48 protein-coding genes (1 of these 48 running past the window's edge) are annotated in these 56,075 nt (G+C 70.4%); 18 read left to right on the forward strand and 30 right to left on the reverse strand.

Going from position 1 to position 56,075, the window contains the following annotated elements:
* The coding region (locus tag E8D38_RS14085; RefSeq protein ID WP_140631600.1) for a hypothetical protein at positions 1 to 222 on the reverse strand (222 nt) is incomplete at its 3' end.
* Positions 223 to 620: 398 nt separating this feature from the next.
* Here E8D38_RS14085 and E8D38_RS14090 point away from each other — a divergent pair.
* The gene (locus E8D38_RS14090) at positions 621 to 1,343 is read left to right on the forward strand and encodes a DUF6683 family protein (protein WP_140631604.1); all 723 of its coding nucleotides are present in this window, start codon (positions 621 to 623) and stop codon (positions 1,341 to 1,343) included.
* 10 nt (positions 1,344 to 1,353) lie between these two features.
* Here the strand turns inward: E8D38_RS14090 and E8D38_RS14095 are convergent, their stop codons facing one another.
* The 8 genes from E8D38_RS14095 to E8D38_RS14130 form a co-directional block, all read right to left on the reverse strand.
* Complete coding sequence (locus E8D38_RS14095; RefSeq protein WP_140631607.1) at positions 1,354 to 1,908, reverse strand: hypothetical protein; 555 nt, start codon at positions 1,906 to 1,908, stop codon at positions 1,354 to 1,356.
* Positions 1,898 to 2,551: a hypothetical protein gene (locus E8D38_RS14100; RefSeq protein WP_140631610.1), complete on the reverse strand. Its 654-nt coding sequence runs from the start codon at positions 2,549 to 2,551 to the stop codon at positions 1,898 to 1,900. Before E8D38_RS14100 ends, E8D38_RS14095 begins: the two co-directional genes overlap by 11 nt.
* Positions 2,552 to 2,682: 131 nt before the next feature.
* Positions 2,683 to 3,081 carry a hypothetical protein gene (locus E8D38_RS14105; RefSeq protein WP_140631614.1) on the reverse strand — a complete coding sequence of 133 codons (399 nt, stop codon included), beginning with the start codon at positions 3,079 to 3,081 and terminating at the stop codon, positions 2,683 to 2,685.
* Between the two features lie 13 nt (positions 3,082 to 3,094).
* The gene (locus tag E8D38_RS14110) at positions 3,095 to 3,472 is read right to left on the reverse strand and encodes a hypothetical protein (protein WP_140631617.1); all 378 of its coding nucleotides are present in this window, start codon (positions 3,470 to 3,472) and stop codon (positions 3,095 to 3,097) included.
* A 90-nt stretch (positions 3,473 to 3,562) separates the two neighbouring features.
* A complete protein-coding gene (locus E8D38_RS14115) occupies positions 3,563 to 4,210 on the reverse strand; it encodes a TOPRIM nucleotidyl transferase/hydrolase domain-containing protein (protein WP_140631619.1) in 648 nt (215 codons plus the stop codon).
* Between the two features lie 8 nt (positions 4,211 to 4,218).
* Complete coding sequence (locus E8D38_RS14120; RefSeq protein ID WP_140631621.1) at positions 4,219 to 5,481, reverse strand: hypothetical protein; 1,263 nt, start codon at positions 5,479 to 5,481, stop codon at positions 4,219 to 4,221.
* A gap of 21 nt (positions 5,482 to 5,502) precedes the next feature.
* On the reverse strand, positions 5,503 to 9,852 hold the full coding sequence (locus E8D38_RS14125; protein ID WP_140631624.1) for a translocation/assembly module TamB domain-containing protein: 4,350 nt from the start codon (positions 9,850 to 9,852) through the stop codon (positions 5,503 to 5,505).
* A gap of 13 nt (positions 9,853 to 9,865) precedes the next feature.
* Positions 9,866 to 11,722, reverse strand: a complete 1,857-nt coding sequence (locus tag E8D38_RS14130; protein ID WP_140631626.1) for an autotransporter assembly complex protein TamA — start codon at positions 11,720 to 11,722, stop codon at positions 9,866 to 9,868.
* 198 nt (positions 11,723 to 11,920) lie between these two features.
* Here E8D38_RS14130 and E8D38_RS14135 point away from each other — a divergent pair, with 198 nt between their 5' ends.
* Together E8D38_RS14135 and E8D38_RS14140 are read left to right on the forward strand one after the other, a co-directional pair.
* Positions 11,921 to 12,370, forward strand: coding sequence for a DUF2141 domain-containing protein (locus tag E8D38_RS14135; protein ID WP_140631628.1), 450 nt, complete (start codon positions 11,921 to 11,923; stop codon positions 12,368 to 12,370).
* Between the two features lie 14 nt (positions 12,371 to 12,384).
* Complete coding sequence (locus tag E8D38_RS14140) at positions 12,385 to 13,893, forward strand: carotenoid oxygenase family protein (RefSeq protein WP_140631632.1); 1,509 nt, start codon at positions 12,385 to 12,387, stop codon at positions 13,891 to 13,893.
* Between the two features lie 25 nt (positions 13,894 to 13,918).
* On the opposite strand, the gene E8D38_RS14145 is transcribed toward E8D38_RS14140, so the two are convergent.
* On the reverse strand, positions 13,919 to 15,091 hold the full coding sequence (locus tag E8D38_RS14145; protein WP_140631635.1) for a vWA domain-containing protein: 1,173 nt from the start codon (positions 15,089 to 15,091) through the stop codon (positions 13,919 to 13,921).
* A 137-nt stretch (positions 15,092 to 15,228) separates the two neighbouring features.
* On the opposite strand from E8D38_RS14145, the gene E8D38_RS14150 reads away from it, so the two are divergent.
* The 4 genes from E8D38_RS14150 to E8D38_RS14165 all read left to right on the forward strand — a co-directional run bounded on the left by E8D38_RS14150 (position 15,229) and on the right by E8D38_RS14165 (position 20,385).
* Positions 15,229 to 16,428, forward strand: a complete 1,200-nt coding sequence (locus E8D38_RS14150) for a GGDEF domain-containing protein (RefSeq protein ID WP_140631637.1) — start codon at positions 15,229 to 15,231, stop codon at positions 16,426 to 16,428.
* 75 nt (positions 16,429 to 16,503) lie between these two features.
* Positions 16,504 to 17,022, forward strand: a complete 519-nt coding sequence (locus E8D38_RS14155) for a hypothetical protein (protein WP_140631640.1) — start codon at positions 16,504 to 16,506, stop codon at positions 17,020 to 17,022.
* Positions 17,023 to 17,081: 59 nt separating this feature from the next.
* Positions 17,082 to 18,179 (forward strand): glycosyltransferase family 4 protein, encoded by a 1,098-nt coding sequence (locus tag E8D38_RS14160; protein ID WP_219851751.1) that lies wholly within the window; start codon positions 17,082 to 17,084, stop codon positions 18,177 to 18,179.
* A gap of 16 nt (positions 18,180 to 18,195) precedes the next feature.
* On the forward strand, positions 18,196 to 20,385 hold the full coding sequence (locus E8D38_RS14165; RefSeq protein ID WP_140631642.1) for an amylo-alpha-1,6-glucosidase: 2,190 nt from the start codon (positions 18,196 to 18,198) through the stop codon (positions 20,383 to 20,385).
* A gap of 9 nt (positions 20,386 to 20,394) precedes the next feature.
* Here E8D38_RS14165 and E8D38_RS14170 read toward each other — a convergent pair whose 3' ends face one another.
* From E8D38_RS14170 to E8D38_RS14180, 3 genes are read right to left on the reverse strand one after another with little or no spacing between them, the layout of a single operon-like run.
* Entirely contained in the window at positions 20,395 to 22,449 is a 2,055-nt protein-coding gene (locus E8D38_RS14170) for a S9 family peptidase (RefSeq protein ID WP_140631645.1), read from the reverse strand.
* A gap of 8 nt (positions 22,450 to 22,457) precedes the next feature.
* Positions 22,458 to 23,057 carry a GNAT family N-acetyltransferase gene (locus tag E8D38_RS14175; RefSeq protein ID WP_140631647.1) on the reverse strand — a complete coding sequence of 200 codons (600 nt, stop codon included), beginning with the start codon at positions 23,055 to 23,057 and terminating at the stop codon, positions 22,458 to 22,460.
* Between the two features lie 8 nt (positions 23,058 to 23,065).
* On the reverse strand, positions 23,066 to 23,908 hold the full coding sequence (locus E8D38_RS14180; protein ID WP_140631651.1) for an AAA family ATPase: 843 nt from the start codon (positions 23,906 to 23,908) through the stop codon (positions 23,066 to 23,068).
* Between the two features lie 83 nt (positions 23,909 to 23,991).
* Here E8D38_RS14180 and E8D38_RS14185 point away from each other — a divergent pair, with 83 nt between their 5' ends.
* The 5 genes from E8D38_RS14185 (at position 23,992) to E8D38_RS14205 (ending at position 29,119) form a co-directional block, all read left to right on the forward strand.
* Entirely contained in the window at positions 23,992 to 24,645 is a 654-nt protein-coding gene (locus tag E8D38_RS14185; protein ID WP_140631653.1) for a c-type cytochrome, read from the forward strand.
* Between the two features lie 154 nt (positions 24,646 to 24,799).
* On the forward strand, positions 24,800 to 26,404 hold the full coding sequence (locus E8D38_RS14190; protein ID WP_140631656.1) for an ABC transporter substrate-binding protein: 1,605 nt from the start codon (positions 24,800 to 24,802) through the stop codon (positions 26,402 to 26,404).
* Positions 26,405 to 26,487: 83 nt separating this feature from the next.
* Positions 26,488 to 27,096 (forward strand): PH domain-containing protein, encoded by a 609-nt coding sequence (locus E8D38_RS14195; protein WP_140631659.1) that lies wholly within the window; start codon positions 26,488 to 26,490, stop codon positions 27,094 to 27,096.
* A 15-nt stretch (positions 27,097 to 27,111) separates the two neighbouring features.
* Entirely contained in the window at positions 27,112 to 27,825 is a 714-nt protein-coding gene (locus tag E8D38_RS14200) for a c-type cytochrome (RefSeq protein WP_140631662.1), read from the forward strand.
* Positions 27,826 to 27,835: 10 nt separating this feature from the next.
* Positions 27,836 to 29,119 (forward strand): cytochrome c, encoded by a 1,284-nt coding sequence (locus E8D38_RS14205; protein WP_140631665.1) that lies wholly within the window; start codon positions 27,836 to 27,838, stop codon positions 29,117 to 29,119.
* Here the strand turns inward: E8D38_RS14205 and E8D38_RS14210 are convergent.
* The 4 genes from E8D38_RS14210 to E8D38_RS14225 form a co-directional block, all read right to left on the reverse strand.
* On the reverse strand, positions 29,116 to 30,156 hold the full coding sequence (locus tag E8D38_RS14210) for a hypothetical protein (protein ID WP_140631668.1): 1,041 nt from the start codon (positions 30,154 to 30,156) through the stop codon (positions 29,116 to 29,118). The two genes, E8D38_RS14205 and E8D38_RS14210, sit on opposite strands and share 4 nt — an antisense overlap.
* 100 nt (positions 30,157 to 30,256) lie before the next feature.
* Positions 30,257 to 30,634, reverse strand: a complete 378-nt coding sequence (locus E8D38_RS14215; protein ID WP_140631671.1) for a nuclear transport factor 2 family protein — start codon at positions 30,632 to 30,634, stop codon at positions 30,257 to 30,259.
* 137 nt (positions 30,635 to 30,771) lie between these two features.
* Positions 30,772 to 31,638 carry a hypothetical protein gene (locus tag E8D38_RS14220; protein WP_140631676.1) on the reverse strand — a complete coding sequence of 289 codons (867 nt, stop codon included), beginning with the start codon at positions 31,636 to 31,638 and terminating at the stop codon, positions 30,772 to 30,774.
* A 331-nt stretch (positions 31,639 to 31,969) separates the two neighbouring features.
* A complete protein-coding gene (locus tag E8D38_RS14225; protein WP_246099488.1) occupies positions 31,970 to 33,100 on the reverse strand; it encodes a DJ-1/PfpI family protein in 1,131 nt (376 codons plus the stop codon).
* A gap of 183 nt (positions 33,101 to 33,283) precedes the next feature.
* On the opposite strand from E8D38_RS14225, the gene E8D38_RS14230 reads away from it, so the two are divergent.
* The 5 genes from E8D38_RS14230 to E8D38_RS14245 all read left to right on the forward strand — a co-directional run bounded on the left by E8D38_RS14230 (position 33,284) and on the right by E8D38_RS14245 (position 39,771).
* Positions 33,284 to 33,877: a helix-turn-helix domain-containing protein gene (locus tag E8D38_RS14230; protein ID WP_246099489.1), complete on the forward strand. Its 594-nt coding sequence runs from the start codon at positions 33,284 to 33,286 to the stop codon at positions 33,875 to 33,877.
* 36 nt (positions 33,878 to 33,913) lie between these two features.
* Positions 33,914 to 34,261 (forward strand): DUF2845 domain-containing protein, encoded by a 348-nt coding sequence (locus E8D38_RS14235; protein ID WP_140631685.1) that lies wholly within the window; start codon positions 33,914 to 33,916, stop codon positions 34,259 to 34,261.
* 183 nt (positions 34,262 to 34,444) lie between these two features.
* Positions 34,445 to 35,929 carry a glutamate--cysteine ligase gene (gene gshA, locus E8D38_RS14240; RefSeq protein WP_246099496.1) on the forward strand — a complete coding sequence of 495 codons (1,485 nt, stop codon included), beginning with the start codon at positions 34,445 to 34,447 and terminating at the stop codon, positions 35,927 to 35,929.
* Between the two features lie 124 nt (positions 35,930 to 36,053).
* Positions 36,054 to 37,517 (forward strand): extracellular solute-binding protein, encoded by a 1,464-nt coding sequence (locus E8D38_RS28315; RefSeq protein ID WP_181179146.1) that lies wholly within the window; start codon positions 36,054 to 36,056, stop codon positions 37,515 to 37,517.
* A 13-nt stretch (positions 37,518 to 37,530) separates the two neighbouring features.
* The gene (locus E8D38_RS14245) at positions 37,531 to 39,771 is read left to right on the forward strand and encodes a putative bifunctional diguanylate cyclase/phosphodiesterase (RefSeq protein ID WP_181179147.1); all 2,241 of its coding nucleotides are present in this window, start codon (positions 37,531 to 37,533) and stop codon (positions 39,769 to 39,771) included.
* Here E8D38_RS14245 and E8D38_RS14250 read toward each other — a convergent pair.
* Both E8D38_RS14250 and E8D38_RS14255 read right to left on the reverse strand, forming a co-directional pair.
* Positions 39,749 to 41,530, reverse strand: a complete 1,782-nt coding sequence (locus E8D38_RS14250; RefSeq protein ID WP_140631695.1) for a choice-of-anchor X domain-containing protein — start codon at positions 41,528 to 41,530, stop codon at positions 39,749 to 39,751. The genes E8D38_RS14245 and E8D38_RS14250 overlap by 23 nt on opposite strands.
* Before the next feature lie 140 nt (positions 41,531 to 41,670).
* On the reverse strand, positions 41,671 to 42,516 hold the full coding sequence (locus tag E8D38_RS14255) for an urease accessory protein UreD (RefSeq protein ID WP_140631699.1): 846 nt from the start codon (positions 42,514 to 42,516) through the stop codon (positions 41,671 to 41,673).
* 83 nt (positions 42,517 to 42,599) lie between these two features.
* Between E8D38_RS14255 and E8D38_RS14260 the strand changes: the two genes are divergently transcribed.
* Positions 42,600 to 44,387, forward strand: a complete 1,788-nt coding sequence (locus E8D38_RS14260; protein WP_246099490.1) for a GGDEF domain-containing protein — start codon at positions 42,600 to 42,602, stop codon at positions 44,385 to 44,387.
* A 49-nt stretch (positions 44,388 to 44,436) separates the two neighbouring features.
* Here the strand turns inward: E8D38_RS14260 and E8D38_RS14265 are convergent, their stop codons facing one another.
* The 11 genes from E8D38_RS14265 to E8D38_RS14315 all read right to left on the reverse strand — a co-directional run.
* On the reverse strand, positions 44,437 to 44,991 hold the full coding sequence (locus E8D38_RS14265) for a DUF2894 domain-containing protein (protein ID WP_140631705.1): 555 nt from the start codon (positions 44,989 to 44,991) through the stop codon (positions 44,437 to 44,439).
* Positions 44,984 to 45,634, reverse strand: coding sequence for an OmpA family protein (locus tag E8D38_RS14270; RefSeq protein ID WP_140631708.1), 651 nt, complete (start codon positions 45,632 to 45,634; stop codon positions 44,984 to 44,986). The genes E8D38_RS14265 and E8D38_RS14270 overlap by 8 nt, the downstream gene beginning before the upstream one ends.
* Position 45,635: 1 nt before the next feature.
* Complete coding sequence (locus E8D38_RS14275) at positions 45,636 to 47,561, reverse strand: DUF802 domain-containing protein (RefSeq protein WP_140631713.1); 1,926 nt, start codon at positions 47,559 to 47,561, stop codon at positions 45,636 to 45,638.
* Complete coding sequence (locus E8D38_RS14280) at positions 47,558 to 48,259, reverse strand: DUF3348 family protein (protein ID WP_140631719.1); 702 nt, start codon at positions 48,257 to 48,259, stop codon at positions 47,558 to 47,560. Before E8D38_RS14280 ends, E8D38_RS14275 begins: the two co-directional genes overlap by 4 nt.
* A gap of 355 nt (positions 48,260 to 48,614) precedes the next feature.
* On the reverse strand, positions 48,615 to 49,382 hold the full coding sequence (locus E8D38_RS14285) for an ABC transporter permease (RefSeq protein WP_140631724.1): 768 nt from the start codon (positions 49,380 to 49,382) through the stop codon (positions 48,615 to 48,617).
* Complete coding sequence (locus tag E8D38_RS14290; protein ID WP_140631729.1) at positions 49,379 to 50,197, reverse strand: ABC transporter ATP-binding protein; 819 nt, start codon at positions 50,195 to 50,197, stop codon at positions 49,379 to 49,381. The genes E8D38_RS14285 and E8D38_RS14290 overlap by 4 nt, the downstream gene beginning before the upstream one ends.
* Positions 50,194 to 51,243: an ABC transporter substrate-binding protein gene (locus tag E8D38_RS14295; protein WP_425462776.1), complete on the reverse strand. Its 1,050-nt coding sequence runs from the start codon at positions 51,241 to 51,243 to the stop codon at positions 50,194 to 50,196. The genes E8D38_RS14290 and E8D38_RS14295 overlap by 4 nt, the downstream gene beginning before the upstream one ends.
* A gap of 113 nt (positions 51,244 to 51,356) precedes the next feature.
* Complete coding sequence (locus E8D38_RS14300) at positions 51,357 to 52,586, reverse strand: M20 family metallopeptidase (protein WP_140631737.1); 1,230 nt, start codon at positions 52,584 to 52,586, stop codon at positions 51,357 to 51,359.
* Complete coding sequence (gene uraD, locus E8D38_RS14305) at positions 52,583 to 54,358, reverse strand: 2-oxo-4-hydroxy-4-carboxy-5-ureidoimidazoline decarboxylase (protein ID WP_140631741.1); 1,776 nt, start codon at positions 54,356 to 54,358, stop codon at positions 52,583 to 52,585. Before uraD ends, E8D38_RS14300 begins: the two co-directional genes overlap by 4 nt.
* An 8-nt stretch (positions 54,359 to 54,366) precedes the next feature.
* Positions 54,367 to 55,326 carry an allantoinase PuuE gene (puuE, locus tag E8D38_RS14310; RefSeq protein ID WP_425462778.1) on the reverse strand — a complete coding sequence of 320 codons (960 nt, stop codon included), beginning with the start codon at positions 55,324 to 55,326 and terminating at the stop codon, positions 54,367 to 54,369.
* Between the two features lie 5 nt (positions 55,327 to 55,331).
* A protein-coding gene (locus E8D38_RS14315; RefSeq protein ID WP_140631747.1) for a GntR family transcriptional regulator crosses the window boundary here: on the reverse strand, positions 55,332 to 56,075 show its 3' portion. Its footprint extends 6 nt past the window's final position; the window shows 744 of its 750 coding nt (coding positions 7-750); its start codon lies beyond the right edge, outside the window; its stop codon occupies positions 55,332 to 55,334.

The following is a 56,075-nucleotide window of genomic DNA, read 5'->3' on the forward strand; positions in this document are numbered from 1 at the left end:
GCCGGTCTCCGAGGCGGGCGCGGAGGCGGAGCTGTTTTCCTTTCCCAGCACCGACAGTCCGGACGGGCCGATCTCGTCCGAGCCCGCGCCGCATCCCGGCAGCATAGGGAACATCGGCAACAGGCCGAGGCCCAGGGAGAGCGAGCGCCGTGCCCGGTCGGGCAGTTGGTCGTTCACCTGGTCTTGGTTGGCGGCCTGTGCGAATTTCTTGGACTCGTTCACTTCGCGGCACTCCGGTTTTGGGTTGCCGCACGGTAGCAACGCGTGCCACCGAAGTCGCGACCAAGCAACGACGAAGACATGCCGGTGTGCGGGTTTTCAGCTTTTGAACAAACCGTTACCAGGTGGGGCCTGCCTCGGGCGTGTGTGGACGCTTCACCCCGCGGCGTTCAGCTCATCGATCGGGAATGTTGATTCGCAACCCGCTTGCATGGCCCTGCAAGTGCCGCGCCGCCGACGCGCTTGCTGGTGCTTGTGCGCTCGATGGGTTCGGAAGTAGTCGGCCCGATGCCGCAAATGTCCCGTTTGAGAGAGTGTTGAACGAGCACGCAACGCCTAGGGATGCCGTCGCGCGCGGGTTTCTCCGACACTCGCCTGCGTCAATTTCCTGGAGACCGAACGTGCTGCGACTTCCGCAGGTAATCGCCGGCCTGGCGCTCCTCACGGGTGCCCTTTCCTGTGCCGCGCAGGGCTTCGTCAACGCCTACGAGATTCCGTCCAGCGTCTCGCTGAACGTCATCATGAACCAGCTGATGCACGAGCGGCTGAACAAGACGCTGCATCACTGGGACCGCCACGAGGAGCAGCAGAAGGCGAAGAAGAAGGCCGCTGCCGCCTCGCTGCCCCTGGCCCGGCCGACCGGCGCGGCCGCGACGGAACTGGCCCGCCGCCTGCCCAAGGAGGAAGCCGGCGCGGGCCAGGCGGCCTATCGCCAGGCCTTCGACTACCACGAGCAGGTCATCCGGAAGTTCGACCTGCCTTCGGGCGACCTGGGCGTGGCCCTCGCGAGCTGCATCGCGGGGGCCTGGATGGCCTACAACAATAGACCCTTCCCAGACGAGCACTACCTGCCGCTGGTCGCGCAGATGCGGCAGGTCGTGGGCAGCGCACTGCCCTCGCTGACGGCGCAGGAGCGCGGCACGACCTACGAGCAACTCGCCATCGCCGGGATGATCCTCGCCAGCAGCCAGATCACCTGGCAGCGCAGCCCGCGCGGCCCGGCGGCCGACGAGCTGAAGCAGCGCATGCGCACGCAGGGCGGGGAGACGCTCACGCGCATGCTCGGCATGCCGCCGGAGCGCGTGGGGATCGGTCCTTCGGGGCTGGTGGCGCTCAAGCGGTGAAGGGATTGCCCTACAGGTAGGTGCCTGTCGCCGACGCCTCCAGCAGCCCTACCTGCCCGCTCCACCACACATCGCGGCGGTGGCCCCGCCCCGCGATCCCGCGGCGCGCCAGGTCGCTCGCCCATTGCCGAGCCTGCGCTGCGGCCGCTTCCACGTCGCCGCCGAAGAGCTGCATCGTGATCGCCCAGAACTCGGCGTCGCTGAAGGCTTCGGGCGCGGCGCTGCGCAGCACGACGTCGGCCCGCGTCCACGGCGTCTCGAAAAACGGCTGGCCCGGGTCGAAGAGCAGCGTCGGCAGCGACTGCAGCACGTCGCTGCACGGCGCGCGGAAATGCGCCTCGAAGATTTCCCGATGCGCTTTCGCGCCTGGCCGCCACCAGTGGCACGTGGGTCGCCAAAGCCAGGTCCAGCCCGGCCACACCCTCTGCAGGCCGAAACGGCTCGCCGGACCCAGCAGGCAGCGGCGCTGGGCTTCGACGCAGCCTGGCCATGCGCGGTCGAGCGCAGCCTGCAAGTCCTTCGGCAGATCGCGCGGACCGCCGACGTCGCGTGCTTCAGCCGCCATGGTCTGCCGCGATCGCATCCGCGACGGCGTCCGACCACGCGTCGCGCAGCCGGAAGTCGACCGCGTTCGGGAAGCGATGGGCCGCGAACACCCAGGCCTCCGGGTCCAGCACCAGTTCCTGCGCCTCGGGAGTCGGGTGGCGCAGCGCGGCCAGCAGCACGACGCGGCGCGAGGTCGCCATGTCGTCCGCCAGGTCGATGGCGTCGAGGTTCAGGCCCCAGCGCCAATGGCCGTTGCACTGCCGGATCGCCTCGCCCAGGCTGGCGGCCAGGTCGCCGAGCAGGCTGTAGACGATGAAGGGGCCGTCTCGACGACAGTCCGGCCAGGGCGCGTGCTCCGGCAGGCGGTCGTGCGCCGGCAGGCGCGGCCAGTGCGCGAGCGCCCAGGCCTTCAGCGCCCTGGCGTAGGCGACGCCGGTCAAGGCGCCGGGATCAGGCCCGTCGTGCGCGAGCAGCCAGCCGCGCAGCAGCGCCTGTCGCCCGGCGAGCGTCGCCTGCGAGTACGCCCAGTTCTCCTGCGCCTGCGATTCGCTCAGCCGCCTTCCCGAGCCGGGATGCGGCAGCTCGAAAGGCGGATAGTCGGCCAGGTCCCAGACGGGCGCTCGATCGCCGCCGCCGAGCCAGCGTTGAAGGAAGTTGGGCATTGAGACATGCATGCGTGAGCCCGGCCGCCGCCGGCCGCGGAGGGGCGACGATACCCAAGCCGCCCGCGGCGACGCCATCCCCAATCGATCGCTGCGGCCACGACGCTCACGCAGGCCGCCAAGAACCGGAGCTATCGCCGCGCGAACAGATCCTTCGACAGCGCCAACAGCCCGACGGCCGCAACCGTCGTGGCTGCCTTGATCACGGCCTGCGAATGCTGGCCGTGCAAGGCCACCTGACCGCCGGCCACTTCGCTGCCTACCCTGGCTGCGAGGGCCTGCACGGCCTCGGACAGCGCGCCGACGCCGGCCTCCGGACGGGCAGCGCCGAGCCGGGCCAGTGCGATGCGGGGCTGCGGCACCGCCGCTTCACTGGCGCGATGCGGCAGCCGCTCGAGCGGGTCGGCGGTGCCGCCGACGACCAGGCCCGGCGTGCGGATCGCCTGCGTTCCAGCCTCGCCTGCGGACACGGCGGCCAAGGGTGGCGCAGCGGTCGCACTTGCCGGGCTTCTGATGCCATTGATGGTCACGGCAATCTCCTTTTCAGGCTCTCAGGAAGGCGGATGCGCGGCCGGGCGGCTCGGTCGCCGCCAGGGCCGCCGCGGCCTTCTGCCGCTCTTCCAGCAGCAGGTACATCAACGGGCTCTCGCCCGGCTCTGTTGTGTCGTCGACCTGCTCGCTGGTCGCGATCAGCAGCGTGATCGCGTCGGCGCGGCAGGTGTTGCGATCCTGATGCGGGCTTTGCATCAGCTGGTCAGTCACTTCCTCGATCAGCGCGTGGAAGCGACGCACCAGTTCGGCATCCAGCACCGGTGAAGGGCCGGCGTTCCTTGTGTCGTCGTCGTCACGGGAGTCGTTCCCGCGGTGGTCGGGGTGTCCGCCCGGCACCGGGCACACGGGTGCGATCCTGGCAAGTGTCATGGCGCTCGAGGCTGTGTTGATGCGAGTGTGTGTGCGCCTGCGGCCCGCTGCAGCCGGCCGCGCGAAGCGGCGCCCGTAGGCGCGAAGGACTCAAGCGGAGCGTGCGTGTGCCAGCACGCATTCGAGGGCGCGAGGCACCTGCCCCGGCGCGAGCGCCTCGACCAGCAGCGAGCCGTAGCGGATCTTGCGGCCTGCGCGGGTGCCCATGAAGCGGCGCAGCTGGGCCCGCGAGTCGCGGCCTCTCTGGTCCGGCTGGCTCTGGAAGCGGCGGAACGATTCGAGCTCGCCTTCGGCCGCCAGCACCCGCTCGACGGCGGCGCTGCCGAGCGCGCGAATCAGCTCGTCCTCCAGGTCTGCATCGCAGGCGAAGAAGCCCAGCGCCTCCACGGTGGCCGGTGTCAGCGCGGCATCGGGTGCCAGCTGCTGCCGCAGCGCGCGCTGCACATGCTGCGCTTCGCCGGCGTCGTACAGGCCGGCCAGCCTGAGGTCCAGGCCGGCAGGCCCCAGCGCCTGCACGAACTTGCCGAGGTTGGTGACGCCGCCGATCGGCACGATGACGACGCCTTCGGCAGGCAGTCGCCAGCCGCGGCGCCGGGCCAGCGCTTCCAGCGCGGCTTCGTCGCTCCAGCCCTCGACGAGGAGGGCGGAACGTGCGCCCGCGTCCTCGAGCATGCCGAGCGCCGCCGCGATGGTGAGGGGCGGGCGGGGGCCCGAGGAGACGGAGGCGTCGACGGGCACGGCGGCCGCTATGCCCTCGATGCTTCGTTGAGCGCCAGCCGCAGCGCCCGCGGAAACAGCGCCTGCTGCTCGATCAGCTGCCGCAGCGCATGCCGGGCTGCCGGCTCGCCGTGCCGCTGCCGCTCGCGGCGGATGCGCTCCACATGATGCGCGCGCCGGGCCGGCTGCTGCATGTCCACCGCCTGCAGCAGCGAGTTGAGCACGGTGGCGCCGAGCTCCTCGAGGCGCAGCAGCGACTGGCGCAGCCGCAGCGTGGTGTCGGCGCCCAGCTCGGCGGCGGCCGGTTCGGTGAGCGTGCGCAGCAGCAGCGCGCCGGCCTGCATCTGCGGGGCGAGCAGGTGCAGCGCCTCGTGCAGCCGGTCCCACAGGCTCAGCATGAGATGGGGCTCCACCAGCACGCGCCGCATCAGCTCCTCAGGGTCGGTGCTCGGGTCCTCCAGGCCTACCTGCTTGGCCTGGTCGAAGCCGCTGGTGCAGGCCGCCTGCAGGCTGTCGGCCAGTGCGAGCAGGGTGGTGGCGCCGCCGGTGCGCAGCACCTCGCGGCACAGCCGCTGCGTCAGGTCGAGCGCGGTGCTGCCGCGACTGTTGTGCAGCACCGCCTGCAGCAGCTTCTGCCGTGGCACGGCGTTGCGGCTGCTGCGCATGGCCTCGAGCGGCAGCACGGCGCCGAGCACGCGCACCGCCAGCAGGCCGTTGCCGACGTCGTGGCCGCCCAGCTCGAAGCCGCGGTAGTCGCGCAGCGCATGTTCGAGCCATTGCTCGAGTCGCGCACGCGCCGGTGCATCGCCGCTCACGCTGGCGGCTTCGGCCAGCGCCGCCCCGAGGCTCTCGCCCAGCGGCAGTACGCCGTCGCGGGCGAGCCGCACCAGGCGCGGCCGCAGCGGCGGGTCGGTGTCGATGATCTCGGGCCACTCGGCCAGGGCCGCTTCGAGCTGCCGGCGCATCTGCTGCGGCGGCAGCGGCCGCAGCGGCACTGGGTCGCGCGCGGCCACTGCTTCTCCCTCGCGCGGCAGGTAGGCATATTCGCTGGCGCCAGCGCTGCTGCCGCCGCTCGCGCCGGCATCCGGGTCGAACCGCATGTGCCCGATGCGACCGCCCATGGCCACCGGCAGCCAGGTGGCCCCGGTGAGCACGGCCAGCTCGGCACCGACGGTTCCGCCTTCGAGCTGCCGCTGCAGGCCGAGCAGCGCTTCGGTCCAGCCGGGCTCGCTCACGGTCCAGAGCCTTGCCAGCTGCAAGGCGCGCACCGGAGCGGGGACCTCTGGGTTCATCGCCGCAGTGTACTGATGGGGTCAGTTCCAGCGCCAGGTCCAGATGGCGTCGATGGAGGTTTCGGCGCCCGACTGTGCTCGCACGGTGAAGCGCTGCGCGGCGCGGTAGATGAGCTGCCAGTTGCCGGTGGTGGCCGAGAGGCTGCGCTCGTAGCCCACGTACCAGCGCTGGCTGATCTGCTTGCCGAGCGACACCACCGTCTCGCGCACGTTGCCTTCTTCCTGCTGCCGCAGCGACAGCTCGTCGAGCCCGATCGCCTGCAGGAAATTGCCGGTCGGGCCTTCGCCTTCGCCGGACAGCAGCGCGAGCGCGGCCTGCTGCAGCAGCGCCGCCTCGTTGCGGCCCAGGCTGTCGGGCGCGCGGCCGAGCACCAGCCACGAGAGCTTGTCGGTGTCAGCCATCTCGGGCTCCGCATACAGGCGGATGCGCGGGTTCTGGGTGGTGCCGGTGATGGCCACGCCCACCTTCACGTCGCTGTCGATCGCCGTGGCCGACGGCGGGCGCAGCGCGAGGATGTCCATGCGTGCGTTCTCGATCGGGCCGGTGAAGGCGATGACACCGCGCTCGATCGAAAGCTTCTGCGCATAGGCGGCGTAGGTGCCGCCTTCGGTGCGGATGGTGCCGTTCACCGCCAGCAGGCCGCCGGGCGAGGTGAGGGTGAGGTCGCCGCGCAGCAGCGTGTCGATGCCGCGGCCGCGCAGGCGGAAGTTCTGCCCCAGGTCCACCCGCACGTTCAGCGAGGTGTTGCGCAGCCGCGTGGGCTGCGGCTCCAGGCTCACCTCGGCCGCCGTCTCGCCGCGCCGTACCACCACCACGTCGTCCGACAGGTTGGGTGCGTCGCCGCGCGAGATGTCGATCAGGCCTTCGTCGGCGGCCAGGCGGCCGTCGAGCTTGATGGCGTCCTGCTCGAGCACCAGCTGGGCCTGGCCGCTGGCCACCACACGCCGGTCCACCCGTGAGAGCACCGCGAAGCGCTCGGCCGCGAGCTTCAGCTCGGCACGCGGCCTGGCGCCGAACACCGCGCCGCCCTCAAGCCGCGCCGTGCCCTCGCCGCCGCGCACGCTGAAGCGGTGGATGGTGGCGGTTTCGCCCTGCAGCGCCACGTCGAGCTCGCCGTCGGACACGTTGACGCCGGCCAGCACGTTGCGCACGCCGATGCGGCTGCCGGACAGCCGGCCGGTGTATTCGCGCGCGCCGAAACGGCCGCCGACCCGGGCCTGCGTGGCCAACTGGCCCGACAGCCGCCAGCCCGCCGGCACCCAGGCTCCCCAGGTGGACAAGTTGTCGACCCGCACGTCGAGCTGGCCGTCGATCGGCGCCTCGGCATCCGGCCAGGTGGCGTCGCGGCGGGTGCGAACCGTCTGCTCGCCGCTCAGCTGGCCCAGGTTGCTGCCGGCCAACTGCTGGGTGAAGCGCCACACGCCCTCGCGGGCGCTGAAGGCGAGCCGCATGCCGGACAGGCCGAGCCGCTGCACGCCGCCGTGCTGCAGCGCGGGCTCCACCACGCTCAGGTCGCCGGCGGTGCGTTCGAGCACCGCATCGGCATGGAAGCCGTCCTGCGCGCTGCTGCGCAGCTCCATGCGGCCGGCCACGGTGAGGTCGCCCGCCCATCCGAAGTCGGGCTGCAGGCGCGCCAGCAGCGGCGCCACGCTCAGCGGCTCGAGCTCGCCTTGCACCTGCAGGAAGGTCGGCTGCTGCGGCTGCCGCGCCCATTCGAGCCGGCGCACGCGCAGCGCCGCATCGAGCAGCGTCACCCGCGTGGGCGACACGCTGGCCCGCTGGCCCTGCTGACCGCTCGCCCAGGACAGGTCGAACGGTTCGGCGCGCAGCCAGGGCGATTGCGTCGCGGCGGCCGGCCGCACCTCGAGGCGCTGCACCCGGCCGCGCCAGCCGAGCGTCGCGGTCGCCTCGTCCCGGCTCCAGCCGCCCTCCGCTTCGGCCTGTGCCACCAGCCGTTGGGCGCCCATGGCATCGACGGCGCCGGCCCGGCCGTTTCCCGCGCCCGTGGGGCGCACCGGCGGCAGCTCGGCGCGCAGGCTGGCCCGGTGCGCGCGGCCGCTGCCCTGCAGCTGCGCCTGCAGCAGGTCGATGCCCTGGCCGTTGAGGGCGATCTGGCGCGCTTCGGCCTGCAGCGCCATGTCGTCCTCCGGCGAGGTGCCCAGCGTCCAGCGGGCCTGCAGCGTCTGCGCGGCGATGCCGAAGCCGCTGAAGGCGTTGCCCTTGAGGTCGCCGCGGGTGGTGAGGCTGGGCCAGCGGCCCTGCACCTCGGCCTGGGCTTCGAGCGAGCCGCTGACGGTGGCGGCCGGCGAGACCAGCCGCAGCAGCGGCGCCAGCGTCGTCAGCGTCGGGGCGCGCGTCTCCAGCGTCCAGCGGTCGCCCCGGCCTTCCGGCGAGGCGGCGTCGAGCGTGCCCTTCAACGCCACCCGGTTGCCGCCGGCCTCCAGCAGGGCGTTGGTGAGCACCTGTCGCGCCGCGGTGTCGGTGGTCAGCGAAAGTTCGCCGGTCAGCGGCACGCCGGCCAGGTGGCTGTCGCGCAGCGTGGCACGCGCCTGGCCGCGCCAGGTGGCCAGCCAGCCTGCCGTGCTGCCGGCCTTGGGGTTGGCGTTCGCGCGTTCGGGTACCACCAGGTCGAAGCTGGCGTCGGCGTTGAGGCGGGGGGCTGCCACGGCCGCCTGGGTCGCCTGCCGCGACTTGTCGGCCGTGCGGCCGGGCTGCCTGGGGGCAGGCGCCGGCGCGGTGGCCTCAGGCCACCACGGGCGCGGGTCGAAGTTCTCGATCGCGGCCTCGCCCTTCAGTTGCCACTGGCCTGGCTTGCCTGCAGCTGCGGAGCGGGTGCCTTCGCCCTGCAGGCGCGCCTGGGCACCGGCCGCGCTGGCTTCGAACTTGCGAACGCTCACCTGGCCGGGCTTGTAGGCGGCGTCGACCTGCAGGGCCAGCGGCCCGCCGAGTGCCGGGCTGCCGGCCCTGGCCAGCAGGCGGCCGTTGAGGGCGGCGCGCAGGTCCATGGCCAGTGCTGCGGGAGCCGCCGCGGAGGCGGCCGATGCAGGCGCGGCCGGCAGTGGCAGGCCGCCGGTGCCATCGATCGCGATCGGGCCACCGAACAGCACCGCCGGCGCACGGGCATGCAGGCCGGCCGGCGCGATGTTGTGCAGGTTGGTGGTGAGGCTCCAGGCCTGCCCGTCCCAGCGGCCGCTGCCCTGCAGGCTGCCGGCGGCCTGTGCCGTGCTGCCGAGTTCCAACGTCTCGATGCGCAGCTCCCCCTGCTGCGGCCGGCGTACGTCGCTGCGGGCTTCGGCGCGCAGCTTGCGCACCGGCAGCCGGCCTTCGTCCCAGCGGCCGGCGGCGTTGTTGTCGAAGCTCGCCTGCAGCTGCAGCGGCTGGCTCTGCCGGCCGTCGGCGGCGTTGCGCGGCGGCTCCAGGCGGCCGAGCAGCGAGCCGGTGAGCGCGGTGCGCGGCGCATGCGACGAAAGCGCGGCGAGGTTGAGCTCGCGGGTGCGGGCATCCACCTGGCTCACCGGCAGCGGTGCGAACGGCGTGACCTCGGCACTGGCGTCGAGCGTCTGGTCCTGCGCGCGCAAGGCGGCCTGCAGCGAAAAACGCAGCAGCGGGCCGCGGGCCAGCAGGCTCGCCCCCCACGGCGGCAGGGCCAGGGTGTCGTCTGCCGCGCCGGCCACGGAAGACGCCGCCGCGGCCGGCGCGGGCACGCTGCGCACGTCGAGCCGGGCGTCGAGCGGCATGGGGGCCGCCGCGCCGAGCCTGGCGTCGGCCGCCAGCGCCAGCCGGTCCCACAGCAGCGAGAGCTTCTCGATGCGGTGGGTGCCGGCGCCGCCGGCCAGCGACAGCCCCGCGGTGATCTCCCGCACCGGGGCCATGTTGTTGCCCACCAGGCGCAGCTCGCCCAGCCGCAGGCTGCCGATCTCGACGCCCAGCGGCAGCTGCAGGGCGGCGGGCGGCGGGCTGGGCGTGGCCGCAGGGGGCCCCGCGACCCAGCGCAGCTCGCCGCGTTCGGCCTCCAGGCTGCGTACCACCACCCGCACCGACCAGGGCGCGGCGGCGTCGCGCTCGAAGCGCAGGCCCTGCCAGCGCAGTTGCGTGAGCACCAGCGAGCCGCCGCGCGGCAGCGACAGCTCCACCCGTTCGGCGGCGAAGTCGCCGGCCAGCACGCCCGTAGGCGCTGCCACGCGCAGGCCGGGCAGCCACGACAGCAGCAGCCGGCTGCCGGTTTCGCTGCCGACCGACCACACGATCGCGCCGATGAGGCCGGCGATGGCGAGCAGCAGCGTGGCCGCGAGCGCCAGCAGCCAGCTACGGCGCCGGCGGCGGACCGGTGCTGGAGCTTCTGCGGCTGGCGTTGTGGAGGCTTCGGTCATCGGCAGACGGTGATCAGAACGTGATGCCCACGCTGAAGTGCAGCCGGAACTTGCGAGTCTCGTGCCCGTAGGCCAGGTCGAGGGCCAGCGGCCCGACCGGGCTTCGCCAGCGCGCCCCCACGCCATAGCCCAGCGCGAGCTTCATGCCGTCCCAGTCTTCGGCGGCGTTGCCTGCGTCGACGAACACCGCGCCCAGCCAGGCGGGCGACTTCTTCGAGAACGGCCGCGCCAGCTCCAGGCTGGTGGTGGCCATGACCCGGCCGCCCACCTGGGCGCCGTCGACCGTGGGGCCGAGCGACTGGTAGTTGTAGCCGCGCACCGAGTTCTCGCCACCGGCACGGAACAGCAGCGTGATGGGCACGGACACGTCGCTGCGCGCGAACACCTGGCCGGCTTCGAGCCGCGCCTGGCCGTACCACGAACCCAGCGGGTAGTAGCCGGTGATGCGCCCGCTGCCGATCGAGAACCAGCCGGAGCCGGTGTCGAGGTCGCCCGACACCATGAACGAGCGGCCCGCGCCGACCTTGGCCGACAGGCTCACGCCCCGGGTGGGCAGCAGGTTGCTGTCGAGGTTGCGCCAGACCCATTCATAGTTGGCGGTGAGCGCCATGGACCGGTCCACCAGGTCGGCCGAGCGGCCCACGGCACGCTGCCACTCGAGGTAGTACAGGCGCTCGATGCGTTCGGTGTCCTGGGTGCGGCCCAGGCGGGCCTTCTGGCTGGTCACGACCAGCGCACTGGCTTCCTCGCGCGTGGCGCTGAACGATGCGAGGTTGCGATAGAAGCCCGGCTTGGGGTGCGAGGTGAAATCGAACTCGACGCCTTGCTTGTCGCGGCCGAGCTCGAGCTTGCTCTTGGCCTGCCAGTTGAGGTCGAACGGGCGGCGGTGCAGGTGTTCGAAGGTGAGCCGCGGGCCGGTGTCGGCGCTCACGCCCACGCCCACCGTGGCCTGCTGCTTGGGCAGTTCGCGCACCCGTACCTGCACCGGGGCCGCGTCGGCCTGCTCGAGGGTGGGCTCCACCGCCACCGAGACGCTGTCGAACAGGCCGGCCTTGGCGATGCGCTCCTGGAAGTCGAGCAGGGCCTTTTCGCTGTAGGGCTGGCCGGGCGAAATGGGCGAGAGGTTGCGGATCGTGTTCTCGCGGTAGCGCGACAGGCCTTCGATCTGCAGGTCGCCGAACAGCACGCGCGGGCCGCTGTCGGCCACCGCGAAGATGTTGACGCTGCTCTGGGCGGCATCGACCTGGGCCACCGTGCCGCTCCAGGTGGCCAGCGGGTAGGCGTCGGCGCGCAATGCGGCCAGCGTGCCGCCCTTGGCAGTGTTCCAGTCGGGCTGGCGAAAGGGTGCGCCCACGGGCAGGGCCCATTCGGCCTGGACCCTGTCGAGCAGCGAGCGGGCGCCGGCTTCGCCGTCTTCGGCGCGTTGTGCCAGCTCGCCCTGCACCTCGAGCCGCAGGCGCCGAACGGTGGCCTGCGGGCCGGTCTGCACTTCGATGCGCACCACCGGCGGCGAGCCGTCTTCGAGCACCGCCTTCACCTCGGGCTCGAAGTAGCCCTCGGTCTCGATCAGCGTGCGTGCCTGCGCGGGCGTGGCCGCGACCAGCCGTGCCAGCTCGGCGCGGGTGATGCTTTCGGTGCCGGCATCGCGCTGGAAGCGGGCCACGTCGAGGTAGCGCAGCAGCATGGCGCGCAACGGTTCGGAGGCGTCGACCCGGAGCTCCCACTTCACGGGGCCGGCGGGCGCCGTCGCGGTGTCGTCGACGGCGGCAGGAGCAGGGGACGAGTCCTGTGCCGATGCACCCACTGCGACAAGACCCGCGAAGGCCGCGGCTGCTACGCGCTCGCTCCAGGGGCGCATTGATCTGGTCATCGGCGTGAGGCAGGCAGTCGGTCAGTCAGGGCGGTCGATGAGGCTGGGCAGTGTAGCTCGCAGTGCTCGCGCTCGTGGCTGCATGCCGCGCCCGAATCGAGGCGATTCGCGCCGCTCGCCGGCGTTTCGTCGCATGCCGCTCGTCGTTGCGACGCCGGCTGGCGACAGTGGCGTCACATCACTTTCGAAAGGACTGCAATGAAGGGCAAGACTTACCGGATCGCGGCAGCGCTCGGCCTGGCGGCGGCCAGCTCGTGGGGCGGTGCCCAGGCGGCCGAGCTGAAGCTCGTCATCGCCGGCGTGCACCACGACGGCGGCCAGTTGATGGTGGGCCTGTTCGACAAGGCCGAGGGCTTTCCCGGCCGCGCGCCGGTGGCGGCGCGCCTCGTGCCGGCCACGCAGCGTGACGCCGAGGGCCGCGTGAGCCTGGTGATCGGCGGCCTGGCCGCGGGCCTGTATGCGGTGTCGGTGGTGCACGACCGCGACGGCAACGGCAAGCTCAACGCCAACCTGATGGGCCTGCCGACCGAGCCCTACGGGTTCTCGGGCAAGCCGGCATCGTTCGGGCCGCCGTCGTTCGCCGACGCGTCAGTGCGCGTCGGCGAAGAGGGTGCCAGCGTGAACATCGAGCTCAGCCGAGCCGATTGATCGGGAGGTGCGCCATGAACTCCAACCCCCTGTCTCGCCGGCAATGGTTGCAGGGCGGCCTCGCCGCCGGCCTGGGCCTCGCCGGCCTGCCGGCCGGGGCCGCCACCGCCGAGCACGCCTGGCGCAGCAGCTACGCGCCTCATGACGGCCCTCGCAAGCCGCCGCTCGACACGCGCGACCTGCCGGTGCAGGGGCGCTGGCCGTCGGAGCTGCGCGGCACGCTCTACCGCGCCGGGCCGGCACGCCGCCAGCTCGGGCCGGTGACGCTGACCCACTGGTTCGACGGCGATGGCATGGTGCAGGCCTTCCGCTTCGACGGCCGCGGCAAGGTGTCCCACCGTGGTGTGCTGCTCGCCACGCCGAAGCTTCTGGAGGAGGAAGCCGCGGGCCGCCTGCTGTACCCGGGCTTCGGCAGCCGTGTGCCCGACGAGCGCCCGGTCACGAGCCCGGACCAGCTCAACGTGGCCAACATCAACCTGCTGGCCGCCGCCGGCGGGCGCGACCTGTATGCCTTGTGGGAGGCCGGCTCGGCGCTGTCGATCGACCCTCAGACGCTCGACGCCAAGGGCTTCAAGGCCTGGTCGCCCGACACCCGCGGGCTGCCGTTCTCGGCGCATCCGCGCGTGGAGCCGGACGGCACCGTCTGGAGCTTCGGCTACCTGCCCGGCAGCGGGCGCCTGGTGCTGTACGAGATCGATCCGACGGGCGTGCTGCGGCGCCAGCATGTGATGGCCGCGCCGCAGGCCGACATGGTCCACGACTTCGCGACCACCGAGCGCTACCTGGTGTTCCTGCTGATGCCGCTGCGCTTCCAGCGGGGCGCCGACGCCCCGGCCGATGCGAGTTTCCTGGAGCGCTACCGGTGGGACGCGGATGCGCCGCTGATCGCGATGCTGGTCGACAAGTCGGACTTCAGCGTGGCCAGGCGTTTCGAATTGCCGGGCACCGGCGTGTTCCACCTGGGCAATGCCTGGGAGCAGGGCGGCACGGTGCAGCTCGGCTTTGCCGAGCAGCCGGCGATCCTGCCGCTGATGCGCAGCCTGCGGGTCGATGCGGCGGGGGCGGCCGATGCCTTGCCGCCCACCTCGTGGGTGACGCTGCGGCTCGACCTGGCCTCGGGCCGCGCGGTGCGCGAGGCGCATGGCCTGGCGGACGTGGAATTCCCGCGCTTCGACCCGCGGCTTTGCGGCCGGCCCTCGCGCTTTGCCGTGATGCTGCAGCGCAGCCCGCGCATGCATGCGGCGGTGCCGGGCATGGACACGGTGCTCACCCTGCATGGGGAGCGCGTGCAGCGCTTCGGCTACGGCGATGGCTGGATCGCCGAGGAGCACCTGTTCGTGGCGCGCCCGGCGCGCTCGCGCGAAGGCGAAGGGTGGGTGCTGGGTACGGCCTACCACTGGCCGAGCGAGCGCACGGCGCTTTCGGTGTTCGACGCACAGGCCGTGGGCGCCGGGCCGGTGGCGCGGGTGAGGCTGCCCTACGGCCTGCCCCTGGGGCTGCATGGGCAGTTCGTCGGCGGATGAGGGTCGGGGTGTCGAAGCGCCGCCGCTACTTGCTCAACAACCGCATCGCGCCCTCCAGCCCCGCCAGGGTCAGCGGGAACATCCGCTGGTTCACCAGCTGCTGGATGATCGAGATGCTCTGCCGGTAGCCCCATACGCCCTGGGGCTCCGGGTTGATCCAGGCGTACTTCGGGAATGCGTTCGTCAGCCGCTGCAGCCATTCCGCGCCCGGCTCCTCGTTGTTGTATTCGACGCTGCCGCCGGGCTGCAGGATCTCGTAGGGGCTCATCGTCGCGTCGCCCACGAAGATGAGCTTGTAGTCCTTGTTGTACTTGCGGATCACGTCCCAGGTCGGGAACTTCTCAGAGAAGCGGCGCCGGTTGTTCTTCCACATGAAGTCGTAGACGCAGTTGTGGAAGTAATAGAACTCCAGGTGCTTGAACTCGCTCTTGCAGGCAGAGAACAGCTCCTCGACCCGGTGGATGTGTTCGTCCATCGTGCCGCCCACGTCCATGAGCAGCAGCACCTTCACCTTGTTGTGGCGCTCCGGGACCATCTTGATGTCGAGCATGCCGGCATTGGCGGCCGTCGAATGGATGGTGTCGTCGAGGTCGAGCTCCTCGGCGGCGCCTTCGCGCGCGAAGCGCCGCAGCCGGCGCAGCGCGACCTTGATGTTGCGCGTGCCGAGTTCGAGCGTGTCGTCGTAGTCCTTGTAGGCGCGCTGGTCCCACACCTTCACCGCGCTGCGGTTGCGTCCCTTGTCCTGGCCGATGCGGATGCCCTGCGGGTTGTAGCCATAGGCGCCGAACGGCGAGGTGCCGCCGGTGCCGATCATGCGGTTGCCGCCTTCGTGGCGTTCCTTCTGTTCCTCGAAACGCTTCTTGAGCGTCTCCATCAGTTCGTCCCAGCCCATCTTCTCGATGGCGGCCTTTTCCTCCGGGCTCAGCTCGAGCTCGAACTTCTTCTGCAGCCACTCGAGCGGGATGTCCTGGGTGAAGTCGGCGATGCTCTCCACGCCCTTGAAGTACACCCCGAAGGCGCGGTCGAACTTGTCGAAGTTGGCCTCGTCCTTCACGAGCGAGGTGCGGGCGAGGTAGTAGAACTCGTCGATCGACGGGCCGATCACGCCGGCCTTCACCGCTTCGAGCAGCGTGAGGTATTCCTTGATGGACACCGGCAGCTTGGCCGAGCGCAGCGTGTAGAAGAAGTCGATCAGCATGGCGGCATTCCCGGGCGCACGGCCGTGAGGTTCGACATTGTGGCCGCAAGGCGCCGGCCGCGCATCGGGGCGCCCGGCCAGACGGGCGGGGCGAAAGGCGAGGCGGCTAAAGTGGCGCGTTTCCCGGCGGACGCCCGATGACCGACATCGAAACCATCTTCTTCGTGATCGCGCTGCAGCAGACGCTGTACGCGGTCGCGTGGGGGCTGGCAGGGTCGTTGCTGGCACTGTCGCGCGCAGCCACCTTCCACTGGATGGGGTTCTGCCTGCTGAGCGCAGTGGCGCCGCTGCTGGGCTTCCTGGGCGAAGTGGTGCCCCGCGAGCTGGCACGCGGCCTGGGCAACCTGAGCTTCATCGTCGCCCTGATGCTGGTGCGGCGCGGCATCGCGGTGTTCCTGCACCAGCCCTCGCGCGACCGCGAGCAGGCGGTGCTGCTCGTGGCGCTGGTGGCGCTGCATGCGGTGGTCGGCTTCGGGCCCGAGTGGTTCGTCCTGCGCGCCTCGGTGGTGTCGGTGGCCGTGGCCTGGATCATGGTCAATGCGGGGCTGAGTTCGGCACGGCAGATCCGCAGCGAGTTCGGCAGCTGGCCGGCCTGGATCGTCTCCGGCCCGATGCTGGCGATCGGCGTGGCGTTCTCGGTGCGGGCCGCGCTGGTGCTGGGCATGCCGCAGGCAGTGGGCACCAGCGTGTCCTCGCGCACCGACTTCAACCTGGCGCTGCTGCTGTCGCTGGTGGGCCTGTCGCTCATGTTCAACGTGTCGCTGGCCTACATGGTGGTGTCGCGCCTGGTGCGCAAGCTCAACTACCTGTCGCGCCACGACAGCCTGACCGGCCTGCTCAACCGCCGGGCCATGGAGCAGGCGCTGCGGGCGGAACAGCGCCGCTGGCTGCGCTTCGGCGAACACTTCGCGGTGCTGCTGGTCGACCTCGACCACTTCAAGCGCGTCAACGATTCGTTCGGGCATGCGGCCGGCGACGCGGTGCTCAAGGCGGTGGCCCAGACGCTCGTCCAGGTGGCGCGCCAGGTCGATCGGGTGGCACGGTTCGGCGGCGAGGAGTTCTGCCTGCTGCTGCCGCATACGCCGGGCGAGGGCGCCGAGCTGGTGGCGCGGCGCGTGCGCCAGGCGGTGGCCGAGCTCGAAGTCGTATGGGAAGGCGGCAGTATCAGGCTCACAGCCAGCGTGGGCGTGGCCGCATGTGCACGGCCCGAGGAGCCGGTGTCGCGGCTCATGATGCGCGCCGACCGCGCGCTCTACCAGGCCAAGGCCGAAGGGCGCGACCGCGTGGTGCTGGCGCCAGCCCCCGGCGCCACGCTGCCGGCGAGCGCGGCCGCCTGAAACCAGCGCCTGGCGCCGGGCATGGCGCTTGCCGCAAGGGGGGAGTGTCCATTCGACGCACCCGTGCGAAACGCCATGTCTGCTGTGTCTGCCTCTGCCGCCACTGCATCGAGCCACTTCTTCAACCGCGAGACCGCGGCGCGTGCCGTCGAGCTGGCCGCGCCCATGCTGCGCGCGGCGGCCGGCGATGCTGCGGTCAACCAGAGCGGCGTGCTGTACCTCGTGATCACCGACCCGCTGCGCGGGCCGCAGGCGTGCGCGAGCTTCGAGGACGCCATCGTGCATGAGCAGGGCTTCGGCCGGCCGCCCGCCGAATGGGACGCCGACTATGCCGGCTTCGCACGGGCCAAGGCGCGGCTGAGCTGGCAGACCGGGCTCGACAGCCATGTGGTGCAGGCGCTGCGGCCGCACCTGCTGCGCGAGGGCGACACGGCGTTGTGGGGCAGCGTCAATCTCGACGGCATCGTGGTGGGCGTGAGCGGCAACGAGGCCGCCTACGACGAAGCCTTCGCCGGCGCGGTGGCACTGCTGGCGAGGGCGCTGGCCCGGCAGGAGCGCGCCCGCCTGGCGGCTTCTCAACTGGTGGTGCGGTGAACGCCGTCGGCCGGCATCCCTTGCTGCAAGGCCCGTCCGGGGCGGTTTCGCATCTGCTGCTGCCCGGTCCGGCCACCGACCGTCCGCTTCGCATCGCGCAGGTGGCGCCCCTGTTCGAAAGCGTGCCGCCCCACGGCTACGGCGGCACCGAGCGGGTGGTGTCCTACCTCACCGAGGCGCTGGTCGAGATGGGCCATGAGGTCACGCTGTTCGCCAGCGGCGACTCGGTCACGAATGCCGACCTCGTGCCGGTGGTGGCGCGCAGCCTGCGCACCGACCCGAGCCGCCCCGACTGGCTGGTGTGGCACACCATGCTGCTCGACGAGGTGTTCCAGCGTGCGGCGCAGTTCGACGTGATGCACTTCCACGTCGACTTCTTCCACTACCCGCTGGCGAGGCGCTGCGCCACGCCCAGTCTCACCACGCTGCATGGCAGGCTCGACCTGCCGGACCTGCTGCCGCTGCACCAGCACTTCAGGGAGCATCCGCTGGTGTCCATCTCCGACAGCCAGCGCAGGCCCATGCCGGACCTGTCGTGGCTGGGCACCGTGCATCACGGCCTGCCGCCCGCGCTCTACGCGCTGCGCGAGGAGTCGCAGGACTACTTCGCCTTCGTGGGCCGCATTTCCCCCGAGAAGCGGGTCGACCGCGCCATCCAGATCGCCATCGCCACCGGTACGCGGCTGCGCATCGCGGCCAAGGTGGACCGGGCGGACGAAGCCTATTTCGAGCGCGACATCCGGCCGCTGCTGGGCCACCCGCTGGTCGAATTCGTCGGCGAGATCGATCAGGCGGCCAAGAACGACTTCATCGGCCATGCGCGGGCGCTGCTGTTCCCGATCGACTGGCCCGAACCCTTCGGCCTCGTGATGATCGAAGCCATGGCCTGCGGCACGCCGGTGCTGGCCTGGCGCTGCGGGTCGGTGCCCGAGGTGGTGGACGAGGGCGTCACCGGTTTCGTGGTCGACGACATGCAGCAAGCCACCGCCGCCGCGCGCGAAACCCGCCGCATCGACCGCCGCAGGTGCCGGCAGGTGTTCGAGACGCGTTTCTCGGCGCGGCAGATGGCCGGCCGCTACCTGGCCCTGTACCGGAGGCTGATCCAGGCCCGCCAGACCAACCCGGGGCTGGAGGCTGCCACCGAATCGCCGCTGTGAACTTCGGAGGTGCGACATGAGCGAGAAGATCCGCATCGGCGACCAGTGGTACGTGCTGGCGACCTCGGCGCGCGCCGAGGAGCGGCTGCAGGTGCTCAAGAGCGACGAGACCTTTGCACTGTTCAACCGCTTCGGCGACATCCAGCCCTGGGACGCGGGCGAGCAGGGCCTCTACCAGGACGACACCCGCTTCCTGTCGCGCTTCGAGCTGCTGGTCAACGGCGTGCGGCCCATGTACCTGGGCGCCTCCGTCAAGGAAAACAACAGCCTCCTGGTGGTGGACCTGATGAACCCGGACCTCGCCACCGAAGGGCGGCTCGAGGTGGCCAAGGGCACGGTGCACATCTTCCGCGCCAAGCTGCTGTGGCAGGGTGCCTGCCATGAGCACATCCGCCTGTCGAACCACGGCCTGCAGCCGGTGCGGCTCACGGTGGAGTTGCACTTCGAGGCCGACTACGTGGACCTGTTCGAGGTGCGCGGCATACGGCGCGAACGGCGGGGAGTGCGGGCGCCGGTCGAGATGCTGGGCAACGACGGGCTGGCCTTCCGCTACGAGGGGCTCGACGGCGTGTGGCGCTGCACGCAGCTGCAGTGCGACCCGGCGCCCGACGTGCTGAACTCGAACCACGCGAGCTACGACATCGAGCTGCTGCCCGGCGGCGAGCGACACCTCTATTGCACGGTGGCCTGCAGCAGCAGCGACGAGCCGGCCGTACCCGGCGCCTGCGCGCCGCGGCTGTGCACCTACCAGCAGGCCTTCCGCAAGAACGAGGAGACACGCTGGCAGGCGCGCAGCGGCAACTGCAGCATCGGCAGCTCGAACCCGCTGATGGACCGCTGGCTCGAACGCTCGGTGGCCGACCTCGACATGCTCACCACCGACCTGCCGACCGGGCCCTTCCCGTATGCCGGCGTGCCGTGGTATTCGACCACCTTCGGCCGCGACGGCCTGTTGACCGCGCACCTGTGCCTGTGGAACCAGCCCCAGATGGCGCGCGGTGTGCTGTCCTTCCTGGCGGCGACCCAGGCCACCGAGGAGGATGCCGCCTCCGATGCCGAGCCCGGCAAGATCCTCCACGAGGCGCGGCGCTGCGAGATGGCCCGCACCCGCGAGGTGCCGTTCGGCCGCTACTACGGCTCGGTGGATTCGACGCCGCTGTTCGTGCTGCTGGCCGGCGCCTACTGGCAGCGCACCGGCGACCTGGCGTTCTTGCGCAGCCTGTGGCCGAACATCCTCGCGGCGCTCGACTGGATCGACCGCTACGGCGACCGCGACGGCGACGGCTTCGTCGAATACGCGCGCCGCAGCAAGGACGGCCTCGTGCAGCAGGGCTGGAAGGACTCGCACGATTCCATCTTCCACACCGACGGCCGCTATGCGGACGCGCCCATCGCGCTTTGCGAGGTGCAGGCCTATGTGTACGAGGCCAAGCGGCTGGCGGCGCAGATGTGCGCCGCGCTGGGCGAGGCACAGCGCGCGCAGCAGCTCGATGCCGAGGCCGCGGCGCTCAAGCAGCATTTCCAGGAGCGTTTCTGGTGCGACGAGCTGGGGCTCTACGCCATGGCGCTGGACGGCGACAAGCAGCCGTGCCGGGTGGCCTCGTCGAACGCCGGGCATGCCCTGTGGGCCGGCATCGCGGCGCCCGAACATGCCGCCCGCATGGCGCAGCGCTTCTTCGAAGACGACCTGTTCTCGGGCTGGGGGTTGCGCACCATCGGCAGCGGCCAGTCGCGCTACAACCCGATGTCGTATCACAACGGCTCCATCTGGCCGCACGACAACGCGCTCGTGTTCGCCGGCCTCGCGCGCTACGGCCACACCGAAGCGGCGATGCGCCTGCTCGATGGCATGTTCGACGCGAGCCTGCATTTCGAGCGCCACCGCCTGCCCGAGCTGTTCTGCGGCTTCGCTCGCCGACCCGCCGAAGGGCCGACGCTCTACCCGGTGGCCTGTTCACCCCAGGCCTGGGCCTGCGCCACAGTGTTCGGCATGCTGCAGGGCTGCCTGGGCCTGCACTGCCATGCACGCACCCACGAGCTCGAGCTGAGCGCGCCGCGCCTGCCGGCCTTCACCAACTGGCTCGAGATCCGGGGGCTCGAAGTGGCCGGCGCCAAGGTGGACCTGCTGCTGCAGCGCTATCGCGACAGCGTGGGGGTGGAAGTCACCGGCAAGACTGGCGAGCTGGCCGTGCGCGTGCACGTATAGGCCAGGCGCCTACGCTTTCGAACGAGCCTTGCGCGGTGCCTGCGCGGGGTCGTGCCGCTTCAGCCAGTCGAAGAACTCTCCATACCAGAGCCGGCTGTTGCGCGGCTTCAGGATCCAGTGGTTCTCGTCGGGGAACCACACCAGCCGCGCGTCCACGCCGCGGGCCTTGAGCGTGTTGTAGTAGGCCAGGCCCTGGTTGTCGGGCACGCGGTAGTCGAGCTGGCCGTGGATCACCAGCGTGGGCGTGCGCATGGTCTTGGCATAGGTGTGCGGGCTCTGGCTCGCCACCTTGGCCGCATCGTCCCAGTACCAGGCGCCCAGCTCCTTGGCATGCCAGGTGTAGGCATCGTCGGCGAACATCGCGGTCCAGTCGAAACACCCGGCATGGCAGATGTAGGCCTGGTAGCGGCCGGGCTTCACGTGGGCGTTCATCCACGCGACCATGTAGCCGCCGTAGCTGCCGCCGGTGGCGAACACGCGGTTGCGGTCGATGTAGGACTGCTTGAGCATGCGGTCGGTGGCGGCTTCCACGTCCTGCAGCTCGAACTCGCCCCAGTGGTGGGTGATGCTGTCGAGGAAGTCGTAGCCGAAGCCGCTGGAGCCGTGGTAGTTGACGCAGGCCACCACATAGCCCTGCGCGGCGAAGAGGTGGTTGTTCCAGCGGTAGTGCCAGGTGTCGCCGGCGGCCGCATGCGGGCCGCCGTGGATGCTGTGCAGCAGCGGCCACTTCTTCTTCGCGCTGAAGCCGGGCGGGTACACGACCCACATCTGCACCGCGTCGCCGCGGGCGCCCTTCACGATCACCTCTTCGTGGGTGCCGAACACGAAGCGCGACAGCAGCTCGTCGTTGAAGGCCTCGATGCGCAGCGCCGGCGTGTTGCCGAAATGCACCGACACGCGCACCGGGTGGTTCATCGAGTCGGCGCAGGTCACCAGCACGTCGCCGTCGGCGGCGGCGGCCACGTCGAAGCCCTGCACCCAGCCGCCGCGGGCGGCCACGCTGGCGCGGCGGGTCTCGAGGTCGAAGCGCCACAGGTGGCAGCGCGCCCGTTCCTCAGCCGTGAAGTAGATGGCCTGGCCGTCGCCCGACCAGCGCAGCGGCGCATTGATGGAGTGGTCCCATTCGGCCGACAGCAGCTGCCAGCGGTTGGCAGCGGCGTTGCGCTCCACCAGCCCGAGGTGATGCGGCATCGTGTGCATCTTGCCCTGATGGCTGGCGGTGAAGGCGATGCGGGTGCCGTCGGGGCTGTAGCGCGGCGCGTTGAAGTCCCAGGCGTCGGCGCCGGTGCCCGGGTTCAGCAGCTCGCGCACCTGCCCGGACCTGATCGACAGCTCGGCGAGGGCGAAGCAGTGGTCCAGGCGCTTCTCGGGTTCGGGGTCGTGCACGAAGGCGATATGCCGGCCGTCGGGCGAGATGTCGAAGGTGTTGGCGTCGGGCTCGGCACGCGTGAGCTCGTAGGGCGAACCCTCGAACAGGTCGGTGACCTTGCCGGTTGCGAGGTCGAGCACGTGCAGGTGCGCCACGCGGCCCATCGGCACGAAGTGGTCCCAGTAGCGGTACTGCGCCTCGCTGGTGACGTAGGCCGTCTCCTTGCGGTCCTTGAATTCCTTGTGCCGCTTCGCCTGCGCCTTGGCGCCCTTGAGTTCGGGCCATACCCAGGAAACGAAGGCGATGCGCCTGCCGTCGGGGAACCACTTGAAGCACTCGACGCCCGGGGCGTAGTCGCTCACCCGCTGCGCTTCGCCGCCGTCGGGCGCGATGAGGTAGAGCTGCGGCGTTTCGTCCTTCCTGCCTTCCTGCTCGCGCCTGGCGACGAAGGCGATGCGGTCGCCGGCCGGCGACCACTGGGCCTGGCCGTCCTTTTCACCGCAGCTGGTGAGCCGCCGCGGCTCGCCGCCCAGGGTGGACAGCAGCCACAGCGAGGCCTGGCTGCGGTTGTCTTCCATGCTGTGGCGGGTGGCCGACACGACCGCCTGGGCCGTGTCGGGCGACAGCGTCACGCCGGCGAGGCGTTCGATCTGCCACAGGTCGTCGATGGTGAAGGAACGCTTTTTCCTGGTCATGAAGGAAGTCAGTTCGAACGCGGCTTGTCGAGCTGCCAGCGCAGGTGCGCGCGCACCTCGGGCCACTCGCCGACGGTGAGGCTGTACATCACGGTGTCGCGCACCGTGCCGTCGCGGCGCGGGTGGTGATGGCGGATCACGCCGTCGCGCCGGGCGCCCAGGCGTTCGATGGCGCGCTGGCTGGCGAAGTTGAAGTTGTCGGTGCGCCAGCCCACCAGCTTGGCGCCCAGCGTGTCGAACGCGTGGGTGAGCAGCAGCAGCTTCGCGGTGGTGTTGACGTGGCTGCGCTGCACGCTCTTTGCGTACCAGGTCCAGCCGATCTCCAGGCGCTCGACCGCGGGCACGATGTCGTGATAGCTGGTGCAGCCGAGCACCCGGCCGCTGGGCGCTTCGATCACGGCGAAGGGCAGCCGGTGGCCCTCGGCCTGGTGCCGCAGCGCCGTCTCGATGTAGGCGGCGGTGTTCTCGGGTTCGGGCACCGAGGTGAAGCGCAGGTTCCACAACTCGCCGTCGGCGGCCGCGGCCAGCAGGCCGTCGAGGTGGTGCGTGCCGAGGGGCTCGAGGCGCACGCGCGCGTCGGCCAGCGTGACGGGGGCGACGGGAATCATCGCCCGGCTCAACGGTTGTGCCGTTGCATGAAGACGAGCTTCTCGAACAGCGTCACGTCCTGTTCGTTCTTCAGCAGCGCGCCCACCAGCGGCGGCAGCGCCACCTTGTCGTCCTTGCTCTGCAGCGCATCGAGGGGAATGTCCTCGGCCACCAGCAGCTTCAGCCAGTCGAGCAGTTCCGAAGTGCTGGGCTTCTTCTTGAGGCCCGGGAGGTTGCGCACGTCGTAGAAGCTCTTGAGCGCCGCGCCCAGCAGCTCCTTCTTGAGGCCGGGGAAGTGCACCTCGACGATGCTCTTCATCGTCTCGGCGTCGGGGAACTTGATGTAGTGGAAGAAGCAGCGGCGCAGGAAGGCGTCGGGCAGCTCCTTCTCGTTGTTGGAGGTGATGAACACCAGCGGCCGGTGCCGCGCCTTCACCAGCTCGCGCGTCTCGTACACGTAGAACTCCATCCGGTCGAGTTCGCGCAGCAGGTCGTTGGGGAATTCGATGTCGGCCTTGTCGATCTCGTCGATCAGCAGCGCCACCGGCTGGTCGGCGGTGAAGGCCTGCCACAGCACGCCCTTGACGATGTAGTTGTGGATGTCCTTGACCTTCTCGTCACCGAGCTGGCTGTCGCGCAGCCGGCTCACCGCGTCGTATTCGTACAGGCCCTGCTGGGCCTTGGTGGTGCTCTTGATGTGCCACTGCAGCAGCGGCAAGCCGAGCGCGGTGGCCACTTCCTCGGCCAGCATGGTCTTGCCGGTGCCCGGCTCGCCCTTGACCAGCAACGGTCGCTTGAGCGTGACGGCGGCATTCACCGCCAGCATCAGGTCCTGCGTGGCGACGTAGTTCTCGGAGCCGGTGAACTTCATGGCGGGCGGGGGTAGGAGGGGGTCGGGGCAGTATACGAGCCGCCCTATAATTCGCGGTTGAACCCAAAAACCCACGCAGGACCATGAAAAAACTGCTCCCCGCGATGATGGTGGCCCTGTTGGCCCTTGCCGGTGCCGCCCAGGCTCAAGAAAAGGCTGGAGACGTGGCCGCAGGCCAGAAGAAGGTGGCCATGTGCATCGGATGCCACGGCATCCCGGGCTATCAGTCGAGCTTCCCTGAAGTCCACAAGGTGCCGAAGATCTCCGGCCAGAACGCCAAGTTCATCGCCTCGGCGCTCAACGCCTACAAGAAGGGCGAGCGCAAGCACCCCACGATGCGCGGCATCGCCGAAACGCTGTCCGAGCAGGACATCGCCGACATCTCCGCCTACTACGCGCAAGACGGCGGCAAGACCGAAGCACCGGCGCAGGTGGCCGAGCCCAGCGCCGCGGTGGCCGAGCTGCTCAAGCGGGGCAACTGTGCGTCCTGCCACGGCGACAACTTCAGCAAGCCGCTCGACCCGAGCTACCCCAAGATCGGCGGCCAGCATGCCGACTACCTCTACGTGGCACTGAAGTCCTACCAGACCGAGCGCAACACCGCGATCGGCCGCAGCAACGCCATCATGGCGGCGCAGGCCAAGCCCTTCTCGCATGCCGAGCTGAAGCTCCTGGCCAACTACATCGCGTCGCTGCCTGGTGAACTTCAGACCCGGCCGCAGTCGAAGTTCCGCTAAGGCGAAACCGAGGCTTCCACGCAAGGGCCGCGCAGCGCAAGCTGCGCGGCCCTTGTGCTTTGGCGGCTCGCTTCTTGCATCCCCGAGTCAACCCTGAGGCGCCGGGAAAGGCGCACTCCTACACTGCCGCCACTTTTCCGACTGGGAGGTTCACATGCCGGTGCTGAAGAGGTTCGAGATCGGTCGCAGGGCGCGCCGCGCCGTCTTCCTGGGCGCCGCGCTGGCTGCGGCCGCCGCCGCCGTTCCGGCCCAGACCTTCCGCTGGGCCAGCCAGGGCGACCCGCAGACCATGGACCCGCATTCACAGAACGAGTCCATGACCAACGCGATGAACCAGCAGGTCTACGAGTACCTGGTGGGCCGCGGCAAGAAGCTCGAGCTCGTGCCGCAGCTGGCCACCGAATGGCAGCAGCTCGCACCCACCCGCTGGCGCTTCAAGCTGCGCCCCAACGTGAAGTTCCACGACGGCGCGCCCTTCACCGCCGACGACGTGGTGTTCTCGGTCAACCGTGCCAAGGAGCCGTCGTCCAACATCGCGGCCTATGCCACCGCGCTGGGCGAGCCGAAGAAGATCGACGACCTGACCGTCGAGTTCGATCTGCCGCAGTTCAACCCGATCTTCCTGCAGCACCTGTCGCTGGTGTTCATCATGAACAAGGCCTGGAGCGAAAAGCACAAGGTCACGAAGCCGCAGGACTTCAAGAACCGCGAGGAGACCTATGCCGCCTACAACGCCAACGGCACCGGGCCCTTCATGCTGGTGTCGCGCCAGCCCGACGTGAAGACGGTCTACAAGCGCAACCCCCACTGGTGGGGCCGGTTCGAAGGCAACCTGCAGGAGGTGGTGTACACGCCGATCAAGAGCGACGCGACCCGGCTGGCGGCGCTGGTCTCGGGCGAGATCGACTTCGTGCTCGACCCGGCGCCGCGCGACGTGGCCCGGCTGCGCAACACGTCCGGCGTGAAGGTGATCGAAGGCCCCGAGAACCGCATCATCTTCATCGGCATGGACCAGGCGCGCGACGAACTGCTCTACAGCAGCGTGAAAGGCAGGAACCCCTTCAAGGACCTGCGCGTGCGCCGCGCGCTCTACCAGGCGGTGGACATCGAGACCATCAGGAACAAGCTGATGAACGGCCTCGCCGCACCCACCGGCGCGGTGGCCTCGACCCAGATCGCCACCTTCAACGACCCCGAGGTCGAGAGGCGGCTGCCCTACGACCTTGCCGCCGCGAAGAAGCTGATGGTCGAGGCCGGCTATGCCGACGGCTTCGAGGTGACGCTCGATTGCCCGAACAACCGTTACATCAACGACGAGGAGCTGTGCATCGCGCTCGCGGGCATGTGGTCGCAGCTCAAGGTGCGGGTCAAGGTGAACGCGCAGCCGCGAGCCACCTATTTCCCCAAGGTCGAGAAGCTCGACACCTCGATGTACATGCTGGGCTGGGGCGGCCAGATCACCGATGCGGAGACCACCTTCACGCCGATCTATCGGATGCGGGCCGACAAGGGCGTGGGGTACTACAACTGGGGCAACGTCCGCAACGAGAAGCTCGACGCGCTGGCGGCGGCTTCCAGCCGGGAGCCCGACCCCGAGAAGCGCAAGGCCCTGATCCGGCAGGCGTTCCTGGAGCACAACGCGCAGGTTCACCACATTCCGCTGCACCGCCAGTTCATCCCCTGGGCGATGCGCGAGAACGTGACGGTGGTGCACCGTGCCGACAACTATCTCGAATGGCAGTGGATCACGGTCAAGTGAAAGGCCCGCGAAGCATGACTTGAGCGCCGTGGCGGCCTATGCTGCGTGCTGGGCCACGCAGGGTGGCCGCCACGGAGGAAAGCATGTTCAAGAGGATTGCGGCCGAGGCACTGGGCCTCAGCGACGTCGGCGTCATCGTGTCGCCGGCCGACTACTCGAAGGTCGACGCAGACGACTACCTGTTCCATGAAGACGGTGAAAAGATCTTCTTCCTCATCAAGTCGAAGAAGGACGAATACTGCTTCACGAACCTCGCGCTGATCCATGTGGACGGCGAGTCCGCCGTGTCGTCCAAGCGCAGCATCAAGCGCTACGACTACGCCAGCCACCGGGTGCACGGCGTGGCCATCGAAACCGCGGGCACCATCGACCTCGACGTGGAGCTGAAGTTCGCCCTCGACGACGAGGTGTTCAGCATCGACGTGCGCAAGAACTTCCTCGAGGCGCTGAAGGACATCTACAAGGCGCTCATCACCATCGGCCGCCAGCAGCGCCACGACGAGGTGGCCCGGGCCAACGTGCTGCCCTGCCTGGAGGCGATCGGCTCGATGTTCAAGCTCGGCGCGGTCGACAACGAAAAGGTCGTGGCGCTGCACTACAACACCTTGCTGGCCAACGTGAACCATGCAGTGCTGCAACGTCACCTGAAGCGCGACTTCAGCGATGTGTTCGAGAAGTTCATCCATGCGTGAGGCAAGAGGGTGCGCATGACCCCGCCGTGGCGCCGGCTTCGTTCCTGGTTCTGGGCCGCCGTGCTGCCGCTGTGTGCCGGCTCGGCCTGGGCCCAGCAGCAGACGGTGCCCGACACCATGGCGCAGCGCATGCTCGCCTGCGCCGGCTGCCACGGCAAGGAGGGTCGTGCCACCAACCAGGGCTACTTCCCGCGCATTGCCGGCAAGCCGGCCGGCTACCTCTACAACCAGCTGGTCAACTTCCGCGATGGCCGGCGCGGCTACCCGCCCATGGCCTACCTGGTCGAGCACCTGTCCGATGCCTACCTGCAGGAGATCGCCAGCCATTTCGCCACGCTCGACCTGCCGTACCCGCCGCCGCAGACGCGCGGCGCCGACCCCGGGCTGCTGCGCCGCGGCGAAGCGCTCGCCTTGCGCGGCGATGCGAAGCGTGGCATCCCGGCCTGCGTGGCCTGCCACGGCGAAACGCTCACCGGCGCGCTGCCCGCCTTCCCGGGCCTGCTGGGCCTGCCGCGCGACTATGTCGTGAGCCAGTTCGGCAGCTGGCGCACCGGCCAGCGCAAGGCCCGTGCGCCCGACTGCATGGCAGCCATCACCGAGCGGCTCGCGCCCGAAGACATCCAGGCGGTGTCGACCTGGCTGTCGTCGCAGCCGCTGCCGGCCAACACCAGGCCCGCCACCACCATGGCGCTGCCGCTGCCGCTCGACTGCGGCAGCGGCATGAAGTGAAGCCCGCGGCATGAACAAGCCCACCCACAGGCAGGCCACCGTCGGGCTGCTCGCGCTCGTGCTGCTGCTGGCCTTGCTGGTGGTGGTGCAGAACCTGCGCGACGAAGACGACATCACGGACGTCGAGCCCCCCGCGCTCCCGCTCACGCCCACGCCCGGGCAGCTCGAACGCGGCGCCTATCTCGCGCGGGCGGGCAACTGCGTCACCTGCCACACCGCCCGCGGCGGCGCCGAATACGCCGGCGGGCGCGCCATCGACACGCCGTTCGGCCGGGTGTATTCGACCAACCTCACGCCCGACGCAGCCACCGGCATCGGCAGCTGGAGCGCCGCCCACTTCTGGCGGGCGCTGCACAACGGCCGCTCCAAGGACGGCCGCCTGCTGTACCCGGCCTTCCCCTACCCGAACTACACCCAGGTCACCCGCGAGGACTCCGACGCGATCCATGCCTACCTGCGCAGCCTGCCGGCGGTTGACCAGCCGAACCGCCCGCACGAGCTGCGCTTTCCCTACAACCTGCAGGTGTCGCTGGCGGTGTGGCGTGCGCTGTTCTTCTCGCCGGGCGTGTACGAAGCCGAGGCGGGCCGGTCGGCGCAATGGAACCGCGGCGCCTACCTGGTGCGCGGACTGGGCCACTGCGTTGCCTGCCACTCGAGCCGCAACCTCTTCGGCGCCACCAGCGGCGAGGTCGAGCTGGGCGGCGGGCTGATCCCGCTGCAGGGCTGGTATGCGCCCTCGCTCGCGAGCCCGGCCGAAGCCGGGGTGGCCGACTGGAAGACCGAGCAGGTGGTGCAGCTGCTCAAGACCGGCGTGTCGCCGCAGGGGTCGGTGATGGGGCCGATGGCGGAGGTGGTGTTCCGCAGCACGCAGTACCTGAGCGAGGCCGACCTCACCGCCATGGCGGTGTTCCTGAAGGAGCTGCCGCAGGCCGAGCCGCGCCGCAGGCGCGAGGGCGAAGCGCTCGACCCTGCGGCGCGCGCGCTCGGCGAGCGGCTGTACGGCGAGCGCTGCGCCGGCTGCCACGGCAAGCAGGGCGAGGGCGCCGCCGGTGCCTACGCGCCGCTGGCCGGCAATCGCGCCGTCACCCTGCCGGCGCCCACCAACGTGCTGCGGGTGGTGTTCAACGGCGGATTTCCGCCGGCCACCGCGGGCAATCCGCGGCCCTACGGCATGCCACCGTTCGGGCATGAGCTCAACGATGTGGAACTGGCGGCCGTGATCAGCCACGTGCGCAGCGCCTGGGGCAACGACGCCTCGCCGGTGTCCGCCCTCGAAGTGTTGCGCGCGCGCTAGGCCGGAAGCGACTGCCCCCAGCCCAGCCGCTGCAGCGTCAGCGATTCGACGTGCAGCGAGACTTCCGGCGCCTGGCTGCGCGGCTGCAGCCCGAGCCCGCGTGCCTGCAGCCGCAGCGTGGCCGTCACGGGCCCGGTCTGCCCGGCCCGCCCCTGCAGTTCGAAGCGCGCCTCCCGGGCCGACAGGTCGAGCCAGCGCAGCATGAGTTCGTGGCTCACCACGGCGGCCGACAGCTCGATGCGGTTGCGCCCCTGGGCCCGCCCGTCGAGCAGCAGGTGGTGCTGCGCCGTGCCGAGGGCGCCGTCGCCCAGCTGCAGCCTGCCGTCCAGCCGGGTGCGGTCGAGCGTGGCAGCCGTCTGGTGCGGCGCCCAGCCCACCGGCTGGCTGCCCGCGTGGCGCAGCGTGCATTCGGCAAAGGCGCGCACGTCGAGCGAGCCGCGGTCGGTGACGCGCGAGCCGAACAGCGCACCGCGCCGCTCGAAGCTGATGCCAGGCACCTGCGGCCCTGAAAACATGTAGAGGTAGGAGCGGCCGTTCGGTGCGTCCACGTACACGCCCATATGGCTCACGCCCATCGACGAGTCCGGCCCCAGGTGCTCGACCGTCACGTGGTTGAAGTCGAGCCGGCCGTCGTCGATGGGAATGCGCACGTCGGCGTCGAGCACCCAGGCCGCGTCGGTGATGAGCGCGTTGAGCACACCCTGCAGGCCGCCCAGCGCATCGAGCCGCCAGGCCATGCCTGCGGCCGCGCCGGTGCCGCGCAGCGCGGCCGCCGGCAGCGCGACGTGCAGGCCCTGCAGCGCCACCGCTTCGATGGAGACCCGTTCGAGCCTGGCCTGGGTGCCTGCCGGCGCCGCCAGCGTGGCCACCACACCGGTGAGCTCCGCCTGCTCGACGGACACGGCCGCGCCGCCGGCCGAAAGGCGCAGGCCGGCGGCCGACAGCCGCGCCGCCTCGAGCGCCACGCGGCCATCGGCACCGAGGTCGAGCACCAGGCCTTCCGCCTGCGGCTTGCCTTCGACGAGCCGGATCTCCATGGGAACGGCACTGTGCCACTGCCGGCCGCGCGATGGGGCGCACGGCAACCACTGCTTACGCCGTCGCGGGCGGGGCGACTTGCGCCGGGACCAGCCCCGCTCAGCTGCGCACGCGCAGTTCCGTCGCCTGCGACCACACGGCCTGCCAGCCGTCCGCCCTGTTCTCGTAGGCGTCGGTGTGCCAGCACACCACCTCGCGGCCCGACGGGAACCGCAGCGTCGCCTGGTAGCGGACGATGGCCATGGCGGCCGATATGCGGAACTTCATGCCCGCCGCTTCCCAACCCGCATAGAAGGGCTCGCGCGCCACGGCTTGCAGGTAGGCCTGGCGGCTGAAGACCTTGCCGGCGGGCGTGATGAGCTCGTACTCCGGTGCATGCAGCGCTTCGAGGGTCGGCATGTCGCGCTCGACGAGCGCACGCGTTCGCCGCAGTTCGAGCTGCCGGAAGAAGTCTTCGTTCTCGAGTTCCTGGTTCATGCGCGAATGGGCTGACGGGCATCGAGCATAAGGCCGAGTTGGCTGGGTCGATGGGGCGTTCCTGAGACCGCCCACGAATCCGAAAACGAAAACGGGCGGCCAGGGCCGCCCGTCCGTTGCGCTCGAGGAAACGCCGGTCAGTTCGAACTGGCCTTCACGCTCGTCAGGGTGATGAGGTTGTTGCTGCCGCCCGGGCGGATGAAGAAGCCGATGCCGGGCTGGCCCGTGGTGTACTGGTTGTGCACCACGTGCAGCTTCAGCACGTCGTTGATCCAGGCCTTGATGGAGTTGCCGATCACCTGGGCCTTGATGCGGTCGCCGGTCTTCAGGGCGGACGCCTGCGTCCAGGGGATGGACTGGTTGCTGTCCATGCTGATCACGTCGCCGAACGGGCCGTTCCAAACGCCCAGCTGCACGGTGCCGTTGCGCCAGAAGCACAGCTCGTAGCCCCACAGGTTGTTGGAGTCGGTGCGCGCGCGCAGCCACAACTCGACCTCGTGCGTGGGACCGACGGTGCCAGGGTTCACCTGCACCACCGCTTCGATGGTCTGGTCGGGCCCGAAGCCGCTCAGGAAGGCCACCGAGTCGTCATAGCTGTTGGTCACGCCGTTGGTGCCGTAGGCCTGGCCGTTTGCGGTGCGCACATAGGTCCAGGCGTTGTTGGCCTTCGACCAGCGGCCGCCTTCGCTGATCGGGTATTCGGTCAGGTCGAAGTTGGTGCTGTACGAGACGGCGCCGCCCGGCGGCGGGGTGGGGGTCGGCGTGGGCGTCGGCGTGGTCTCCTGGGTCACCGCCACCGTGGTGCGGGTGCGGCAGGTGTAGGTGCGGGTGATGTTGCGGCGGGCCGCATCGTCGATGCAGGCCTGCTCGGATGCAAAGCCCGTCTGCACCGCGGCGCTGCCGTCGTACAGGTCCCAGGTGCCGCGTGTCACGGCGGCCGTGCCGGCGAAGGCGGCGGGTGCGGCCGCCATGGCGGCGAGGCCCAGAATGAAGCTCGATCTCAAGGTGCTACTCCAAAGTCGCAGATGTGTAGTTGATTGCTGATTGCTTTCCTGTCGCGGATGGGCAGCGAACGGTTCATTCACCCCACCTCTCCCACGCCCTCGCAAAGAAGCGCAAGACGCGCATTCAAACTAGGGGGGCTGGAAACCGTCTTCAAGCAAACGCGTCACTCTGTTGCAGTCGTTACCGCGGCGCGGAGCTTCGACATGGATGGTGATGCTGGCGACGGAAGAGGGTCTGCAAAGCCCCGTTTTTCGAGGCTTTGCCAGCGCATCGGTCGTGCAGGGAATCTCGCGCCAACGCGGCTTGGGCGCCCAGGCGCGGCGAGGCGGCTCAGGAGCGGGTGCAGGGGTTGCTCATGGCCGGGTACTCCAGCTCCTGGAGCACCCATTCGAGCCGCGAGTCGCCGAAGCGGTCGGCCACTTCGCACAGCGTGCGGTCGAGTTGCTGCAGCGGCTTGAGCCCCGTGCCGAGAGGCACTCGGGGCAGGCCGGCAGCCGCAGGCCGGGCATTGACGACCACCCCGCTGCGCAGCTTCACCGGGCCGCCGCTCGCCGAGGCGGCCGTCACGTCCACATGCCAGGTGCGCGACCACGCGTCCACCGCCAGGGCGAGGGCCACGTCGTCCATGCCGTCGTGCACTTCCACCTGCCACTGCTCGTCGCGCCACAACGCGGCCTTGTTCAGCAGGTAGGTAGCACCGCGCCGCGGCGTCAGGCCGAAAGGGGTGCTGTCGTGGGCCGGGCTCCAGGACCCAGCGCCCAGCTCGTCTGCCAGTGCCTGCGCCTTCGCCCGCCCGCCGATCGCCTCCACCAAGGCCAGCATCGCCGGCACCGATGCGGTGATGCCGGTGGTAGTGGCCACGCCGCGGTCGATGACGTACCGCTGGTGCGGCTCGTGGGTCGCGCCGGTGTGGCGCTCGGGCAGGCGGCCGCGGTCCACCCAGTGGCCGGTGAAGCGGCGGCCGTCCAGCAGGCCGGCGCGGCCCACCACGAGGGCGCCGCGGCACACGCCGATGACGCGGGCGCCGCGGTCGGCCTGCCGGCGCAGCCAACCGGCGAGCAGCGGGTCGTCGTCTTCGCGTACCGCCGGCACGATCACGTAGTCGGCCCCGGCCGGGTGGGCCCGGTCGAAGCTGTCGAAGTCGAGCGCGCCGTCCACCTGCAAGGCCGGGAACAGCTCGATGCGGCCGGGCCGGGGCGCAACGATGCGCACCTCGGCCACGCCGGCGCGCTGCAGGACCGCGTGCGGCAGCAGCAGGTCGGTGGTCTCGGTCGCGTCGTTCTGTGCCAGCACCACGATCACCGGCCGGCCTTCGCGACGCGGCTTCAGGCCTTCGACGAAGGCCTGGTGCTGGCGTTCGACGGTGGCGGCGTCCGGCAGCGGCGGCAGCGGCTCCTTCGAGCCGCAGGCGGCCAGCGCGACGGCTACGATGGCCGCCGCGAGCCCTGCCGGCCACCGCAAAGGTCTTCGGGATCGCGTCCATGCAGTGTGTCGTTCCATGTCCGGGAGCCTACGATTGCGCACCGAGCGCCACAAGGACGAAGAAGCCGCAGTTCCTGCCGGCCACGTGGTGCTGGTCGCCTTCGACGGCGTCGAGGCGCTCGACGTGGCCGGACCGACCTGCCTCAGCCCATCGACACGCTGGTGCTGGCAGGCGGCGAGGAGCCGGCGGTGCGCGCGGCCATCGTCGATCACGGCCTGGCCGCCTGGCTGGCCGGGGTGGCGCCGCGCACCCGCCGCGTGGCCAGCGTGTGCAGCGGCGCCTTCGCGCTGGCAGCGGCCGGCCTGCTCGACGGCCGCGAGGCCACGACGCACTGGCGGGTGTGCGACATGCTGCAGGCCATGCGGCCGCAGGTACGGGTGCAGCGCGAACGCATCTACGTGCACGACGGCCCGGTGTGGACCTCGGCCGGCGTCACCACCGGCATCGAGCCGGCGCTGGCAGAACGGGTGCAGATGAGCCCGCGGCATTTCGCGCGGGCCTTCGCGGCGCAGACCGGCTGCACGCCGGCGCGTTTCGTCGAGCATCACCGCCTGGCGACGGCCGAGCAGTTGCTGCGCCGCACGTCGTGGACCCAGGAGCGCATCGCGAGTCGCAGCGGCTTCGGCTCGGTGGACGCGCTGCAGCGCGCCTTCGCCCGCCAGCACGGGCTCACGCCGCAGGCTTTTCGCGAGGGACGGCCGCCGCTCCCGGCAGGGTCCGCGCCGTTGCACACGCCGACCCCGCGCGCACAATGAAGCCCAGGCGCCGCCGATGCGGCGAAGGGGTGTGCCATGAAGCGTCTGTTGTTGCCCGGCCTGTGGTGCCTGGCCCTGCTGTCGGCCGGCGCACCGGGCCATGCCGAATCGCTGCGCTGCAACGGCCACTCGGCGCAGGTGGGCGACTCGCGGCTGTCGGTGCTCTACAAGTGCGGCGAGCCGCTGATGAAGGACTCCTACTGCGCGCCGGTGTACTACGCGCAGACGCTGCAGCCGGTGCCGCCGCAGGTGGCGGGCCTCGCGGTGCCCTGCCAGCCGGTGGACGAATGGCTCTACGATCGCGGCCCCGGCAACCTGATGGTCACGGTGCGCTTCCGCGGCGGGGCGGTGCAGGCCATCGAGTACGGTCGCGTGCCCCAGTAGGCCCCCTGGCGCCAAGGGGGCGAGATTGTGCCAACGAGCCGCCCGCCCTGCCGCCGCGCAGGGGCAATGCGTCTGCGGCGATGATGGCGGCCCCCGCCACCGACCCAGACAGAAGACGGAGACCTTCACGTGAGCACCTTGCACGAACGACTGCGGGCCCTGCCGCCCGCGGCCCTGGAGGGCATGCGGCGCGGCATCGAGAAAGAGAGCCTGCGCTCGCTGCCGGGCGGCGAGCTGGCGCTCACCCCGCATCCGGCCGCGCTCGGCTCGGCGCTCACCAACGAGCACATCACCACCGACTTCAGCGAGTCGCAGCTGGAGCTCATCACCGGCGTGCATGCGGACGTCGAGTCCTGCCTGGCCGAGCTCACCCGGATCCACCAGTTCGTGTACCCGGCCATCGGCGAGGAGCTCCTGTGGGTGGGCAGCATGCCCTGCGGGCTGCCGGCCGACGAGACGATTCCCATCGGCCGCTACGGCTCCTCCAACATCGGCCGCGCCAAGAGCGTCTACCGCATGGGGCTCGGCCACCGCTACGGCCGGCGCATGCAGACGATCTCCGGCATCCACTACAACTGGTCGATGCCGGGCCTGTCGAACGACGACTACTTCGCGCTGATCCGCAACTTCCGCCGCCATTCGTTCCTGCTGCTGTATCTCTTCGGCGCGTCGCCGGCCCTGTGCTCCAGCTTCGTCGAAGGCCGCGAGCACCGGCTCGAGGTGTTCAAGGGCCACACGCTGCACATGCCGCACGGCACCTCGCTGCGCATGGGCCGCCTGGGCTACCAGAGCGATGCCCAGGCCACGCTGGCGGTGAGCTACAACAGCCTCGAGAGCTATGGCGCGTCGCTGCAGGACGCGCTGACGCGGCCCTATCCGCCCTACGAGGCGCTGGGCATCCTGAACCCGGGCGGCGAATACAACCAGCTCGCCACCACGCTGCTGCAGATCGAGAACGAGTTCTACGGCACCATCCGGCCCAAGCGGGTGATCCGCCGCGGCGAGCGCCCGCTGCATGCGCTGCGAGAGCGCGGCGTCGAATACGTCGAGGTGCGCTGCATGGACCTCGACCCGTTCGTGCCGGTGGGCATTGCCGCGTCGACCATGCGCTTCCTCGACGTGTTCCTGCTGCACTGCCTGCTGGCCGACAGTGCGCCCGACACGCCGCAGGAGATCGCGGCGCTGGGCCGCAACCAGCACCGCACCGCCGAGCGCGGCCGCGAGCCCGGCCTGCTGCTGCTGCGCGGCAGCACCGAAGTGCCGCTGGTCCAGTGGGGCGCCGAAGTGCTGGAGCAATGCGCGCCCATCGCCGCGGCGCTCGATGCGGTCCACGGCGGGCATGGCCATCGCGATGCGGTGGATGCTGCCGCCGGCGCACTGGCTCAGCCGCAAGGCCTGCCGTCGGCCCGGGTGCTCTCGGCCATGCGCGACGAGCACGACGGCTCCTATGTGCGGTTCGTGAAGGCGCAGTCGCTGAAGACGCGGCAGCTGCTGACGCAGCAGCCGCTGGACGACGAAGCGCGGGCGCATTTCGAGCGCCTGGCTGCCGAATCGATCGACGAGCAGCGCCGTTGCGAAGCGGCCGACACCGAGCCGTTCGAGACCTACCGGCAGCAGTACCTCGCGCCCGAGCGCCTGTGGGTCAGGCCTCGCGACCCCGCGCGGTAGCGCAAACCGAGAAATACGCCACAGGTGGGCGCCCGGTCCGGTGTTGCGGGCGGGCTATCTTGCCGGGTGGGCAGGACGCCGGGCGCGTGCGAAGCGCGCCCGCAGCAGGAGCAGACGCATCGACATGCCACCCAAGCAGGTTCTCCCGGCCGCGGCCTTGGCTGCGGCCCTGTGGGCGCTTTGCGCCGCGGGCGCCCATGCCGGCGATCAGGCCGAGCGCGCGGTGGCCGCGGTGCGCCGCCTGGTCGAAGGCGGCGAGGTGCGGGCCGGCACGGTGCTGAAGCTGCGGGCCAAGCAGGGCAACATGGTCTCCCTGCTCGGCCGCGATTCCGAGCTGCAGAAGGACTGGGAAAGGCGTACCGGCATCCTGGTCGACGCGAGCGCGATGCCGCAGCTCGACTCGCTGGAATTCATCCGCCAGGCTAGCGACATCGACCTCACCATCGCCCGCAACCACGAGTACCCCGACCTCGTGCACGGCCAGCTGATCGAAGACCTCACGCCGCTGCTCGAACGCTTCGGCTTCACGCTGCCCGACGACCCGCAAAGCGGCTACATGCTGGTGCGCCACCAGGCCTGGTTCGGCGACCGCGTGGTGGCCGTGCCGGCCGACATGGACATCGCACTGCTGTTCGTGCGCCGCGACCTGCTCGAGGACCCGGTGCACCGGGCGAACTACCGGCAGCGCTACGGGCGCGAGCTGGCGGTGCCGCGCACCTGGGCCGAATACGAGCGGCAGGTCGAATACTTCAGCCGACCGGCCGAAGGCTTCTACGGCGCTGCCGAACCCCGCGAGAAGGTCACCGGGTGGATGTACTGGCTGCCGCGCTACCTGTCGGCGGCGGCGCCGAACCAGTGGCTGTTCGACGACCGCATGCGCCCGCTCATCGATTCGAAGGCCGGCGTGGCCGCCACGCGCAGCTACCTGGCCACTGTGCGCCACTCGCCGCCGCAGGCGCTCGAGGACGGCCGCGACTACAGCTACACGCTGCCGTACTTCATTCGCGGCAAGGCCTACGCCACCGTGCTCACCACCGCGACCGCCAAGATCTCGAACCGGGAGGATTCGGCCGTCAGGGGCAAGTTCGTCGCGGCACCGATGCCGGGGCATCAGGTCGGCGGGCGCCTGGTGCGGCGCACGCAGTTCATGTACGGCAACAACCTCGTGGTGCCCGCCGGCGCGCCCAACAAGCTGCTCGGCTTCCTGTACGCGATGTGGCTCACCGACCCGGACAACGCTTCGCGCTCGGTGGCCGCCAACGGCATTGCCGACCCCTACCGCTACAACAGCCTGCGCGACGACAGGGTGCGCGCGATGTACCAGCCGCACACGCTCGACGTGCTGGAGGCCGAGCTGGCCCATGCGGCGCCATCCGGCACGGGCCTGCCCGGCGACAGCGAATACCTCGGGGCGCTCAGCCGCAACATCTGGCTGGCCGCCCGCGGCGAGCTCTCGCCGGAGCAGGCCATGGCCCGGACGGCACGCCAGTGGGAGGCCATCACCGAACGCTACGGGCGCGACGCCCAGATCGCCCACTGGCGGGCCTTCAGTAAGCTGTACCCCACCGCGCTCGATGCGGCCCGTTGACCCGCCGGCCGCCATGAAACCGCATCGCCTCACCCTGCGCACCCGGCTCGCGCTCAGCTTCGCAGGGGCGGGCCTGCTGGTGGTCGCGCTGCTGCTGGTGGGGCACCGCGTGGTGCGCGAAGCGGCGCTCCAGCAGGAAGAGGCGCTGACCGCGCAGGTGCGGCCGCTGGCCCGCATCAACCGACTGCAGTCGCAGATCAGCCGCATCCGCGTGCTCGAGGTCGAACTGCCGCGCCTGACCGACCTGTTCGCGGTGGCCAACCAGCTCGAACTGCTGGAGGCCGAGCGCCGGGCCTTCGACCGCGAGCTGAGCGAGTTCACCGGCGAACTCCGGGAGCAGCAACCCGCTGCGGCGGCAGTGCTCGACGAACGCTGGCGCCGCTACCAGGCCGAACTGGAAGGGCTGCGCCGCCATGTCAAGGCGATGGACCTGGCCGCCGCGCAGCGGCTGGCCACCTTCGAGTCGGCTGAACGATTCAAGGCCGTCTCGCACACGCTCAAGCAGCTGGCCGAAGGCACCGAGTCGCAGGCGGCGGCGGCCCTGGCGCAGGCGCGCGGCCAGCAGGGTCGGCAGCTGGTGCTGTTCCTGGCCATGTCGGCCTTCGGCCTGGTGGCGCTCGCCTTGTGGACCGGGCTGCTGGCGCGTTCGGTGTCGGGCCGCATCTCGCGCCTGCGCGACGCCGCCGCGCGAGTGGCCGAAGGGCAGGGCGAACAGCCCGTGCCGGTGAGCGGCAACGACGAGCTGGCCGACCTTGGCCTGGCCTTCAACACCATGCAGGCCAAGGTGGCCGCGCGCGAAAAGGCGCTGCGCGCCGCGCACGACGAGCTCGACGCCCGGGTGGCGCAACGTACGCAGGAGCTGCACTCGGCCAACGAGCAGCTGCTGCGCGAGATCGACGAGCGGCGCCGTGCGGAACAGCGGCTGGCGCACCAGGCGCAATACGACAGCCTCACCGACCTGCCCAACCGCATGCTGGCCATGGACCGGCTGTCGCAGGCCATGCTGGCGGCACAGCGCGGCGGGCACCACGTGGTGCTGATCTTCCTGGACCTCGACGACTTCAAGAAGGTCAACGACACCCTCGGCCACCCGGCCGGCGATGCGCTGCTGGTGCAGGCCGCGGCCCGCCTGCGCCATGCGGTGCGGGCCGGGGACACCGTGGCGCGCCACGGCGGCGACGAGTTCCTGGTGATCCTGGGCGGGCTCACGGCGCCCGAGGACGCGGAGGTCATCGCCGAGAAGATCCTGCGGGCCTTCGCGCCGCCGTTTTCGGTGGGCGAGAACGAGGTCGTGGTCTCGCCCAGCCTGGGGCTGGCCGTCTACCCGGACGACGGCGACGAAGGCAGCCTGCTGCTGCGCAACGCCGACCTTGCGATGTACGACGCCAAGGATTCCGGCCGCAACACCTTCCGCTACTTCAACCAGCAGGTGCACGACAGCTCGGTGCAGCGCCTGGCCATCGAGCACAGCCTGCGCAGCGCCGCCTCGCGCGACGAATTCGAGCTGGTGTACCAGCCGCTGGTGGCGGCCGCCGGCGGCCAGGTGGTGGGCGCCGAGGCGCTGCTGCGCTGGCGCAGCGCCGAACATGGCTACGTGCTGCCGGACCACTTCATCTCGGTGGCCGAACACACCGGCCTCATCGTCGACATCGGCGACTGGGTGCTGCGCACCGCCTGCGAGCAGCTGCGCGCCTGGCACGACGCCGGCTGGAGCGGGCTGCATATGGCGGTCAACGTGTCGCCGCGCCAGTTCCGCGGCGACCGGCTGCTGCGCAGCGTGCGTGAATGCCTGGCCGTCCACCGGTTTGCGCCGGGCGGGCTGCAGGTCGAGGTGACCGAAGGCCTGCTGATCCGCAACCAGCCCGAGGTGCACGACATGCTGGCCGCGCTGAGCGGCCTGGGCGTGCGCCTGGCGATGGACGACTTCGGCACCGGCTACTCGTCGCTGTCCTACCTGAAGCGCTTTCCGTTCGATGCGATCAAGATCGACCGCGGCTTCGTGCGCGACGTGGCCTCCGACCCCGACGACCGTGCGCTCGTGATCGCCGCCATCCGCATGGGCAAGGGGCTGGGCCTGTCGGTCGTGGCCGAAGGCGTGGAGACCGAGCAGCAGCGTGCATTCCTGGCGGAGCAGGGCTGCGACGTGCTGCAGGGCTTCCTGTTCGGCGCGCCGTTGCCGGCGGACGCATTTGCACAGCGGTGGCTGGGCAGCACGGTCCGCACGGCGCCGCTCAGTGCGCGAACGCCGGCTTGAGCGGCTCGAGGAAGATCTCCTCGATCGGGAAGTCGATCGGCTTCAGGCAGCTCATGCCGGCGGTGGCCTCCAGCCTGGCTTGCCGGTCGAGCAGGTCATGGAAGGTGCGCTGCACGCCGTCGATGTTCTTCGGCATGTTGTTGCCGGTGAGGAAGTCCGATAGCTTGGCTTCGGCCCCGAGCATGCGAGGCTTGATGTGCAGGAATCCGGTATCGGTGCTTCCGGTATGGCATCCGCTGCAGGTGGCCAGCGAGAACATGTGCCGCGCTTCGGGGTTGGTGACGCCGGGAGGCGACCAGATGAAGCCCGCGCCCGGGTCGATATGGCCGCCCCGGAACGGCGCCGTGCCCGGGTAGGTGAGCGGCACCTCGTGCTTGCCGGCCAGGATGGCGGACTCATGCTGGTTGACGAAGTCGCCCACAGCCGGCGAATTCTGCAGCGAGCGATCCGGTGTCTGCGCGACGGTGTCGTGCATCAGCCGGCCGGCGAACGGCCCCTTGTTGAGCTGCAGCTTCGATTCACGCAGCTGCCAGAAAGTCTCGAAGAATGTGTTGCCCAGCGCGAACTCGTTGGTGCGGACCTGGTTGATGGCGCTGCGGTTCGGCAGCTTCGACGGGTCGGCATCGCGCAGCGTGAACTGGTCGGTGAGGGCTTGCAGCGCCGTGTTGTAGGCGGGTGAGCCCAGCGCGAGGCTGCCGAGCGCGCGCCACTGCCTTGCCCAGTCGCGCACTGCGAAGCAGCCGTTGCGGCGGATGCCGTATTCGAAGATCACCGTGAAAGGCATGGCCTGCGGAATGAAGGGCGGGCCGGCGAGCTTGCAATTGAGCGCACCGAACACGAGGCGCGCCTCGCCGGCGTCGCCGGAGCCGTACAGCGTGTTGCCGCGCAGGTCCTGCCGGTTCACGATGGCCAGCAGGCGGAAGGGCGCACGGGCGAGGTCGAGCTTGCCATTGCCCAGGCGCGGCCAGTTGTCGAGCAGGCGCGGCAGGCCGATGGCACGGTTGGGCACGGTGAAGCCGTTGATGCTGAGGTCGTTCTGCCACTGGTTGACCCACCATTCGGCAAAGTCGGCCGGGTGGATGCCGGTGACCGGCTCGTTGGCCATTTCGGTCATCAGCTTGCCGAAGGTCCAGGCGCCCATCTGCGTGCCATTGCCGCTGCAGGCGTCGTAGGTGCGCAACGGATCCTCGACCACCAGCGTGCTGGTGATCAGCAGCTCGCGGGCCGGGTCCACCACGAAGGGGATGCCGGAGATCTTGTCGAGCGGGCTCGCCCTCCCGGCCTCCAGCGCAGTGAACCGCGATGGCGCCGGCGGCTCATGGCGCAGCAGCTCGCGCTGCGGCCCGAACACCGGCAGCGCGCGGTATTTCGACAGGCGCTCGATGCGTTGCTGCTGAATGCGGTTGACCTGCGCGGCATCGACCTGCACGACGGCGGCATAGACGCCGTCTGCGGCGCGGGTGTCTGGCGCGGCGCCGTCATCGCGCAGTGGCGTGGGGCCGAGGCCGCCCTGGATCACCAGCGCCGTGTTGCGGCGCTTGTCGGCGAACTGCATGCGCACGACGGCATTGCCGGCGGCGGTGGGCCTGGGCAACAGCTCGATGCTGGCCGAGGCCACCTGCGGAGGCGCCTTGGCATGCGAGGGATCGAATCGCAGCTCCACGGCGCCGGCGGGCGGTGTGAGCGTGAGCAGTGCAAAGGCAAGGCAGGCAGACAGCAGGGTGACGGCGACGACGCGCCGGCGGAGCGAAAGGTGCATGACGGTTGACTCCCTGATGGGCCGGTACCGCGTGAATGGGTACTCATGGCTCAGGCCAGTCTAGGCAGCCGCTTCCGGTTTGACAGCCGATGGCTTAGGGGGAACCCACGCAGGTGGGGGTAGGGGCTTGCAGCGGGCGCTCAGGTGCGCCACACCCGCGGCGGCTCGGCCGCCAGTCCCCACATCGCCTGGCGCCATGCGGCGCGCACCCGCTGCAGTGCGGCGAAGGGCGCCTCGGTGCGGTGCGCCAGCGCGCGCAGCACCACCACGTGCGGGTTGGGCGAGGTGATGCCTGCGTGCAGCTCGCTGCCCTGCAGCGCCTCGCGCGCGGCCTGCAGCAGCGTGTCGATGCGGGCGGTGCCCATCGCGTCGCCGCTCGCCCACCATAGGGTGGCCAGCACTCCATGGCCGGCCCAGCCGAGCGGCGAGGCGAGCAGCCTGCGCGTGTGGGCCGCGTGTTTCGGGTCGTCGAAGTCGAGCACGCCGCGTTCGAGCCAGCGGCCCGGAAGGCGCAGCTGCTGCTCGAAGCGGCCTTGGGCGAACGGCTCGCCCGCGGCCGGCAGGCCGAGGGCGAGCAGGTCCCAGCCCAGCATCTCGGCGCCGGCGTCGAGGGTGAAGTCGAGGTGGTTCACCGCACGCGTGCGGTCGTAGGCGATGGTTTCCATCGGCAGCCATTCGAGCCGCGCACCGGCTGCCACATGGGCTGCCAGCGCCTGCCGCGCCTCTTCGCCGGCGCTGCGGTAGAAGCGGGTGGCGCCCGGCGTGGTGACGAGCGCATGGCTGTTCGCCTCGAGCCGCAGCTCGATGTCGAGCCGGTCGCCGCCGACGATGCCGCCGGGCGGGTGCACCAGCACGTGGTGGCAGATGCCCGGCCCTTCGGGGTACAGCGCCTGCAGCACGCGCAAGGGGCCGTCGTGGCGGTCGTGGGCGACGGTGCGATCGCCTTCGCGGCGGTAGTGCAGGTTCAATCGGCCGGGCCAGCCCATGGAGTGCGAGGGAAAGACAAAGGGCGCCAGTGTAGGGCCGCACCTCGTTGACCCCGCGGCGCGGCCCCTTCACCATGCGCGCCATGAAGCCGCCGCGCGAGAGGGAATCGGCTGCCCTGCGCCAGGCCCGCAAGGGCTGGCGCATCCAGTACGTCGATTCGGCCAGCTCGATCAGGCTGGCCGAACAGGCGCTGGCGCGGGCCGAGCCCGGTGGCGACCGCCCGGCCGAGGCCTGGGCCCTGCTGACGCGCGGCTTCCACCGCATGCGCTACGTGTCGCCGCGCGAAGGGGCCGCCGAGCTGCGCCGCGCGCAGCAGTGCTTCGCCCGCCTGAGCGACCGGCGCGGAGAGATCCTCGCCACCGTGGGCGTGGCCCGTTGCGAATGGATGGAAGGCCGGTTCCGCGAATCGCTCGACGAGCTGCTGCCGCTGCGCGCCGAGGCGCTGGCGGTGCTGCGGCACGAGGAACGGGCGATGTTCCTCAACGGCATCGCCGGGTGCTATTCGGCGATGGCGCAGTCGGCCCAGGCGTTTGCCTACATGTACGAGGCGCTGCGCGAGTCGAGCGCGGTGCGCGACCACGGCTTCGACGTGGTGCTGTACTGCAACCTCGCCCATGAGCTCTACCAGCTGGGTGACTACTACGAGGCGCTGAGCTACCTCAAGGAAGGCATCGCCCGCAGCGACCGGCTGCACAACGCCCGGCTGGCCAGCGTGCTGCGCACCAACCGCGTGGTGTGCCTCACCGACCTCGAACGCGCCGGCGAGGCGCTGGCCGACATCGAAGCCGTGCTGGCGCTGCCCGGCGAAGCCGAGCGCCGCGGCCCGAGCGGGCCTGCCTACGAGACCATGGCGATCGCCGCCCTGCGCGCCGGCGAGCTGGCGCTGGGCCGGGAGCTGCTGCAGCGTGCGCGCGAGGCGCTGCCGCACGAGCGGCTGCCCGATGCGCGGGTGGAGCTGGTGGTGGGCGAAGCCGAACTGCTGGCGCGACAGGGCGACCCGCAGCGGGCGGTCGAATGCCTGGAGGCGGCCCGGCCGCTGCAGACCGAGGGCCTGAGCCTGCGTGCGCAATGCCTGTACTTCCAGCGGCTGGCCGACCTGCATGAGGCCCTGGGTCACACGCCCGAGGCCTTGCGGCACATGCACACCTGGCAGCAGCTGCACACCGAGCGCGCGCGGCTCGCATCGCAGGCGCGCTACCAGGCCGCCTCGCTGCAGACCGAGCTGCTGCGCCTGCAGCACGAGCGCGACGAGATCGACGCCAGGCAGCGCGCCACCGAACGGGCCAAGGCCGAGCTGGAGGCGATCAACCTGCAGCTGCAGCAGAAGGTGCGCGAGGTGGAGGCGCTGCAGGCCGAGCTGCAGCAGCGCGCGGTGCGCGACGCGCTCACCGGCCTCTTCAACCGCCGGCACCTGAACGACGTGCTGCCGTCGATGCTGGCGCTCGCGCAGCGCGACGGGCAGCCGCTGGCCATGGTCATCATTGACCTGGACCACTTCAAGGCGGTGAACGACGAATACGGCCACCAGGCCGGCGACGTCGTGCTGCGGGCGTTCGGCGAGCTGCTGCACCGGCGCATGCGCAAGAGCGACGTGGCCTGCCGCTACGGCGGCGAGGAGTTCTGCCTGCTGCTGCCGCGCACGAGCGCGGTGGCGGCGCGGCGCAAGGTCGAAGGCCTGCTGAAGGAGTGGCGGGGCGCGAGCTTCGACTTCCCGAGCGGCCGCCTGGCCTCGGCCACGTTTTCGGCAGGGGTGGCCGACACGGCGGTGGTGGCCGCGTCGCCGGAGGCCCTGCTCAACGCGGCCGACCGCTGCGCGCTGCAGGCCAAGCGGCTTGGGCGCAACCGGGTGGTCGTGGCGGATGTGCCGTAGCTGGAACCCCAACTCATTCACCGCGCCTCCGCGGTGAAAGGTATTGAGCCTAGGACCGCTTGCCGCCCGCTTCCGGCAGCACGCCGCCGTCGGTGGCCTGGTCGAGCCACAGCAGCGTGTCCACATAGGACACGAAGCGGTGCAGGTACTCGGGCGACACGTCCTGCATCAGCGAAAGCGCCCGGTGCACCAGGCGCTGCGAGTTCAGCGGGCCGGCGTTGCGCGGCGCCCTGGCCTGCAGGTCCGCCAGCCGCTGCTGGCTCACCAGGCGGTCGCGGGTGGCCTTGAAGTGCCGCAGCGGCGGTAGCTCCATGTCGGCGGTGCGAGCTGCCGGGGCGGTCGAGGACGGCGTCGCATGGGCGCAGAGTTCTTCCAGCAGCGCGGCCAGCGGCGTGCGCCGGGCCGGTGCCGGTGGGGCGGCGTCGCGGTGCGGCACGCCGGTGTCGCCCACGGGGGGCGTCTCAGCCCTCAGCTCGGCGAGGCGAGCCTCGATGAGGGCTCTCGCCGCGCCTTCCTGCTGCGCGGCGCGCCTGGCCAGGGCCTCGATGAAATGCAGGCGCACCGGGTCCGCCGGTGAGGCTTGCGGGGCGCGCCTGTCAGTCATGGGACTTCACCGATACGCCCCCAGGCTGCCGCCTCTGCGTGGGCGCGATCTCGACGCGGCGGTTGCGGGCCCGGCCCTCGGCATCGTCGTTCGAGGCCACCGGCTGCTGCGAGCCGAAGGCCGCGGCGAACACCGATGACGGCGGCAGGCCTTCCTCGATGAGCACCCGGGTCACGGTGAGCGCACGCTGCGCCGACAGCTCCCAGTTGTCGGCGAATTCGCGGCTGCCGCCGCGCATCGGCCGGTCGTCGGTGAAGCCGCTCACCATCAGGATCTCGTCGCGCGCCTTCAGGTAGGCGGCCAGCGGCGCGGCGAGGCTCTGCAGGACCTGGCGGCCTTCGGGTTGCAGCTGCGCCGAGTTGAAGGCGAACAGCACGCTGCCGCTGATCCCGATGCGGCCGTCGACCAGCGTCACCCGCCCGGCTGCCAGCGGGCCCGCCAGTGCCTTCTCCAGCGCTTCACGGCGCAATGCCTCGGCCTCGCGTCGCGCCACTTCGGCGTGCAGCTTGTCGGCGAGTTCGAACTGGGCCGCCAGCGCGCAGGCCAGGATCAGCACGAAAGCGCCCAGCAGCCCGGCCATCAGGTCGCCGAACACGGCCCACACCGGTGCCGCCGGCTCGACGCCGGTGTCCAGGTCGTCCACGTCAGGCCTCCGCGATGGCCGGCGCGTGCTGCAGCGAGACCCGCTGCAGGTCGTCGATGATCTGCTTCTGCGACACGATGCTCAGCTCGATGAGCTCGCGCGCCTGCGCCACGTAGTAGGCCAGCTGTTCGTCGCTGCGGGCCAGCGTCTGGCCGAGTGCGCCTTCGATGCCGCCGAGCTGCGCCGTCAGCTTGTCGCTCGACTCGCTGAACAGCCGCACCGCGAAGCCGAAGGCCTCGCCCAGGCTCGCCACCTCGGCAGCGCCGGCGTTCACCTGCGCCGCGCTGGCGGCCACCTTGTCGGCGCTGGCTTCGAGCGTGCCGGCCAGGCGAGCACCCGCGCCTTCGAGCTGCGCGGCCGACGAGGCCACCAGCGCGTCGATGGCCGCCCGCTGCTCGGTGGCAGCATGGTTCAGGGTGCCCAGCAGCGTGTCGAGCGTGTTCAGCAGGCGATTGCGCTCTTCGAGCAGCGCGTTGTCGCGCTGCATCGATTCGGACAGGTGCTGGCGCAGCTCGCCGATCACTTCGGCCGCGGCGCGCGGCGCTTCGGAGGCCGTCTGCACCAGCCGGGCGATTTCGGCGATGGTGTCGCGTGCATGCGCCTGGGCCTGCGCGCTCATGTCGCGCGCCGTGTCCTCGAGCGTGCGGCAGATCTGCTGCTGCTGGCTCAGCGTGTGCGCGCCGGCCTGCTGCCATTCGTGCTGCAGCGAGGCGGCCATCGCCTGCAGCGACGAGGCCCATTGCGCCAGGCGCTGCTGTTCGCGTTCGGCCGCTTCGCGCTGGGCGGCCGCCTGCGCGGTGCCTACCGCTTCGAGCCAGGCAGCCGAGCGCTGCTCGAAGGTCTCGGCAAAGCGCGTCAGCGTCTCGCGCAGCTGCGCCTGCAGCGCATCGCTGCCCTGCTGCTGGCCGGCCAGCGCGGTCTGCCAGCCCTGGACCAAGGCTGCGGCGCCCGTCTCGAAGCGCTCGGACAGCCCGTCGAGCTGCCGTGCCACCGTGTGCGAGACGTCTTCATGCAGCGCGCTCGTCTGGCGCGCGATGCCGGCCATCGCGGCTTCGACCATCGGCGGGATCGCGGCGCCGGCCGCCCGGGCGGTCTCGGCGAGGCTGTCCTTCAGGCTGCGTTCGACCGATGCGGCGAGGGCCGTGTAGGCAGACTCGGTGCGGCGGTGGAAGTCTTCCTGGCCGCTGGCCAGGCGTGCGGCCTGTTCCTGGCCCTGGCGCTCCAGCGTGGCCATCATGGCCTGCAGCGCGTCCACCAGCGCCGGCATCGTCTCGGCCTGCCGCTGCAGCAAACGGAAGGACTCGTCACGCTGGTGGGCGCGGGAGTAGGGGAACAGCACGGTGGCGACCTTGGCGTCCAGCCGCTGGGTCGTCTGCAGCCTTTCACGCCGGCTCAGGGCCGACATCAGGCCCAGCATCGCCGAGGCGGCCACGCCGGCCACCGAGGTGCCGAAGGCGAAGCCCAGCCCCTTCACCGGCGCCGACAGCACCGTGCGCATGGCTTCCACGCTGGTGGCGCCGTCGAGTGCGAGCGCCGTGCCCTTGAGCGTGGACACCATGCCCAGGAAGGTGCCGAGCATGCCCAGCAGCACCAGCAGGCCGGCCAGATAGGGGGTGAGGGCCGGGCCCGGCAGCGCGACGCGTTCGCCCTCGATGCGCCGGCGCACCGCCTGCCGCAGCGACGGGTCGACGGAGTCGAGCCAGCGGTCCAGCGCGGCGGGTGCTTCGTTCAGCTGAGCCAGCGCCTGCGCCAGCGTGGCGCCGCTGCGGCGCAGGCGCTGCAGTTCGAAGGCCCCGGCCAGGTAGGCGGCGGCGATGAGCGCCGTCATGGCCAGCGCCCAGGGGTGTGACGGCAGGTAGCCAGCACCCACCCAGCTCAGGCAGGCCAGTCCGGCAAGAAAGGCGGCGAAATAGAGGGATCTGTTCATGGCGAAGGGGGCGGCAGCGACCGCAGGGCGGCGAGCAGCCCGTCGATCGGTTGCCATCGGAAGTCGAGTTCGGCGAGCAGCACCCGCCGCATGTCGTCGCGCAAGGCGTCCACGCCGTCATCGGCGGCAGGCGAGGCGGCGGCCGCACGCTCGAAGCGCTGCTCCAGCCACTTCGGCACGATGGACAGCAGCAGGCGCTCCTGTTCGCCCAGCACCTGCTGCATCACCTCGTCCACCGCGGCCAGCCGGGCTGCGTCCGGCGAGCGGCCGCACAAGGCCTCCCGCAGGCGCCCGCGCAGCGCATGGATGCCCGCCTCCATGGCCTGCTGTTTCGCGGCATAGCGCCGGCGCCACAGCAGCAGGTCGGCCTTGGCGTCGGCGGCCGGCGGCTGGGGCGCACGCACGGCGGCCCGCGCGGTGGGCGCGCGCGCGAAGTCCTCGGCGATCGAGCGCTCGAGTCCCTGGCGCGCCCGTGCTGCCTCGGCATCGAGCGCGGCGGCGGCCCGCTGCACCGGCGGCACATCCGCCGCGTCGCTCAGCGCCGCAGCCAGCGGGATCGCGTTCGTCCAGTGGAACCACTGGCTCAGCCGCTCCGAGAAAACGTGTTTCGAGAGGGAAGCGTCAGCTTCGGTGAGCTGAGCCAGCAGGCGGACGAAGGGCGAACCGGTAAGACTCGTGCGATGGGGTTCCCGCACCATGCCGGTAGATGACGTCCTGATGAAAAGCCGCGCAGTCTACTACTGCGGGCTGACGGCGCCGCGGGCGGATCGCACGCAGGGGGGGGCGGGACGGCCAGGATGCTTGGGGTGGCGTGCGCAAAGTCGCTGAACACCTTCACCGCGCCTTGCGGTGAATGCATCGGGGCTGCGGCCCTTCGATACCTCAGGGCGAACGGATGGTTGTTGTTCGCGAGTGAGATGCCATGGCGCACAGCCACTCTCCGTTCGGGCTGAGGTATCGAAGCCCTGCAACGACTGCTGAGGCCCTTCGATACCTCAGGGCGAACGGATGTGGGTTGCGTGCGTGGAACGAATACCTACACCGCGCAAACCCCTACGCCGCCTGCGACCCGCGATGCGCCCAGCCCGTGGTCTTCTTCTCGAGCACCGAGAAGAACTCGTACATCGCCATGGCCATGACGCCGATCACCACCAGCCCGGCGAACGCCAGCGGCATGCGCATCGCCGAGCCGGCGGAGACCAGCAGGTAGCCGATGCCTTCGTTCGACGCGTTCATCTCAGACACGGTGGTGCCCACGAAGGCGAGCGTGATGGCCACTTTCAGCGAGCCGAAGAAGTAGGGCAGCGACCGCGGCAGGCCCACCTTCATGAGCACGTCCCAGCGGCGCGCGCCCAGCACCCGCAGCACGTCTTCCAGCTCCGGCTCCAGCGTCGCCAGCCCGGTGGCGATGTTCACCGTGATCGGAAAGAACGAGATCAGGAAGGCGGTGAGCACTGCCGGCCCCGCGCCGATGCCGAACCACACCACGAGGATGGGCACGAAGGCGGCCTTGGGCAGCGCGTTGAAGGCGGTCATGAGCGGGTACACCGCCGCATAGGCGAGGCGCGACGACCCGATCAGGAAGCCCAGCAGCACGCCCACCACGATGGACAGCGCAAAGCCGACCATCGTCGTCCAGAAGGTCTGCCAGGCGTGCTTGGCGATCTCGGCGCGGAACTCGATCAGGTTGTCCGCGATCTGCAGCGGGCTCGGGAAGATGAACTCGCTCACCTTGAAGGCGCTGCACACGGCCTGCCACAGCACCAGGGTGGCCAGCAGCAGCGCCCAGGGTGCGAGCTGCTCGATTCGCCGCGGCTTCATTGCGCCACCTCCGCGCCGGCGCGGCGCATCGCGCCGATGTGCCCGCGCAGCTCGTGGACGATGTCGGTGAACCGGGGCGTGTAGGTGATCTCCAGGTCGCGCGGGCGCGGCAGGTCGATCTCGCGGCGCGCGACGAACCTCCCGGGGCTCCTGCTCATCACGTACACCGTATCGGCCAGGTAGGTGGCCTCGCGCAGGTCGTGGGTGACCAGGATCACGTTGAAGCGCCGCGCGGTCCACAGGTCGCGCAGCGTGTTCCACAGCTCCTCGCGGGTGAAGGCGTCGAGCGCGCCGAAGGGCTCGTCGAGCAGCAGCATCTTCGGCTCGTGCACCAGCGCCCGGCAGATGCTGGCGCGCTGCTGCATGCCGCCCGACAGCTGCCACGGGTACTTGTCTTCATAGCCCGCCAGCCCCACGCCCTGCAGCAGGCTGCGGGCGCGTGCCTCGTACTCGGCGCGCCTGGCCCTGAAGCTGGAGCGGTAGGGCTCCACGATCTCGAGCGGCAGCAGCACGTTCTGGACGGTGGTGCGCCAGGGCAGCAGCGACGGCGCCTGGAAGGCCATGCCGCTGATCTTGAGCGGGCCGGTGACCGGCTGGCCGCCGATGATGATGCTGCCCTTCGACGGCCTCCTGAGGCCGGTGGCCAGCTTCATGAAGGTGGACTTGCCGCAACCCGACGGGCCCACGATGGCGATGAACTCGCCCTCGCGGACCTGCAGGTTGATGTCTTCGACGGCGAACTGGTTGGCGGCCAGCAGCTCGTCGTTGTAGGCGAGCCAGACGTCGCGGAAGTCGACGAAGGTCGCGCCGCTCACTTCTTCGCCGCCGCGAAGATGTTGCGCTCGGCGGCCGACGGCAGGAAGCCGGCGTTGAACACCGCCTCCGGGTTGATGCGGCCTTTCGTGTTGAACGCGTCGGCCACCTGGCTGGCCATGAGCGCCAGGCGCGGTGCCTTGACCTCGCCGAAGCCTTCGGCCCTGGCGTCGGCGGTGGCGATGACCGTTTCGATGGCCAGCTTCAGGCGCCGCTCCTCGAGTGCGGCGTTGATGATGCCGTCACGCTCCTTCACCACCGCGATGGCGGCTTTCGGGTCGGCGATCACCTCCCTGGCCCCCTTGGTGAAGGCACGCAGGAAGGCCTTCACGCTCTCCGGATTCTTCTGGAGGAAGTCCTCCGAGGCGATGATCACGTTGCCGTAGAGCTTCACGCCGAACTGCGGATAGGGCAGCACCACCACGTCCTTCAGGTCGACGCCGCGGGCTTCCAGGTTCAGCAGCGAGGTGAAGGTGAAGCCGGTGATGGCATCGACGTCGCCCTTGGCGAGCATGGTCTCGCGCAGCGGCGGGTCCATGCTGATCCAGTTCACCGCCCCGATGTTGTTGGCCGTCTGGAAGATCGGGAAGGCGCGGCGGCCGGCGTCGAACACCGGCGCGCCCAGCTTCTTGCCTGCCAGGTCGGCCGGCGCCTTGATGCCGCTCTTCCTGAGCGCCAGCACCGCCGCCGGTGTGTTGTTGTAGACCATCATCACCGCCACCGGCTTGTTGGGGGCGGTGGGGTTGTTGGCATGGAACTCCATCAGCGCCGCCAGGTCGGCGAAGCCCATGTCGTAGGTGCCCGAGGCGACCCGGTTGACCGCGTTGCCCGAGCCGCTGCCGGCGTCGATGCTGACGTTGAGCTTCTCGGCCTTGAAGTAGCCCTTGGCGGCGGGCCACAGGAAGAAGGCGCTGGGCCCCTCGAAGCGCCAGTCGAGCTGGAACTTGAGGTTGGTGTCCTGGGCCCGGGCGGCGGGCGCGCCGGCGACCAGCAGCGTGGCGGCAAGGCCGGCCAGCAGCCGGCGTTTGAGAGGCGAGTGGACTTTCACGTTGGGACCCCGATGTTGTTGCCGTCTTGCGTTCGCAAGAACCGTGCGCAGTGTGCCTGCTGGCACCATGTGCGCACATCGGGGTCACCCCCCGTCCACTCGTCCATCCCCTCTCACTGCAGCAGGTCGTACAGCGAGCGTGCGACGACCTTGGTGGCACGCCGCAGGTCTTCGAGCACCAGGTGCTCGTCAGCCCGCTTGGCGTTGCTTTCCAGCACGGTGCGGGGGCCGGCACCGTAGATCACCGCCGGGATGCCGCGCTCGCAGTACAGCCGCACGTCGGTGTACAGCGGTGTGCCCATGGTGGGGATGGCTTCGCCGAAGACGATCTCGCCGTGCTTCTGCAGCGCGTTGACCAGCGGCGTGTTGCCCGGCAGCGGCTTGAGCGAATTGGCCAGCAGCAGCCGCTTGATCTCGACGGTGATGCCGGGCAGCCCGGCGGTGGCCTCGGTGATCACCCGGCGAATGTCGGCTTCGACCTCGGCCGGGTTCTCCTCCGGGATCATGCGGCGGTCGAGCTTGAGCACCACCTTGCCCGGCACCACGTTGGTGTTGGTGCCGCCCTCGATGCGGCCCACGTTGAGGTAGGGGTGCCTGATGCCCGGCACCTTGGAGATGACCTGCTTGTACTGCTCGTTCTGCGCGTACAGCGCATTGAGCAGCTTCACCGAGCCCTGCAGCGCGTCGACGCCGGTGTGCGGGATGGCGGCATGCGCCATCTTGCCGTGCACCGTGACCTCCATCTGCAGGCAGCCGTTGTGCGCGGTCACCACCTCGTAGCTGAAGCCGGCGGCGATCAGCAGGTCGGGCTTGGTGAGGCCCTGCTTCAGCAGCCAGCCCGGTCCGAGCTCGCCGCCGAACTCTTCGTCGTAGGTGAAGTGCAGCTCGACGCCGCCTTTCAACGGCGCCTTCAGCGATTCGAGCGCGCGCACCGCGAAGGTGAAGGTGGCGAAGTCGCTCTTGCTCACGGCCGAGGCGCGGCCGTAGAGCTTGCCCTCGTGCACCTCGCCGCCATAGGGGTCGTGCGTCCAGCCTTCGCCGGGGGGCACCACGTCGCCGTGGGCATTGAGCGCCACCGTGCGGCCTTCGCCGTACTTGCGGCGCACGATCAGGTTGGTGATCGAGGTGAGACCGTAGTCCCTGACCTCCTGCTCGGGCACGATGTGCTGTTCCGCCTCGAAGCCGAAGGCCTGAAGCAGCCCGGCCGTGCGCTCGGCATGCGGCGCGTTGTTGCCCGGCGGCGTGTCGGTCGGCACGCGCACCATCTCCTGCAGGAAGCGCACCTGTTCGTCGAAGTGCGCGTCGATCCAGACGTCGATTTCTTTGTAATGGTCGGTGGTCATGCGAGTTCCGAGGCGAGTTGGTCAAGGAGGTGCTGGAAGGCCTGGACGCACAGTTGCGTGTCGTCGTTGGTGATGGTTTCCAGCGGGTTGTGGCTGATGCCGGAGTTGCCGCCGCGCAGGAACAGCATGGCCTGCGGCATGACCTCGTGCATCTTCATCGCGTCGTGGCCGGCGCCGCTGGGCATGCGGTAGACCGGCAGGCCCTGAGCCTGCACCGCATGTTCCCAGCGCTGCTGCCAGGCGGGGGCGCTCGGTGCGGCCGCCGCGCGCATGGTTTCTTCGAGCTGGTAGTGCACGCCGCGGCGTTCGCAGATGTCCTTCAGCCTGGCGAGCACGTCACCGGCCAGCGCGTCGCGCTGCTCGTTGGTGGGCGCGCGCAGGTCGAGGCTGAACTGGCAGCGCCCGGGCACCACGTTGATCGAGCCGTTGGGCACGGACAGCATGCCGATCGTGCCCACCGAATCGCCGTCGGCGGCGGCGCGCTGTTCCACGTACAGCGCCAGTTCCGCCACCGCCGCGGCCGCATCGCGCCTGCGGTCCATCGGTGTGGTGCCCGCATGGCTGGCCATCCCGATCACCGCGCCCACGTAGCGCACGCTGCCGTTGATGGAGGTCACCACGCCCAGCGGCAGGTCGAGCTCGTTGAGCACCGGCCCCTGCTCGATATGGGTTTCGATGAAGCCGAGGTAGTCGGCCGGGTCGCGCTTCTGTTTCGCGATGTCGTCGATGCACAGCCCGGCATGCTTCATCGCCTCGCGCATCGTCACGCCGTCGGCGTCGGCCTGGTCCAGCCACGATGGATCGAACTGGCCGATCACCGCGCCCGAGCCCAGGAAGGTGGCCTTGTAGCGCTGGCCTTCCTCTTCGGCAAAGCCGATGACTTCGAGCGTGTACGGCAGCCGCCGGCCGGCCTTGTGCAGGGTGTGCACGCAGGCCATGGGCACCAGGATGCCGAGGCGGCCGTCGTACTTGCCGCCGTTGCGCACGGTGTCGTAGTGGCTCCCGGTGAGCAGTGCCTTGGCCTTCGGATTGACGCCGAGGTAGCGGCCCACCACGTTGCCGACCGCATCGACGTGCACCTCGTCGAAGCCGCATTCGCGCATCCAGTTCGACAGGCGCTGCGCGCAGGCGCGGTGGGCGTCGGTGAGGTAGGTCACCGTGAGCTGACCCTGCTCGGCATAGCCCGGGTCGCTGTGCTGCGCCAGCTTCTCGGCCCAGTCCCAGACCAGGTTGCCGAGGTCCGGCGCGACGCCGAACTTGTCGTTCAGGCGGATCTCGGCGATGCGGTGGATGTTGCGCACGCACTCGGCGAGCTCGAAGTCGGGCGGGTTGTGCAGGCGCCGCGCGAAGGTGTCGATGATCTCGTGGCGAGGCAGGCCCAAGCCGCGCGGCCCCCGCACCGCCAGGATGAACGGCCAGCCGAACTTCGCGTTGTAGTCGGCATTGAGCTGCTGGATGCGCGCGAACTCCTGCGGCGAGCAGTCGGTGAGGCCGGCCTTCGACTGCTCGTGGGTGGACTCGGCGGTGAGCGTCTTGCTCACCATCGCCTTGCCGGCGAGTTCGGGGTGGGCGCGCACCAGCGCGAGCTGCGGCTCGCGTCCGGCCTCGCGCAGCGTTTCCACCAGCGCAAGCTTCAGCGCGGCCAGCGTCTTGAAGGGGCGGCGGGCCCAGGCCTTCTCGGCGATCCAGGGCGAGTGTTCGTACACGCCGTCGAGCGCGGCGGTGAACTCGGCCTGCGAGGCGTCGTTCAGTTGGGCGAGCGAAAGGGGCATGGCGGGGCTCACTTCCAGACGAAGGCCGTGTCGGCGTTGAACGGATGCACCTGCTTCCAGTGCCGTGCGATGTCGATGCGGCGGGTGACCCACACGCGGTCGTGCTTCTCGATGTGGTCGAGGAACTTCTGCAGCGCACGCATCCGCCCCGGGCGGCCGAGCAGGCGGCAATGCATGCCGATGGACATCATCTTGGGCGCGTCTTCGCCTTCGGCATACAGCACGTCGAAGCTGTCGCGCAGGTAGGTGAAGAAGTCGTCACCCTGCGAATAGCCCTGGGGCAGCGCGAAGCGCATGTCGTTCACGTCGAGCGTGTAGGGCACCACCAGGTGCGGCGCGAGCGAGCCGTCGGTCTTTTTCACCTGCAGCCAGAAGGGCAGGTCGTCGCCGTAGTAGTCGCTGTCGTATTCGAAGCCGCCGTGGTCGGCCACCAGCCGGCGCGTGTTGGGGCTGTCGCGGCCGGTGTACCAGCCCAGGGGCCTCTCGCCGGTGAGGCGGGAGATGATGGCCATGCCGCGCTCCAGGTGCTCGCGCTCGGTGGCCTCGTCCATGTTCTGGTAGTGGATCCAGCGCCAGCCGTGGCAGGCGATCTCGTGGCCGAGCTCGACGAAGGCCTTCGTGAGCTCGGGGTGGCGTTCCAGCGCCATCGACACGCCGAACACGGTGAGCGGGAGCTTGCGCTTCTCGAACTCGTCGAGCAGGCGCCACACGCCCACGCGCGAGCCGTATTCGTAGATGCCTTCCATCGACAGGTGGCGCGCCGGGTAGGCGATCGGATTGAACATCTCCGAGAGGAACTGCTCGCTGCCGGCATCGCCGTGCAGCACCGAGTTCTCGCCGCCTTCTTCGTAGTTCAGCACGAATTGCACCGCCACGCGGGCGCGGCCGGGCCATTGCGCATGCGGCGGCTTGCGGCCGTAGCCGACGAGGTCGCGCGGGTAGTCTTGGGAGCCGTTGGTAGGGGTCATGGTGTTCATTTCGCGGGAACGGGAAACAGCGCGGCCTCCAGGTCGGGCACGCGGGGGTCGAGGCGCAGGTTGCGCTCGACGTTGCCGAGGTGGTCGTCCATCAGGCGCACAGCGGCGCGGGCATCGCGCTTCTCGAGTGCATCGACGATGGCGACGTGTTCTTCGAAGGAGTGCTCGGCCGAATGCGACGACTGGTACATGAGCGAGATCAGCGAGCAGCGCGACACCAGGTCCTGCAGCATCTCGGCCAGGGTCTCGTTGCCCAGCATGCGGGCCAGCACGACGTGGAAGTCGGCCAGCAGCCGGGTGCGGCCGGAGACGTCGGTGCGCTGCACGGCGGCCTGCTCGTCGCGCAGGTGGGCGCGCAGCTCGGCCACCTGGGCCGGCGTGATCTCGGCGGCCAGCCGCCGGACCATGGCGGTCTCGAGCATGTTGCGCACCTCGAACACCTGGCGCGCCTCCTCGACGCTGGGTTCGGCCACGTAGGCGCCGCGCGCCGGCGTGAGCGTGACCAGCTTGTCGCGGCTCAGCTGGTTGAGCGCCTGGCGCACCACCGTGCGCGAGACCGCAAAGATGTCGGCGATCTTCTGCTCGGCCAGCTTGGTGCCCGGCATGAGCCGGCGCTCGACGATGGCGGTGGTGACGGAGTCGACGATGCGCTGCGTGGTGGTGGCCGGTGCGGAGGAGGCCGCAGGCCTGGCCGTCTTGGCAACCACCTTCAGGTGGCGGGGCGAGCGGGCATGGGCGGC

This window comes from Methylibium rhizosphaerae (genome assembly GCF_006386545.1).
Classification (GTDB): domain Bacteria; phylum Pseudomonadota; class Gammaproteobacteria; order Burkholderiales; family Burkholderiaceae_C; genus Pseudorivibacter; species Pseudorivibacter rhizosphaerae.

What these genes read in the sequence shown, in the direction of transcription:
- E8D38_RS14095 (WP_140631607.1), bottom strand. Translation starts at nt 1,908, where the DNA reads ATGGCGGCTGAAGCACGCGACGTCGGCGGTCCGCGCGATCTGCCGAAG.
- E8D38_RS14100 (WP_140631610.1), bottom strand. Translation starts at nt 2,551, where the DNA reads ATGCCCAACTTCCTTCAACGCTGGCTCGGCGGCGGCGATCGAGCGCCC.
- E8D38_RS14110 (WP_140631617.1), bottom strand. Translation starts at nt 3,472, where the DNA reads ATGACACTTGCCAGGATCGCACCCGTGTGCCCGGTGCCGGGCGGACAC.
- E8D38_RS14120 (WP_140631621.1), bottom strand. Translation starts at nt 5,481, where the DNA reads ATGAACCCAGAGGTCCCCGCTCCGGTGCGCGCCTTGCAGCTGGCAAGG.
- E8D38_RS14125 (WP_140631624.1), bottom strand. Translation starts at nt 9,852, where the DNA reads ATGACCGAAGCCTCCACAACGCCAGCCGCAGAAGCTCCAGCACCGGTC.
- E8D38_RS14130 (WP_140631626.1), bottom strand. Translation starts at nt 11,722, where the DNA reads ATGACCAGATCAATGCGCCCCTGGAGCGAGCGCGTAGCAGCCGCGGCC.
- E8D38_RS14135 (WP_140631628.1), top strand. Translation starts at nt 11,921, where the DNA reads ATGAAGGGCAAGACTTACCGGATCGCGGCAGCGCTCGGCCTGGCGGCG.
- E8D38_RS14140 (WP_140631632.1), top strand. Translation starts at nt 12,385, where the DNA reads ATGAACTCCAACCCCCTGTCTCGCCGGCAATGGTTGCAGGGCGGCCTC.
- E8D38_RS14145 (WP_140631635.1), bottom strand. Translation starts at nt 15,091, where the DNA reads ATGCTGATCGACTTCTTCTACACGCTGCGCTCGGCCAAGCTGCCGGTG.
- E8D38_RS14150 (WP_140631637.1), top strand. Translation starts at nt 15,229, where the DNA reads ATGACCGACATCGAAACCATCTTCTTCGTGATCGCGCTGCAGCAGACG.
- E8D38_RS14155 (WP_140631640.1), top strand. Translation starts at nt 16,504, where the DNA reads ATGTCTGCTGTGTCTGCCTCTGCCGCCACTGCATCGAGCCACTTCTTC.
- E8D38_RS14165 (WP_140631642.1), top strand. Translation starts at nt 18,196, where the DNA reads ATGAGCGAGAAGATCCGCATCGGCGACCAGTGGTACGTGCTGGCGACC.
- E8D38_RS14170 (WP_140631645.1), bottom strand. Translation starts at nt 22,449, where the DNA reads ATGACCAGGAAAAAGCGTTCCTTCACCATCGACGACCTGTGGCAGATC.
- E8D38_RS14175 (WP_140631647.1), bottom strand. Translation starts at nt 23,057, where the DNA reads ATGATTCCCGTCGCCCCCGTCACGCTGGCCGACGCGCGCGTGCGCCTC.
- E8D38_RS14180 (WP_140631651.1), bottom strand. Translation starts at nt 23,908, where the DNA reads ATGAAGTTCACCGGCTCCGAGAACTACGTCGCCACGCAGGACCTGATG.
- E8D38_RS14185 (WP_140631653.1), top strand. Translation starts at nt 23,992, where the DNA reads ATGAAAAAACTGCTCCCCGCGATGATGGTGGCCCTGTTGGCCCTTGCC.
- E8D38_RS14190 (WP_140631656.1), top strand. Translation starts at nt 24,800, where the DNA reads ATGCCGGTGCTGAAGAGGTTCGAGATCGGTCGCAGGGCGCGCCGCGCC.
- E8D38_RS14195 (WP_140631659.1), top strand. Translation starts at nt 26,488, where the DNA reads ATGTTCAAGAGGATTGCGGCCGAGGCACTGGGCCTCAGCGACGTCGGC.
- E8D38_RS14200 (WP_140631662.1), top strand. Translation starts at nt 27,112, where the DNA reads ATGACCCCGCCGTGGCGCCGGCTTCGTTCCTGGTTCTGGGCCGCCGTG.
- E8D38_RS14205 (WP_140631665.1), top strand. Translation starts at nt 27,836, where the DNA reads ATGAACAAGCCCACCCACAGGCAGGCCACCGTCGGGCTGCTCGCGCTC.
- E8D38_RS14210 (WP_140631668.1), bottom strand. Translation starts at nt 30,156, where the DNA reads ATGGAGATCCGGCTCGTCGAAGGCAAGCCGCAGGCGGAAGGCCTGGTG.
- E8D38_RS14215 (WP_140631671.1), bottom strand. Translation starts at nt 30,634, where the DNA reads ATGAACCAGGAACTCGAGAACGAAGACTTCTTCCGGCAGCTCGAACTG.
- E8D38_RS14235 (WP_140631685.1), top strand. Translation starts at nt 33,914, where the DNA reads ATGAAGCGTCTGTTGTTGCCCGGCCTGTGGTGCCTGGCCCTGCTGTCG.
- gshA (WP_246099496.1), top strand. Translation starts at nt 34,445, where the DNA reads ATGCGGCGCGGCATCGAGAAAGAGAGCCTGCGCTCGCTGCCGGGCGGC.
- E8D38_RS28315 (WP_181179146.1), top strand. Translation starts at nt 36,054, where the DNA reads ATGCCACCCAAGCAGGTTCTCCCGGCCGCGGCCTTGGCTGCGGCCCTG.
- E8D38_RS14245 (WP_181179147.1), top strand. Translation starts at nt 37,531, where the DNA reads ATGAAACCGCATCGCCTCACCCTGCGCACCCGGCTCGCGCTCAGCTTC.
- E8D38_RS14250 (WP_140631695.1), bottom strand. Translation starts at nt 41,530, where the DNA reads ATGCACCTTTCGCTCCGCCGGCGCGTCGTCGCCGTCACCCTGCTGTCT.
- E8D38_RS14255 (WP_140631699.1), bottom strand. Translation starts at nt 42,516, where the DNA reads ATGGGCTGGCCCGGCCGATTGAACCTGCACTACCGCCGCGAAGGCGAT.
- E8D38_RS14260 (WP_246099490.1), top strand. Translation starts at nt 42,600, where the DNA reads ATGAAGCCGCCGCGCGAGAGGGAATCGGCTGCCCTGCGCCAGGCCCGC.
- E8D38_RS14265 (WP_140631705.1), bottom strand. Translation starts at nt 44,991, where the DNA reads ATGACTGACAGGCGCGCCCCGCAAGCCTCACCGGCGGACCCGGTGCGC.
- E8D38_RS14275 (WP_140631713.1), bottom strand. Translation starts at nt 47,561, where the DNA reads ATGAACAGATCCCTCTATTTCGCCGCCTTTCTTGCCGGACTGGCCTGC.
- E8D38_RS14280 (WP_140631719.1), bottom strand. Translation starts at nt 48,259, where the DNA reads ATGGTGCGGGAACCCCATCGCACGAGTCTTACCGGTTCGCCCTTCGTC.
- E8D38_RS14285 (WP_140631724.1), bottom strand. Translation starts at nt 49,382, where the DNA reads ATGAAGCCGCGGCGAATCGAGCAGCTCGCACCCTGGGCGCTGCTGCTG.
- E8D38_RS14300 (WP_140631737.1), bottom strand. Translation starts at nt 52,586, where the DNA reads ATGACCACCGACCATTACAAAGAAATCGACGTCTGGATCGACGCGCAC.
- uraD (WP_140631741.1), bottom strand. Translation starts at nt 54,358, where the DNA reads ATGCCCCTTTCGCTCGCCCAACTGAACGACGCCTCGCAGGCCGAGTTC.
- puuE (WP_425462778.1), bottom strand. Translation starts at nt 55,326, where the DNA reads ATGACCCCTACCAACGGCTCCCAAGACTACCCGCGCGACCTCGTCGGC.